Origin of the sequence: Clostridium coskatii (genome assembly GCF_001675205.1) — a bacterium.
Classification (GTDB): domain Bacteria; phylum Bacillota; class Clostridia; order Clostridiales; family Clostridiaceae; genus Clostridium_B; species Clostridium_B ljungdahlii.
In genome coordinates, this window is record NZ_LROR01000027.1 from 1 (window position 1) to 57,671 (window position 57,671).

53 protein-coding genes (1 of these 53 running past the window's edge) are annotated in these 57,671 nt (G+C 30.7%); 5 read left to right on the forward strand and 48 right to left on the reverse strand.

The genetic code is table 11. The annotated features are described in order from the left end of the window. Nucleotides 1-306: 306 nt before the first annotated feature. The 17 genes from CLCOS_RS02370 to CLCOS_RS02450 form a co-directional block, all read right to left on the reverse strand. Nucleotides 307-906, reverse strand: a complete 600-nt coding sequence (locus CLCOS_RS02370) for an MBL fold metallo-hydrolase (protein WP_063600059.1) — start codon at nt 904-906, stop codon at nt 307-309. Nucleotides 907-942: 36 nt separating this feature from the next. Then, complete coding sequence (gene dtd, locus CLCOS_RS02375; RefSeq protein WP_023162175.1) at nt 943-1,392, reverse strand: D-aminoacyl-tRNA deacylase; 450 nt, start codon at nt 1,390-1,392, stop codon at nt 943-945. Between the two features lie 14 nt (nt 1,393-1,406). After that, the gene (locus CLCOS_RS02380) at nt 1,407-3,584 is read right to left on the reverse strand and encodes a RelA/SpoT family protein (protein WP_063600058.1); all 2,178 of its coding nucleotides are present in this window, start codon (nt 3,582-3,584) and stop codon (nt 1,407-1,409) included. Between the two features lie 106 nt (nt 3,585-3,690). After that, nucleotides 3,691-4,209, reverse strand: coding sequence for an adenine phosphoribosyltransferase (locus tag CLCOS_RS02385; RefSeq protein ID WP_013240000.1), 519 nt, complete (start codon nt 4,207-4,209; stop codon nt 3,691-3,693). 101 nt (nt 4,210-4,310) lie between these two features. Beyond that, entirely contained in the window at nt 4,311-5,159 is an 849-nt protein-coding gene (locus tag CLCOS_RS02390; RefSeq protein WP_013240001.1) for a DHH family phosphoesterase, read from the reverse strand. Nucleotides 5,160-5,317: 158 nt separating this feature from the next. Further along, on the reverse strand, nt 5,318-6,193 hold the full coding sequence (gene secF, locus CLCOS_RS02395) for a protein translocase subunit SecF (protein ID WP_013240002.1): 876 nt from the start codon (nt 6,191-6,193) through the stop codon (nt 5,318-5,320). Nucleotide 6,194: 1 nt separating this feature from the next. After that, nucleotides 6,195-7,469: a protein translocase subunit SecD gene (gene secD, locus CLCOS_RS02400; RefSeq protein ID WP_063600057.1), complete on the reverse strand. Its 1,275-nt coding sequence runs from the start codon at nt 7,467-7,469 to the stop codon at nt 6,195-6,197. 142 nt (nt 7,470-7,611) lie between these two features. After that, on the reverse strand, nt 7,612-8,979 hold the full coding sequence (scfB, locus tag CLCOS_RS02405; RefSeq protein WP_023162177.1) for a thioether cross-link-forming SCIFF peptide maturase: 1,368 nt from the start codon (nt 8,977-8,979) through the stop codon (nt 7,612-7,614). A gap of 85 nt (nt 8,980-9,064) precedes the next feature. Then, nucleotides 9,065-9,202, reverse strand: a complete 138-nt coding sequence (scfA, locus tag CLCOS_RS02410; protein ID WP_013240005.1) for a six-cysteine ranthipeptide SCIFF — start codon at nt 9,200-9,202, stop codon at nt 9,065-9,067. Nucleotides 9,203-9,300: 98 nt separating this feature from the next. Next, nucleotides 9,301-9,669: a TIGR04086 family membrane protein gene (locus CLCOS_RS02415; protein WP_013240006.1), complete on the reverse strand. Its 369-nt coding sequence runs from the start codon at nt 9,667-9,669 to the stop codon at nt 9,301-9,303. 60 nt (nt 9,670-9,729) lie between these two features. Continuing rightward, nucleotides 9,730-10,056 (reverse strand): preprotein translocase subunit YajC, encoded by a 327-nt coding sequence (gene yajC / locus CLCOS_RS02420; protein ID WP_013240007.1) that lies wholly within the window; start codon nt 10,054-10,056, stop codon nt 9,730-9,732. A gap of 35 nt (nt 10,057-10,091) precedes the next feature. Further along, nucleotides 10,092-11,216, reverse strand: coding sequence for a tRNA guanosine(34) transglycosylase Tgt (gene tgt / locus CLCOS_RS02425; RefSeq protein WP_013240008.1), 1,125 nt, complete (start codon nt 11,214-11,216; stop codon nt 10,092-10,094). A 15-nt stretch (nt 11,217-11,231) separates the two neighbouring features. Further along, a complete protein-coding gene (queA, locus tag CLCOS_RS02430) occupies nt 11,232-12,257 on the reverse strand; it encodes a tRNA preQ1(34) S-adenosylmethionine ribosyltransferase-isomerase QueA (protein ID WP_023162180.1) in 1,026 nt (341 codons plus the stop codon). 28 nt (nt 12,258-12,285) lie between these two features. Next, nucleotides 12,286-13,332 carry a Holliday junction branch migration DNA helicase RuvB gene (gene ruvB / locus CLCOS_RS02435; protein ID WP_063600056.1) on the reverse strand — a complete coding sequence of 349 codons (1,047 nt, stop codon included), beginning with the start codon at nt 13,330-13,332 and terminating at the stop codon, nt 12,286-12,288. A 13-nt stretch (nt 13,333-13,345) separates the two neighbouring features. After that, entirely contained in the window at nt 13,346-13,942 is a 597-nt protein-coding gene (ruvA, locus tag CLCOS_RS02440; RefSeq protein ID WP_063600055.1) for a Holliday junction branch migration protein RuvA, read from the reverse strand. 188 nt (nt 13,943-14,130) lie between these two features. Then, nucleotides 14,131-14,733, reverse strand: a complete 603-nt coding sequence (locus tag CLCOS_RS02445) for a hypothetical protein (protein ID WP_013240012.1) — start codon at nt 14,731-14,733, stop codon at nt 14,131-14,133. Between the two features lie 60 nt (nt 14,734-14,793). Then, nucleotides 14,794-15,618, reverse strand: a complete 825-nt coding sequence (locus CLCOS_RS02450) for a ComEC/Rec2 family competence protein (RefSeq protein WP_023162183.1) — start codon at nt 15,616-15,618, stop codon at nt 14,794-14,796. Nucleotides 15,619-15,910: 292 nt separating this feature from the next. Here CLCOS_RS02450 and mltG point away from each other — a divergent pair, with 292 nt between their 5' ends. After that, nucleotides 15,911-16,729 carry an endolytic transglycosylase MltG gene (mltG, locus tag CLCOS_RS02455; RefSeq protein WP_013240014.1) on the forward strand — a complete coding sequence of 273 codons (819 nt, stop codon included), beginning with the start codon at nt 15,911-15,913 and terminating at the stop codon, nt 16,727-16,729. Between the two features lie 476 nt (nt 16,730-17,205). Here the strand turns inward: mltG and CLCOS_RS02460 are convergent, their stop codons facing one another. From CLCOS_RS02460 to hflX, 5 genes are all read right to left on the reverse strand, one after another. Continuing rightward, complete coding sequence (locus CLCOS_RS02460; protein WP_013240015.1) at nt 17,206-17,946, reverse strand: YebC/PmpR family DNA-binding transcriptional regulator; 741 nt, start codon at nt 17,944-17,946, stop codon at nt 17,206-17,208. A gap of 253 nt (nt 17,947-18,199) precedes the next feature. Beyond that, complete coding sequence (locus tag CLCOS_RS02465; protein WP_013240016.1) at nt 18,200-18,844, reverse strand: YigZ family protein; 645 nt, start codon at nt 18,842-18,844, stop codon at nt 18,200-18,202. Nucleotides 18,845-19,127: 283 nt separating this feature from the next. After that, nucleotides 19,128-20,549, reverse strand: a complete 1,422-nt coding sequence (locus tag CLCOS_RS02470; RefSeq protein ID WP_063600054.1) for a PLP-dependent aminotransferase family protein — start codon at nt 20,547-20,549, stop codon at nt 19,128-19,130. A 142-nt stretch (nt 20,550-20,691) separates the two neighbouring features. Continuing rightward, a complete protein-coding gene (locus tag CLCOS_RS02475; protein ID WP_063600053.1) occupies nt 20,692-21,588 on the reverse strand; it encodes a nucleotidyltransferase domain-containing protein in 897 nt (298 codons plus the stop codon). Nucleotides 21,589-21,743: 155 nt separating this feature from the next. Next, complete coding sequence (hflX, locus tag CLCOS_RS02480) at nt 21,744-23,531, reverse strand: GTPase HflX (RefSeq protein ID WP_063600052.1); 1,788 nt, start codon at nt 23,529-23,531, stop codon at nt 21,744-21,746. Nucleotides 23,532-23,839: 308 nt separating this feature from the next. On the opposite strand from hflX, the gene hpt reads away from it, so the two are divergent. Beyond that, nucleotides 23,840-24,361 carry a hypoxanthine phosphoribosyltransferase gene (gene hpt, locus CLCOS_RS02485; RefSeq protein WP_013240020.1) on the forward strand — a complete coding sequence of 174 codons (522 nt, stop codon included), beginning with the start codon at nt 23,840-23,842 and terminating at the stop codon, nt 24,359-24,361. A gap of 51 nt (nt 24,362-24,412) precedes the next feature. Here hpt and yunB read toward each other — a convergent pair whose 3' ends face one another. After that, nucleotides 24,413-25,051 (reverse strand): sporulation protein YunB, encoded by a 639-nt coding sequence (gene yunB, locus CLCOS_RS02490; protein ID WP_063600160.1) that lies wholly within the window; start codon nt 25,049-25,051, stop codon nt 24,413-24,415. Between the two features lie 156 nt (nt 25,052-25,207). Between yunB and CLCOS_RS02495 the strand changes: the two genes are divergently transcribed. After that, complete coding sequence (locus tag CLCOS_RS02495) at nt 25,208-27,559, forward strand: transglycosylase domain-containing protein (protein ID WP_063600051.1); 2,352 nt, start codon at nt 25,208-25,210, stop codon at nt 27,557-27,559. 77 nt (nt 27,560-27,636) lie between these two features. Here the strand turns inward: CLCOS_RS02495 and sigF are convergent, their stop codons facing one another. The 4 genes from sigF to CLCOS_RS02515 form a co-directional block, all read right to left on the reverse strand. Then, a complete protein-coding gene (gene sigF / locus CLCOS_RS02500; protein ID WP_013240023.1) occupies nt 27,637-28,392 on the reverse strand; it encodes an RNA polymerase sporulation sigma factor SigF in 756 nt (251 codons plus the stop codon). 9 nt (nt 28,393-28,401) lie between these two features. Beyond that, nucleotides 28,402-28,830: an anti-sigma F factor gene (gene spoIIAB, locus CLCOS_RS02505; protein ID WP_013240024.1), complete on the reverse strand. Its 429-nt coding sequence runs from the start codon at nt 28,828-28,830 to the stop codon at nt 28,402-28,404. Between the two features lie 14 nt (nt 28,831-28,844). Then, entirely contained in the window at nt 28,845-29,180 is a 336-nt protein-coding gene (gene spoIIAA / locus CLCOS_RS02510) for an anti-sigma F factor antagonist (protein WP_063600050.1), read from the reverse strand. 437 nt (nt 29,181-29,617) lie between these two features. Further along, nucleotides 29,618-31,381 carry an Eco57I restriction-modification methylase domain-containing protein gene (locus CLCOS_RS02515; RefSeq protein ID WP_063600049.1) on the reverse strand — a complete coding sequence of 588 codons (1,764 nt, stop codon included), beginning with the start codon at nt 31,379-31,381 and terminating at the stop codon, nt 29,618-29,620. Between the two features lie 154 nt (nt 31,382-31,535). Between CLCOS_RS02515 and pdaA the strand changes: the two genes are divergently transcribed. Beyond that, nucleotides 31,536-32,402 carry a delta-lactam-biosynthetic de-N-acetylase gene (gene pdaA, locus CLCOS_RS02520; RefSeq protein WP_063600048.1) on the forward strand — a complete coding sequence of 289 codons (867 nt, stop codon included), beginning with the start codon at nt 31,536-31,538 and terminating at the stop codon, nt 32,400-32,402. Nucleotides 32,403-32,536: 134 nt separating this feature from the next. After that, nucleotides 32,537-32,950, forward strand: coding sequence for an RrF2 family transcriptional regulator (locus tag CLCOS_RS02525; protein ID WP_013240028.1), 414 nt, complete (start codon nt 32,537-32,539; stop codon nt 32,948-32,950). A 65-nt stretch (nt 32,951-33,015) separates the two neighbouring features. Here CLCOS_RS02525 and CLCOS_RS02530 read toward each other — a convergent pair whose 3' ends face one another. The 21 genes from CLCOS_RS02530 to CLCOS_RS02630 all read right to left on the reverse strand — a co-directional run. Then, a complete protein-coding gene (locus tag CLCOS_RS02530) occupies nt 33,016-33,729 on the reverse strand; it encodes a WecB/TagA/CpsF family glycosyltransferase (RefSeq protein ID WP_013240029.1) in 714 nt (237 codons plus the stop codon). A 1-nt stretch (nt 33,730) separates the two neighbouring features. After that, nucleotides 33,731-34,384 (reverse strand): sugar transferase, encoded by a 654-nt coding sequence (locus tag CLCOS_RS02535; protein WP_063600047.1) that lies wholly within the window; start codon nt 34,382-34,384, stop codon nt 33,731-33,733. A 105-nt stretch (nt 34,385-34,489) separates the two neighbouring features. Next, the gene (locus tag CLCOS_RS02540; protein WP_242866871.1) at nt 34,490-35,497 is read right to left on the reverse strand and encodes an acyltransferase; all 1,008 of its coding nucleotides are present in this window, start codon (nt 35,495-35,497) and stop codon (nt 34,490-34,492) included. A 25-nt stretch (nt 35,498-35,522) separates the two neighbouring features. After that, entirely contained in the window at nt 35,523-37,073 is a 1,551-nt protein-coding gene (gene murJ / locus CLCOS_RS02545; protein WP_013240032.1) for a murein biosynthesis integral membrane protein MurJ, read from the reverse strand. A 14-nt stretch (nt 37,074-37,087) separates the two neighbouring features. Further along, entirely contained in the window at nt 37,088-38,191 is a 1,104-nt protein-coding gene (locus tag CLCOS_RS02550) for a glycosyltransferase (RefSeq protein ID WP_013240033.1), read from the reverse strand. Between the two features lie 395 nt (nt 38,192-38,586). Then, nucleotides 38,587-39,846 carry an O-antigen ligase family protein gene (locus tag CLCOS_RS02555; RefSeq protein WP_063600046.1) on the reverse strand — a complete coding sequence of 420 codons (1,260 nt, stop codon included), beginning with the start codon at nt 39,844-39,846 and terminating at the stop codon, nt 38,587-38,589. Between the two features lie 34 nt (nt 39,847-39,880). Beyond that, nucleotides 39,881-40,933 (reverse strand): non-hydrolyzing UDP-N-acetylglucosamine 2-epimerase, encoded by a 1,053-nt coding sequence (gene wecB / locus CLCOS_RS02560; protein WP_013240035.1) that lies wholly within the window; start codon nt 40,931-40,933, stop codon nt 39,881-39,883. A 20-nt stretch (nt 40,934-40,953) separates the two neighbouring features. Next, complete coding sequence (locus CLCOS_RS02565; protein ID WP_013240036.1) at nt 40,954-41,703, reverse strand: acyltransferase; 750 nt, start codon at nt 41,701-41,703, stop codon at nt 40,954-40,956. Nucleotides 41,704-41,771: 68 nt separating this feature from the next. Further along, a complete protein-coding gene (locus CLCOS_RS02570; RefSeq protein WP_063600045.1) occupies nt 41,772-42,875 on the reverse strand; it encodes a Gfo/Idh/MocA family protein in 1,104 nt (367 codons plus the stop codon). 29 nt (nt 42,876-42,904) lie between these two features. Next, nucleotides 42,905-44,221 (reverse strand): nucleotide sugar dehydrogenase, encoded by a 1,317-nt coding sequence (locus CLCOS_RS02575; protein ID WP_013240038.1) that lies wholly within the window; start codon nt 44,219-44,221, stop codon nt 42,905-42,907. A gap of 81 nt (nt 44,222-44,302) precedes the next feature. Then, on the reverse strand, nt 44,303-45,508 hold the full coding sequence (locus CLCOS_RS02580; RefSeq protein ID WP_013240039.1) for a maltose ABC transporter substrate-binding protein: 1,206 nt from the start codon (nt 45,506-45,508) through the stop codon (nt 44,303-44,305). 40 nt (nt 45,509-45,548) lie between these two features. Then, the gene (murJ, locus tag CLCOS_RS02585; RefSeq protein ID WP_063600044.1) at nt 45,549-47,090 is read right to left on the reverse strand and encodes a murein biosynthesis integral membrane protein MurJ; all 1,542 of its coding nucleotides are present in this window, start codon (nt 47,088-47,090) and stop codon (nt 45,549-45,551) included. Between the two features lie 180 nt (nt 47,091-47,270). Next, entirely contained in the window at nt 47,271-48,251 is a 981-nt protein-coding gene (locus CLCOS_RS02590; RefSeq protein WP_013240041.1) for an acyltransferase family protein, read from the reverse strand. A gap of 51 nt (nt 48,252-48,302) precedes the next feature. Then, on the reverse strand, nt 48,303-49,592 hold the full coding sequence (locus CLCOS_RS02595; protein ID WP_013240042.1) for an O-antigen polymerase: 1,290 nt from the start codon (nt 49,590-49,592) through the stop codon (nt 48,303-48,305). 38 nt (nt 49,593-49,630) lie between these two features. Then, a complete protein-coding gene (locus CLCOS_RS02600; RefSeq protein ID WP_063600043.1) occupies nt 49,631-50,632 on the reverse strand; it encodes a glycosyltransferase family 2 protein in 1,002 nt (333 codons plus the stop codon). Between the two features lie 32 nt (nt 50,633-50,664). Next, nucleotides 50,665-51,777 carry a glycosyltransferase gene (locus tag CLCOS_RS02605; RefSeq protein ID WP_063600042.1) on the reverse strand — a complete coding sequence of 371 codons (1,113 nt, stop codon included), beginning with the start codon at nt 51,775-51,777 and terminating at the stop codon, nt 50,665-50,667. Nucleotides 51,778-51,784: 7 nt separating this feature from the next. After that, the gene (locus CLCOS_RS02610; RefSeq protein WP_013240045.1) at nt 51,785-52,966 is read right to left on the reverse strand and encodes a glycosyltransferase; all 1,182 of its coding nucleotides are present in this window, start codon (nt 52,964-52,966) and stop codon (nt 51,785-51,787) included. 19 nt (nt 52,967-52,985) lie between these two features. Further along, nucleotides 52,986-54,824 carry a nucleoside-diphosphate sugar epimerase/dehydratase gene (locus CLCOS_RS02615; RefSeq protein WP_063600041.1) on the reverse strand — a complete coding sequence of 613 codons (1,839 nt, stop codon included), beginning with the start codon at nt 54,822-54,824 and terminating at the stop codon, nt 52,986-52,988. A 239-nt stretch (nt 54,825-55,063) separates the two neighbouring features. After that, complete coding sequence (gene galU, locus CLCOS_RS02620) at nt 55,064-55,981, reverse strand: UTP--glucose-1-phosphate uridylyltransferase GalU (protein WP_013240047.1); 918 nt, start codon at nt 55,979-55,981, stop codon at nt 55,064-55,066. A 35-nt stretch (nt 55,982-56,016) separates the two neighbouring features. Further along, nucleotides 56,017-57,099, reverse strand: a complete 1,083-nt coding sequence (locus tag CLCOS_RS02625) for a tetratricopeptide repeat protein (protein ID WP_013240048.1) — start codon at nt 57,097-57,099, stop codon at nt 56,017-56,019. A 23-nt stretch (nt 57,100-57,122) separates the two neighbouring features. Next, nucleotides 57,123-57,671 carry the end of a phospho-sugar mutase gene (locus CLCOS_RS02630; RefSeq protein WP_013240049.1) on the reverse strand. 1,179 nt of this gene lie beyond the right edge of the window, so only the last 549 of its 1,728 coding nucleotides appear in the window; its start codon lies off the right edge, out of view; its stop codon occupies nt 57,123-57,125.

Consider the following 57,671-nt stretch of genomic DNA (forward strand, 5'->3'; position numbering starts at 1 on the left):
CGTTGTAAAAATAATCCTGCGAATAAGTTTGAGTTTTAAAAATGCTGTGCAGAATTGTAAGTAAAATTTGACCTTATACTAGAAGATATGATGTCAAAATTGAAAACACCTTTAAAAACTTTTTTATGAGTCTTAGTGAAGTATTTTAGAAAATCTTAGGAGTTTAGCTATGTTTGAGGTACGAGTTTAGCTAAACTCCTTTAGATTTTCAAAATACCGAACTCTAGACTTACTAAAAGTTTTTATGGTGTTGAAATTTGACAGCATAGCCCTAGTATATGTCATTTTTTACTACAATGCTTAAATCTATAAAAATGGATTATACATTTTTTCTTCTTTGATAGAAGTTTTAGAACCATGACCTGGAAATACAACCATTTCATCTGGTAAAGTCATAAGCCTATTTTTTATACTGTCTATGATTGCATTAAAGTCTCCTCCTGTAAAGTCAGTTCTTCCTACAGATCTTTTAAAAAGTGTATCTCCTGTAAACACCATGTTTTCTCCTAAGAAGCTTACTCCACCAGGTGTATGTCCAGGTGTATAAAGTGCTTTTAACTTTATATTTCCAAATTCAAACACCTGGTTATCTTCAATATATATGTCAACTTCATCTATAAGCTTTCCATACATAAGTTCTCTTGATTTCATCATGTTATAGTCTTCTCTGCTTATTGCTATAGGTGCATTATATTTATTTCTTATTTCCTCAGCTGCGCTCGTATGATCTGCATGACCATGAGTTAGCAATATATATTCTACTTTTGTCTTTGAAGCATCTATAGCATCTATTATATCTTTTACATCATCACCAGGATCAATTACTACAGACTTACCCTCTTTTTCATCTGCCAATATATAACAATTAGCTGCATATACCCCTACTATGACTTTTGTCAGTTTCATAAAAATACCTCCTTATCTTTTCCTTTACTTTGATAATTAAAACTTCTTCTTGCTGTCTATCATAATAGTGACAGGTCCATCATTTTCTATACTCACTAACATATTTGCACCAAATTTTCCTGTCTCAACCTTGCCTACTAAATTTCTGCATTGATCTACAAATTTTTCGTATATTTTCTCGGCTTCATCCCCACCCAATGCTTCTATAAAACTGGGTCTTCTGCCTTTTCTACAATCTCCATATAAAGTGAACTGGGAAACTATAATTATTTCTCCGTTTACATCCAGTAAGGACTTATTGAGCTTTCCATTTTCATCTTCAAATATTCTGAGGTTCAATATTTTGTCCCTCATATAAATTATATCCTCATCTGTATCTTCTTTAGATATTCCAAGTAGTACATTTAACCCCTTTTGTATTTGTCCTATAACCTTTCCTTCCACTTCAACTTTAGAGCTATTGACTCTTTGAACTACTGCTCTCATAATAACATATCTCCTTAATTTTTGGTTCTATAAACCTGAATAACGCCCTCTAATTTTCTAAACTTTTTCATTACATCCTTTAAGTCATCTACATTTGATATTTTTAATTTTATATCTATAACAGCCAATCCATTTTTTACTGGCTTAGCATTTACAGCATAAAGTGCAGTCTTACTATTACTTATAACTTCCATAGATTCAGCCAAAAGTTTTCCCCTATCTTCAGCTTCTATTTTAATCTGAGCAATATACTCTGCTCCTTTTGGTCTTCCCCAGGAAACTTCAACCACCATGTTATCTTTATTCTTTAATAGGAATTCTGCATTTTTACAATCTTTTCTATGGATTGATACTCCTCTTCCCTTTGTTATATATCCTATTATGTCATCACCTGGAACAGGATTACAGCACTTGGCAAATCTAACCAATACATTGCTTTCACCCTTTACTATTATCCCTGGAGATTTTTTCTCTGCTTTATGAGACTTACCCATAGGTTGATCCAGATTCTCTTGAATCTTCTTCCAGTCAATTTCATCCATTTTTGAAGTTTTCATATAAATATCTTTTATTCTTGAAACTATAGTAGAAGAGGTTACAGCACCAATTCCTACAGAAGCATACAAGTCATCTGCAGAATTCATATTATACCTTTTAAGAACTGTATCTAGGATTTCCTTCTTAGCAATTTCCCCAAAATTATATCCTTGCTTTTTTGTTTCCTTTTCAAGAAGGTCCTTTCCTTTTACTATATTCTCTTCTCTTTTTGCCTTTTTGAACCAGGATCTTATCTTGCTTTTTGCCTGATTACTTTTCGCCATATTTAGCCAGTCAATACTTGGACCTTTGGGTGTACTTGATACAAGCACTTCTACAATTTCCCCTGTTTTCAAATGATAGTCAAGAGGTACCATCTTACCACTTACTTTTGCACCTATACAACTATTTCCTATCTCAGTATGTATCTTATATGCAAAATCTATAGGGGTTGCTTCATAAGGTAAATTTATTACCTTTCCATTTGGAGTAAATACAAATACCTCATCTGAAAACAAATCTATTTTAAATCTTTCCATAAACTCTTCTGCATCTGAAGTTTCTCTCTGCCACTCAAGTATTTCTCTTAACCAGGTAAGTTTCTTATCTATATCATTTGCTGTATCAACGCCCTCCTTATATTTCCAGTGAGCTGCTATTCCATATTCTGCTGTTTTATGCATTTCAAAAGTTCTTATCTGTATTTCAAAAGGTTTGCCTTGAGGCCCTATAACTGTAGAATGTAGTGATTGATACATGTTTGGTTTAGGCATAGCAATATAGTCCTTAAATCTTCCTGGCATAGGCTTATATATTGTATGTGCTATTCCCAGTGCAGCATAACAATCCTTTACTGTATTTACTAAAATTCTTACAGCAGTTAAATCAAAAATTTGATCTATAGTTTTATTTTTCTTTACCATCTTTCTATATATACTATAAAAATGCTTTGGTCTTCCTTCAATGTCTGAATCTATTCCCGACTTTTTAAGGTTATCTTTTAATTGAGATATTATTTCATCAATATATTTTTCTCTTTCTACTCTTTTTTCAGCAATTTTTCTAACTATAAAATAATATTCATTTTGATTTATATACCTAAAGGCTAAATCCTCAAGTTCCCATTTAATTTTAGACATTCCAAGCCTATGGGCAAGAGGTGCATATATGTCAAAAGTTTCTTTTGCTTTTTCTTTCTGTTTTTTCACAGGCATGTATTTAAGTGTTCTCATATTATGAAGTCTATCTGCTAATTTTATAAGTATTACTCTTATGTCATCTGCCATTGCAAGGAGCATCTTTCTAACGTTATCAGCTTGCTGCTCTTCCTTAGTTTTACATTCTATTTTACCTAATTTAGTAACACCTTCTACTAAGTTTGCAACTTCTACACTGAATTCCCTTTCTATGTCTTCATAGCTAAATTGCGTATCTTCTATTACGTCATGAAGGAGTCCTGCTACTATGGTGCTGGTATCGAGTCCCATTTCTACCAATATATAAGCTACTTCTACAGGATGGCTTATATAAGGTTCTCCCGATTCCCTTTTCTGTTTTTTATGAGCTTCATCGGCAAAATAATAAGCCTTTTCTACTATTTTTTTATCTACATTATTACAGTTTTTATCTATTAACTCCATTAATTTTTCTAACATACCGATACTCCCTAAAATCAATGGCTGGTTTAACAAACCAGCCATTATTTTTTACTAATATTATATTATATACTAAAAAAACTTGCAATTTGAAATTTTATATATCCTAAACATTATATTTAGTAAGAGAAATTACATCATAGCCTTCTAATTTTTCCCTGCCTTTTAAATCCGTCAATTCTATAACAAATCCTATAGTAACAACTTCCCCACCTGCTTGTTCTATAAGTTTCACCACAGAAGCAGTAGTGCCACCTGTTGCAAGCAAGTCATCAATTATTACCACTCTATCTCCCTTTTTTATTGCATCTTTGTGCATTTCAAGTATATCACTGCCATATTCTAAGTCATAACTAACACTAAAAGTATCATAAGGCAACTTTCCCTTTTTTCTTATAGGAACGAAACCTGCACCTATGGCATAGGCTATAGGTGCTCCAAATAAAAATCCTCTTGCTTCAGGCCCTACTACTACGTCAATATGTTTATTTTTTAAATATCTAGCTATTTTATTTACTGTATGCTTAAAAGCTGTTTTATCCTGCAGCAAAGTAGTTATATCTTTAAAACTTATTCCTTCCTTTGGAAACCCATCTATTACTCTTATTTTATCTTTTAAATCCACCTGTAATCCCCCCTAAAAATAACTTAATCATTCCAATAGAAACCTACTTTACAATTATATATTAAATATTGATACATATTCAAGTTTAAGATATTTTACCTTTATATAATCTCATTTTTCAAATATTTAGCTATTTGTTCTGCCCTATCCATATTTTCAGTTATAAAAAGCTCTACTGCAATCCTTGCATTATCTATATATCTCTTGTTCTTAATTGAGCACATCATTTTATTTGACAATTCACGTACATTCTCTATATTCACACTAGAAATATCATTCACTTTAAGTAGTGCCCTTACTCCATAATTATTTGTACATTTTAAATAATACATACCTTCATTTACCATTATCTTATTTTCACCAGTTATATCAATTCCCCGAGAAAAAATACCTAAAGCTACAAGATCTAAATACTTACTTATGTACTTCATATCATAATACATTGATATAGCCTGAGATAACTTAAAGGTAACACCTACCGCTGTTAAATCTTTAAATGGATATGTACACTGCTTCTGATTGGGATTTACAATAATGGCTTTCGGCAAAATTTCCCCAGATTTATGGTAATCTGTTATTATAACATCAATACCCAAAGTTTTGCATAACTCTATCTGTGAAACGCTTTGAATTCCACAGCCAGCTGTTATTATAACCTTTGCACCTAAAAATTTTATGTGGTTTTTTATTATATCTGACTTTATACTATAATCATTAATTTTATCAGAGATAAAATATTCTACATCTGCATTTAAATATTTTAACACTAATAACATAAGTGACACCGAAGTTATACCATCCAAGTCACATGTACCATAAATTACAATTTTTTCTCTCTCATTTACTGCTTTTATTATTCTTTTTAAAGCTTTCTCCATATCCTTTAAAAGAAAAGGGTTATTCATACCTAAAAAATTAAAATCCTGTATATTATCTTTTTGCCTCTCCATAATAAAATCCTCCAAATTTATCGAAAGCACTTATATTATAAATGATATTGTCTTCTATTACAAATACATTATAGTTAGATTATGTGCAATAAAAAAATCCAGAGTACCAATATACTCTAGATTTTTTATTTTATCATATTTAATGTATATTTTATAGCTTATTCACTTACTGTATGCAACTTTTTTTTATTTCGAAGCATATGTTTCTTTATAATTACCCAACACGGACTAGCTATGCATATAGAAGAGTAACATCCTGTAATTATTCCTATAAGTATCGGTTCTGAGAAAACTCTTACAGAAGGTACTAAAACATATACTGCTGTCAATGTTATTACAACAGTCAATACTGTATTTATAGATCTTGCCAATGTCTGAGTTACACTGGCATCTGCAACTACTATAGGTTCCTGTCCTCTCATGTATTTTTGATTTTCTCTTATTCTATCAAAAACAACTATAGTATCATGGACAGAATAACCTATAACCGTAAGGGCTGCTGCTATAAAGTTAGAGTCTATAGGGACTCTAAGTACTGCGTATACAGAAAGCATTACAAGCACATTATGAGTTAATGATATAATAGCTGCTATACCAAAACTTAACTCAAACCTTATACCTATATATATAAACATAGCTATAATTGCCACTATAACAGCTTGCAGAGCTTTGGTCCTTGTTTCTTGGCCTATAACCGCACCTATATTTTCTTGATTCGTCAAACTACTTTTTTTATACTTTGCCTTTACAGCTTTTACAATATTACTAACATCATTATTGCTTAAAGTAGCAGCCTTTATAGATATAGACTTATTATCTACTTTATTGGATTGAAAATCACCGGAGTATTTCTTTACTATATTATCTACGTCCTGTTTATTAAAATCCTGACCCACATTTATTTCAACTACTGTACCACCTTTAAAATCCAGTCCATATTCAAGACCTTTAGTAGCCATAGTAAATATTCCAATAGCAATTATTATAAGGGATATAGTAAACCATATTTTTCTTTTTTCAATAATCTTATACATATTACTTTACTACCCCCTTTCTAAAGTCATGCACACCAAAGGTTCCAATTGTCTCCTTATGGTTAAACCAACCCATATTAGCTAGTAACTTCATAAGAGTTCTAGTTACCGTTATAGCCGTAAACATACTCAAAATTGTACCTATAATAAGGGTAAGTGCAAATCCTTTTACAGAACCTGTACCAATATTATAAAGGACACATCCTGAAATAATAGTAGTTATATTTGAATCCAGTATTGAAGTCATGGCTCTTCTAAATCCCGCATCTACAGAGGCCCTAATGGATTTACCGCTTTTAAGCTCCTCTTTAGTTCTCTCAAATATAAGTATATTGGCATCTACTGCCATACCTACTGTTAACAAAAACGCTGCAATACCAGCTAATGTCAAAGTTACATTTACGTTGGCAAAAGCTGCTAAAACTATATATACATATAGTACAAGTGCTATATCTGCAACAAGTCCAGGTAATCTATAATATAAAAGCATAAATATCATTACTAGACCTATACCTATCTTACCTGCTAATATACTAAGTGGAAGTGCATTAGCACCAAGAGAAGCTCCTACAGTTTTAACCTGCACTGGTTTTACAGTAACTGGAAGTGCACCTGATTTTATCAAATTTGCCTTTGTTTGAGCCTCTTTCATGGTCATATGGCCACTTATAATAGCTCTACCATCCGTTATATGTGCATCTACTTTCGGATCTGACAATTTATCCTTATCTAAATATATTGTAATTACTTGACCCATAAATTTTTGAGTAGCATCTGCAAACTTCTGAGCACCTGATTGATTTAACTCTAGATTTATTTCACCTTGACTGCCATTTTGAGGGTCAATAGAAGCTGTAGCATTTTTCACATCCTTACCTGTAAGTATAGTTTTGTTGTCTGGCCCAACAAACTTAAGATCACCAGTTTTTGCTACACCATCTACTACTTCTTTTGCATCAAATTTTCCAGGTATATCAATTCTTATCCTGTCTTTTCCTTCTCTTACAGTCGTAGTTTCACTTACTCCTAACTTGTTAACCCTTTGTGAGATCATGTCTACAGTTCTATTTACAGTATCTTGATCCACATTTTTAGACTGTATTTCTTCAAGTACAGAAACTCCACCTTGAAGATCAAGTCCTTTATTTATTACTTGGCTAAATGGCTTTAATTTATATCCACCAAAAGTTACTCCATATGCTCCCGTATAAGCTAAAAAGCCTATTAAAATTATGCATAGAAAGAAAACTACGGTACTTTTCGCCTTAGATTTCATTTTTATCCTCCTTCGTCAATAACCAACTACCTCTTATCCTCACCTATTTACATTAGCAATTATATTACTTAAGAAAAACACCGTCAATACACATATTACAAATAAAGTAATATGATGTATTAAGTTTTTGTAAATGTTATTACTATTTTTTCAAAATTCTACTTTTAAGTGCAATGGCACACTCAATTCTCTTTTTCTGCATTTTGCATCCAAGACTGTAAGGTATGTTCATATCCTTATTGAAATTGTAATTATTAGCCTGACATCCGCCGCTGCAGTAAAATCTTGCCCAACATTTCTTACATTCAGGTTTGTTATATATGTGGGCAGCCTTAAATTGTTTAGAAATATCCTGCCTTAGGTTATCAATATCACTTAAATTTCCCATTTTAAAAGCTTCATTACCTACAAATTGATGACAAGGATATATATCTCCATCTGGTGTTATAGCTACATACTCATGTCCTGCCCCACATCCTGATATTCTTTTATATACACAAGGACCGCCTGCAATGTCTATATTAAAATGGTAAAACTTAAACTTTCCTCCTTCCTTGTTTCTTCTAATCATTTCCTCATATAATTTATCATATTGTTCATAAATAATCGGAAGGTCTTCTTCTCTAAGAGACAATGGATCATCCTCTGGAAGTACTACGGGTTCCACAGATATTTCATCAAATCCCTGATCTGCAAGATATTTTATATCTTCGAAGAAATCAATATTATTTCTAGTAAAAGTTCCTCTAGCATAGTATTGCTTAGACTTGTCCCTTATTTTTACCATCTTTTTTATTTTAGGAAGTATAGAGTCAAAACTTCCTGTACCATCAACCCTAACTCTTACTTTGTCATTTACTTCTTTTCTTCCATCAATACTTAGTACTATATTTCCCATGTTTTTATCAAGATAATCCATTATCTCATCATTTAACAGGGTAGCATTAGTAGTCATTGTAAATCTTATATTTTTGTTGTGCAGCTTTTCCTGCTTCTTAGCATACTCTACGATTTCCTTTACTGCATCAAAGGCCATAAGTGGTTCTCCACCAAACAAGTCAACCTCTATATTCTTCCTAGGTCCCGATTTTTCTATAACAAAATCAATAGCCTTTTTTCCTATTTTTGCAGACATGAGTTTTCTGCGTCCTTTATACTCACCTTCATCTGCAAAACAATATTTGCATCTCAAATTACAATCATGGGCAATATTAAGGCATAATGCTTTTATAAATGAAGGTTCACTCTCATGCTTTTTTGCAATTCCTTCATATAAATCTTTAGAATACAACATTTCTTTTTCAATTAGCTGTTGTATCTCACCATAAGCCTCCACAACTTCTTCTCTTTTATATTTATCATTAAGAAGTTCTACCACTTTTTCAAGTTCTGGCAGTCCTTCATCATCTAAAATATCATATACTAGTTCATCAATTTCATGAAGTGCACCAGAGTTTACATCTATAACATATCTATATCCACCCTGGACAAATTTATGAATATTAGCCAAATTGTTCTCCTCCTAATAAAAGTGTATAATTTTTCATTATATAAATTTTAGGCAGTAACTATTTTGTTACTGCCTAAAATTTATATTAGTTTTCACAAGCTAAATTGGCAACTGTGCAAGAAGTTTTACATGCTGATTGACATGAATTAGCACATTCCTTACATCCTGGTTTTTTTAAACTTTCTTTTATATTAGCATTATTTAAAGTTTTTATATGCTTCATTCTCTAAGCTCCTCCAATTAATAAAGTTATCTGTTTGATTATAACATAAAGCTATAATAAAATAAAGTTGTCCATTAAATACGAAGTCTAAGAGATTCTCATAAGTTAATTGCGATCATACCTGATAAAGCTCCTACTATAAGGTCAAGTAGCAATCGTTTTACTCCATAGGAACTTATAGCTGCAGAGTTTCCAGAAATTATAGAAACTACATACAGTATAAGCAAATATAAAAGAGTTACTCCAATACCCACAAGCCATCCTTTTTTACCTATTCTTCGCACTGCATAAATAACTCCATACATTATACTAAGTATGTTTGTAATAACGTAAAATATGTACCTTACTCTTGAACCTATATCTACAAAAGTCATTATAACTGCAAAAATTAAAAGTAAAATAACTGTAATTATAAAACCTCTAAGAACTCCTTCCACTGCAGAAAGGTAATTACTACCTTTTTCCAAATCAAAGCACCTCCCATCTAATAGTATTTATGTAGATAAAAGGTGCTTTATACCTAATTTTTAAACTTCTTTTTTTTCTTCCTTTTTTTCCTCTATTTTCTTAGAAGAACTTTCTTGACTTTTAGGTTCAGATAGAATATTTAGTACTCCTGTTTTATCTAACTTTATTCTTACTCTATCCGGTCCTGTTTGAATAGTTATATTTCTGTCCTGGATATTTACAACTTTTCCTATTATGCCACCCTTAGTCATAACTTCATCATTAACCTTAAGGCTTTCAAGCATTGCATTATATTTCTTTTTTCTCTTGCTTTCTGGTAGAAATATAAGTAAATAAAAGATTACTACTATAAATAAAAGTGGTGCTAATCTAACCAATGAATCCAATTTTTTCACCTCCTTTTTTTAACAGAGTTTTAATTTTATTGATTCCATTGTTCAAGCTTTTCCTTTTTATATTTAGGGAAATAGTCTCCATCAATAGAATCTCTTATTTCTTTCATTAAATTATTATAAAAATACAAATTATGAAGCACACATAACCTCATAGCAAGCATTTCTTTTGCCTTAAACAAATGTCTTATATATGCCCTAGTGTAATTTTTACAAGTAGGACACTGGCATCCTCTGTCTATAGGGGAATCATCCAGCTGATATTTAGCATTTAAAAGATTTATTTCTCCCTCTGATGTAAATACATGAGAATGCCTTCCATTCCTAGCAGGAAGTACACAATCAAAGAAATCTACTCCTCTTTCTACTGCTTCAAGTATGTTTGCTGGGGTTCCAACTCCCATCAAATATATAGGCTTATCCTGTGGAAGGTGAGGAACTACTTTTTCTATAATTCTATACATTTCCTCATGAGTTTCCCCTACAGCTAAACCCCCAATAGCATATCCGTCTAAATTCATCTCACTTATTATTTTAGCGTGCTCTATTCTTATATCATCGTAGACACCGCCCTGGTTTATACCAAACAGCATCTGCTTATTATTTATAGTATCTGGCAAAGAATTCAATCTATCCATTTCAACTTTACATCTTTTGAGCCATCTTGTGGTTCTTTCAACAGAACGCTGAACATAATCTTTGGGAGACGGATTTTCTATGCACTCGTCAAAAGCCATAGCTACAGTAGATGCCAAATTACTTTGAATTTGCATACTCTCTTCAGGTCCCATAAATATTTTACTTCCATCTATGTGTGAATTAAAATATACTCCCTCTTCTTTTATCTTTCTAATCTTTGACAGAGAAAACACCTGAAATCCTCCAGAATCAGTTAAAATAGGTCTATCCCAATTCATAAATTTATGTAATCCACCAAGTTTTCTTATTATCTTATCTCCAGGTCTTAAGCTTAAATGATAAGTATTTGAAAGTTCCACCTGGCATCCAATTTCTTTTAAATCGCAGGTAGAAACTGCTCCTTTTATAGCTGCCAAGGTACCTACATTCATAAAAACTGGAGTTTGAACTACTCCGTGAGGTGTAGTAAATTCACCTCTTCTAGCACTTCCCTGTTTCTTTAGTAATTTATACATTCAAACACCTCAAATCTATTTTAAGAACATAGCATCTCCAAAGCTAAAAAATCTATATTTTTCTTTAACTGCACAGTTATATGCATTTAGTATTTTTTCTCTTCCACAAAGCGCACTTACAAGCATTATGAGTGTAGACTGGGGTAAATGAAAATTTGTTATAAGTTTATCTACTACTTTATATTTATATCCAGGATATATAAATATATCCGTCCAACCAGACTGTTCCCTAACTTTTCCGTTTTCATCTCCAATGGTTTCAAGTGTTCTACAGGAAGTAGTCCCCACTGCAATTATGCTTCCTCCTTTTTCCCTGGTTTCATTTATCATATCTGCAGTTTCTTTCGTCATACAGTAATACTCTGAATGCATATTATGTTCTTCTATATTTTCAACCTTTACAGGTCTAAAAGTTCCAAGTCCAACATGTAAAGTCAAGAACGCAAGTTTTATCCCTTTATCCTCTATTTTTTTCAGCAATTCCTTAGTAAAATGAAGACCTGCTGTAGGGGCTGCTGCAGAACCCTCTTCTTTAGAATACACTGTCTGATACATTTCCTTGTCCTCTAATTTTTCTTTTATATATGGAGGCAGAGGCATTTGACCAAGCCTATCTAGTACTTCTTCAAATATTCCTTCATATTCAAACTTAACAATTCGATTTCCATCTTCTTTCACTGAAACTATTTCTGCCTTAAGTTCTCCATCTCCAAAGTCAAACCTACTTCCTACCTTAGCTCTTTTTCCAGGCTTAACTAAAGTTTCCCAGGTGTCATCTGCATTTCTCTTTAGAAGTAAAATTTCCATTTTACCACCACTGCCTTCTTTTGAACCTATAAGCCTTGCTGGCAAAACTCTAGTATCGTTTAATACAAGGCAGTCACCTGGATTCAAATAATCCAATATATCTTTAAATACCTTATGCTCTATATCACCAGTTTTTTTATCAAGCACCATAAGCCTAGCTTCATCCCTTTGCATTAAAGGATGCTGTGCAATTAATTCCTCTGGTAAATAAAAATCAAAATCTGTAACTTTCAATATTTTCACTCCATTCATCTTGTGTAAATCACATTTTGTCGTCGAACAATGAAGACTGGTTAAAATTTTTTTTAGAATTTGTACTTCTCTTTCTGTTAAAATGTCTATAAGCACTGTCCGATGCCACTCTACCTCTTGGGGTTCTTATTATAAAACCTTTTTGGAGTAGATAAGGCTCATACACATCTTGTATAGTATCTAACTCTTCTCCTATAAAATAGGCTAAGGTTTCTATCCCCACAGGTCCTCCATTAAAATTATCAATTATAGCTTTTAATATTTTATTGTCTATGCTATCAAAACCTTCGTTATCAACTTCCATCAATTCAAGAGCTGCTTGACTCGTTTTAACGTCTATTATACCATTTCCCTTAACCTCGGAATAATCTCTAACTCTTTTTAATAATCTGTTTGCAATTCTAGGTGTTCCCCTGGACCTTTTTCCTATTTCAAAAGCTGCATCCGTTTCTATTTTTACTTTAAGTATATCAGCTGATCTTACTATGATTTCACTGAGTTCATCTTCTCTATAAAACTCCATAGGACATAGTACTCCAAACCTATCCCTTAGTGGCGCTGTTAAAAGTCCCACCCTTGTAGTAGCACCTATCAAAGTGAATTTAGGTAGGTCCAATCTTATAGACTTTGCTGCAGCTCCCTTTCCTATAACTATATCTAGTGCATAATCCTCCATAGCAGGATATAATATTTCCTCTACACTTCTATTTAACCTGTGTATTTCATCTATAAAAAGTACATCCATATCATTTAAACTGGTAAGTATTGCAGCCAGGTCTCCTGCCCTTTCTATAGCTGGTCCAGAAGTAATTTTTAGGTTTCCTCCCATTTCCACAGCAATTATATTAGCAAGAGTAGTTTTTCCAAGACCTGGTGGTCCATAAAGAAGTACATGATCTAGTGCTTCCTTCCTATTTCTAGCGGCCTCTATAAATATCTTTAGTTTATCTTTTACCTTTTTCTGCCCTATATATTCATTGAGTCTCTTAGGTCTCAAACTATACTCATTTTCTGTATCCTCTTTAATGTTAAGGGGGGTAACTATTCTATCTTCCATACTATCACCTAACCTAATTCATTAAAAATTTAAGAGCTTTCTTTATCATATCCTCAGTAGAACTTTCTTTTGTTTTATCTATGGAAGCTAAGGCTTTATTTCCTTCCTTTTCCGAATATCCAAGTGCTATAAGAGCCTCCAAGACCTCAGAAGTATTTTGAGTTGCATTTATATTGTCAATATCATCCTCACTATTCGTAAGTTCACCTACATCTATCTTGTCTTTAAGTTCAAGTATGATTCTTTGGGCAGTTTTCTTACCTATTCCAGGTGCCCTTACCAAATTTTTTTCATCTTCAGATATTATAGCATATTTCAAATTATTTACGTCACTTATGGATAAAATCGAAAGTGCTGCTCTTGCCCCTATACCATTTATAGTAAGTAAAAGTTTAAACATACTCAATTCTTCTTTAGTTAAAAAGCCATACAATCCTATAAAATCTTCTCTCACTATCTGCTGCAAATACAACACTATATTTTCTCCTACCTTTGGAGTTTTTGCAATCGTACTGCCAGATGTATTTATTTTATAGCCAATTCCATTATTCTCAACTACTATATAATCTTTATTTACACCTTTATATATTCCCTTTATGTATTCATACATCTAAAATTCCTCCAAAATATCGAGACTTATTAAAATTAAGCAAAGCGTTATATTGTAACATATAATACTTTATCATTTTAAGTACTTTAGTTCAAGTACTGCAATTCACAATATGGAATTTGTTAAATAACAAATAATGATACTTTTTTCACTAACGTCAAAAAATATAGAAAAAGCCTCAAAGGCTATTATTCATAGTCTTCAAGGCGTGATTCTGCTTCATCTCTTGTATTACACTCAAAGTATTTATCTCCCTTAGTTAAAAGCCTTATATCTTCTTCTTTTAATTTGCTTGTCTTTATATCAGTTACATCTCTCTTTTCATTTTCTATAAACATATTCCCCTGATTGTCTGTCTTATATATAGCAATTAGACCATTCTTTATTCCAAGTACATATTTATTAGGCTCATATTTATCCACTTCTTTTACAAGTACTACTTCTTTTGCACCGAACTTATTAACCTTATATCCAGCAGTCTTGTATATATTTTCAACTTCATTTTTGCTTTTACCTGCTAATTTTCCAGCCAATTCTTCTTTTTCCGTCTTAAGTTCTCCACTTTTATTATATTTTATTTTAAATATAATTTTAGCTTTTTCAGGAACAGTTGTACTTATATTAGAATTTGTGTTTACAGTGTCATAAGTTTTATTTCCTTGTCTAACCTGTTTTATTTCTCTATTCATATTTACATTTTGAAATCCAACTACACATATGTAACAACTTAAACCTAAAATTAAAATAGTAAATATAACCAATACTACTGTACGAACTTTTCTATTATCCATAATATCCCTCCTTTTTGAATATTATGGACACTTATCCTAATTATATACACTATATTAGGATTATTTTAATTTTATAGTAGTATTATTTCTATCGGAAAATAGAATTTTATTTTTAATCACAATATTTCCCTGTCTGTCACTTCTCCATACTACAATCCCTTTACTTGCTAACCTTTTTTCAACTCGTTTATCTGGTGTATTTATTCCATCACTAGTTACAATTGCTACTTTAGGTTGTATCTTATTTAAAAATTCTACCATTGTGCTGGTATTAAGACCATGGTGCGGTACCTTTAGTACATCACATTTTTTTAGCTGTTTTGTCCTTATCATGTCATTTTCTTCTCTTTTTTCACAATCTCCCGCAAATAGATAATTCAAACCTCCTATTTTACCTTGAAGTACAATTGAATTGTTGTTCTCTACACTACCATCTTTATAGATAGGCCCAACAGCTTTAAGATTCACACCATAATGTTTCACACTCCAGCCTTTTCCTATGTATTCCACAGATACTCCCATTTTAAGCAATTTATCTGCTATAGAATATTTAATATTATTTTCATAGTCAGGTAAATATACTTTATGAGCCTTTGTCGACTTAGCTATATTATATATGCCATCATAATGATCATCATGATAATGAGTTAATATTATACCTTCTATTTTATTTACATTATTTGAATTTAAATATTTTATAACCCTATTAGTATAATATGCAGCTCCTGAATCTATTAAATAATTTTTATTACCTAATTTTATTAAAGTACAATCCCCTTGGCCTACATCTATAAAATGTACTTCACAAATACCATATTTAGCAAAAGTACTATTGCCCATGAACATTATAACAATAACTACTATAACAATTAATTTTTTCTTCAAATTAATACAAGCCTCCATCCATTAGGCATTTGAAAAAATAGGGCAGTATACTGACTAGTTATTTCTTTGAAAATGCCTTAATTACTATATTTATTTTTTGTATAAAAATCAGTTATATTCTAAAATTTCACAAAAAATAATCTAAGGTATATAAAAGAAAATAATCAGTAAAATATACTAGCATACTGACTAGTTATTTTTTTAATATGCCTGAGTAAAATATGGTATACTAATAATAAAAATATTTAAACAATAAAAAGGAGTGAAGTTGTTCTTATTAACCTAATAATTCATGGTTGATATAGACATTATAATTATGAAACTTAGAAAAATCATATCTATATTCGTTGTTATTGTTTTAGCATTATACGGTTCATTTTATGTAAGGAATAAATTAATTAATAGGCATAATAGAGTTAACAGAGCTGTAGTAAAAGTTGTTATACCTGAAGGATATACAAATGAACAAATAGGAAAGACATTAGAGAAATCAGGATTAGTTACAGAAAAAGATTTTATGAATACAGCAGAAAACTGGTCAGATAACAATTACTGGTTTTTAAAAGGTCTTCCTCAGGACAAGCATAAGCTAGACGGTTTTTTATATCCTGCTACATATACTTTTGAAAAAAACACATCAAGTAAAGAAATCATAAATGAAATGCTTAGAACTTTTGAAACAAATATAGAACCAAGTAAAAGTTATATAACTAAAAATAATTTAAGCATAAGAAATGTTATAATAACAGCTTCTCTAATAGAAAAAGAAGCGCGAAAAGATGTGGACAGGCCAAAGATAGCCAGTGTTATTTACAATAGATTAAATAAAAATATGCCCTTACAAATAGATGCAACTATTCTCTACATAATAGGACATAAAGATAAAGTATATAATAGGGATTTAACTGTAAAATCTCCTTATAATACCTACTTAAATAAAGGATTGCCGCCATCTCCAATATGTAATCCAGGAACAAAATCCATAAATGCTGCAATGCATCCTGAAAGAACTAATTACCTTTATTATGTACTGGACACTAAAACCAATACACATGTATTTGCAGAAACCTATGCCCAGCATATTAAGAATGTGTCTTTATATGGAAAGTAAAAAAGTTTTTTCTTGAATAACATTTATATTCGAGAACGTGCCTAGATTTGTGTAAATCAAATCTAGGAACGTTCTCTAAGGGTTATCAACAAACATGCCTGAATATTCCTGCATTTCAGTTAACACAGTATCTAATTTTCCTTTATAAAATCTGCATATTCGTCCATGGGTGAACCTCCTTAAAAATCATTGTACCTAAAAGACTTCGCCACACTTTTCCTACTATTTGTCAAGTCTTTTTCAAGATTTTGATAAAAATTATTATATAAAAAAGAACAGGTATGTATTTTTTAACACACTCTGTTCCATAACTATAATATTTATTTCTTAACTTAATAACATTGCTCCTCATGTAAACTTTTTATATTCACATGAAAAATGGTTGTCATAATCAATAAGTATTAAAACTTAAATGTTTATCTGCGGTAATGACAAACATTCAAGTTTTTGCTATATGTAAAACTACTTGAAATCTTTTATCCTTCAAATTCTTCAGGGAATTCAGCATTGTGATAAACGTCCTGAACATCGTCATCGTCCTCAAGTTTATCTATAAGTCTTTGAACCTTTCCTGCAGTTTCCATATCAACAGCTACAGTATTGTCTGGTATCATTGTAATATCTGCAGACAGAAATTCAAAACCCTGTTCCTCTAGTTTTTCCCTTACTGTACCAAAGTCTTCTACAGTAGTAATTACCTCAAAGACTTCTTCTTCAGCAATAAAATCTTCAGCACCTGCATCTAATACCTGCATCATTATTTCGTCTTCATCCATGTCTTCTTTTCTCTCTATTACTATCTGGCCTTTGGCCTGGAACATCCATCCTACACAGCCGTTAGCACCTAAATTACCACCATGTCTTGAAAATGCTGCCCTTACATTGCTAGCACTTCTATTTTTATTATCAGTTAAAGCTTTTACTATCATAGCAACTCCGCTTGGTCCATAACCTTCATAGGATATTTCTTCGTAGTTTACTCCTGTAAGTTCTCCTGAACCCTTTTTAATTGCCCTCTGTACTGTATCCTGAGGCATATTATTTGCCTTAGCTTTTGCTATAACATCTCTTAATTTTGAATTGGAATCTGGATTTGATCCGCCTTCTTTAGCAGCGATTGCCAGTTCCTTACCTATTTTAGTAAATATCTTGCCTCTTTTTGCATCTGCTTTACCTTTTTTTGCTTGTATATTATGCCATTTTGAATGTCCTGACATACAAATTTCCCCCTAACTTACGGTTATAATTATTTATATTAATTATGCAAATTGTATTATATCATATAAAAGCTGTTAAACACAAATGTACCCTACCTATAATTAATCATTTAAGAATTGAATATTGCAAAGTTTTTAAAAGTTTAAAGCTGAAATATCAAAGTTCAGACAATGATGACTTCTTTCATACCTCAGGAAATCTATAATTTTAATATTTTCTGACGTTAGGAGGAAAATTATCATTATCTGCTGTTTATTCTTTGATAAGCCTTGTATCAATCTTAAAATAAAATTCCTCATCTCCAACTATCACTTCACATTTCCCATTTGTCAGTTCTATAATCTCATTTATTAATTTATCTACATCTTCCGAAATATAGTTTATCGACACACAAATTTTTTCCGTATAGTCTATATTCTCTATATGAATCGACTTTTGTTCAAACATATATTGTAATTTTCCCAAAGTATCATACTCTATAAATATATCTAACTGACATCCTTTTACTTTTTCCACTATTCCAGATTCATCAATTGAGAGAGCAGCAGACTTTGTGTAAGCCTTTACTAATCCTCCTTTACCTAGAAGTGTTCCTCCAAAATATCTAGTAACTACTATTACCACATCTGTTATTCCCTTTTTCTTTATGACATCTAGTACTGGTATTCCTGCAGTTCCTTGAGGTTCTCCATCATCGCTGTATCTTTGTATATTCATTTTTTCTCCAATTACATAAGCATATACGTTATGTGTTGCTTTAATATTCTTTTCCTTTACTTTACTTATAAATTTTTTAGCCTCGTTTTCAGTATAAACTCTTTTTATACTTCCTATAAATATAGACTTTTTTTCCTCAAATTGACAACTAGCTTCATCCTTTACTGTAAAGTAACTCACAGATAACCCACCTTTCAAAATATCCCTCTAAACTATTTTAATATATACTATAAACAGAGTTCTTGGCATCAGATGGAGTTTTAACTCCATCTGATGCTTATTAACAGCCTTCTTAGTGCTTCAGCACTTAGAAGGCGTTATCCTTTAGGGAAAATCGTTATCCAGGGACGTAGCCGCTCTTTACTCACACTTGAAGAAAAGCAGATATCCCAAATCTTTGATTTGGTGATAGTCGCTTTCACAGAGTGCGTGGGAGTATTAGTGCGGGTAGTCATCGGACAAATTACATAATTATAAGTTCACTTAATATTTGAATTCCACTTTCTATATTTTTTTCATCCACATGTGAAAAACCAATTTTAAAGTACTTTTTACCTTCTGAAGGTACTTTATAAAACAACGTACCTGGTGTAATTAAAACTCTTCTATTTTTTGATTTTCTAAAAAGCTCTATAGAATCTATAACTATGTTCTGGTTTATTTTTAAATAAAAATGAAGTCCTCCACCTGGTTCTACAAACTCTACTTGATTTTTTAAATATTTATCTATACATTTTTTCATATATACATATCTTCTTTTATAGACTACATTTAAATCATTTATATAACTTCGCCACAAGCCTTTTCTTATATATAAATCCAGAGCCCTTTGCATAAGACTGGATGTAGATATATCTGTATTTATTTTTGAATTTTGAATGCTTTCTTTAAATTTCTTAGGAGGTATCAAATATCCAATTCGTATTCCTGGCAAAAATATTTTTGAAAAGCTTTTTATATAAACAACCCTGTCACTACTATCTAAGCTTTTAAAACTACTATATTTTATACTATCATCATAAATTAACTCTGAAAGATAATCATCTTCTATTATATAAAAATCATATATATCGGCTAATCTGAGTATTTGCCTTTTCTTTTCATTGCTATAGCTTATCCCAGTAGGATTTTGAAAATAACTCATTGTATAAAAACATTTCACTTTGTTTTTTTTAAGTATTTTTTCAAGGTTGTCTATATTAATTCCATCTTTTTTAATAGGAGTTTCGATTATTTCAGTTCTTCTCCATTTAAATACAGATAGTGCCCCACTGTATGTTGGTTTTTCAACTATTACAGTATCATTTGTATTTAAAATAGCCTTTGAAACCACATCTATACCTTGCTGCGCTCCTGAAACTATAAGTATATCATCCTTATCTATGTTTCCATTCCAGAACACATCACTTATACTATTTCTGAGTCCATCATATCCGAGGGATTCTTGACATATCAAAGCCGATGAGCCATCCCTATCCAGAACCTCATTTAAAACACTTTTAAAGAAACTTATCTGAAAAAATTCACCACTTGGAGTTTCTCCGGTAAAATCTATATAATTTTTTACTTCATCGCTAGATATCTTCTTCAGAACCTTTGAGTATTCTCTACTAAAGTTCTTATTTATATCCCTCTTTTTAGCATAAGTTCCACTGCCAATTTTTTGAGCAGCATAGCCTTCAGCTTGAAGCCTTTTATATGCATTTACCACAGTGATTTTATTTACATTTAAAAATTCTGCCATTTCTCTTATAGAAGGTAGTTTCTCCCCGTCTTCAATTTTATTTGTATCTATCAATTTTTTTATATGTTTTTCTATTAATAGATATTTAACAGTTTCTTCTCTATTTAGATTCACAAAATATTTATTAGAAATAAAATTCACTTCCCTGCTATAATTTACAATAGATAATTGACAGTTGTCAATTGTTAATTGTCAACTGTCAATTATCACAAAACATTCCTAGTGCTAAATTCTATTTTATAACAATAACTGCATTATGTTAATACAAATTTAATTTATCCAATTAAATAAAATATACATTTTCCTTAAATAATACAGTTCCATCCTTTAACTTATAGTTTCTCGTTTCTTTTTTAAGTATATTTCTTTCCCATAACTTATTTAATATTTCTTCCATATTTATATTGTAATGATAAAATAACTCATCATTTTTTATATCTTCTGAACTTAAAAAACAATCCTTTTCTCTCATATAATTTAATAATAACTTAGTCGTATTTCTTATATCTCTATTTACATTTTCTGTTAAATAATCTATAGTACTATTTATAGAATCAACTATATTTTCATTTTTAAAAAATAATTTGTCTACACATTTTTTAAAGTTGTCATTTAAATTCATAGAAATAGTCATAGAATCTTTACTTATCATATGTCCTGAAGAATTTACATATAATCTGGAAAACTCTTCAACAGAACGTACTGCAGCAATATATGCAGTATATACATTGTCATTTTGAAGATATTTTTTACATATACCCATACTTTTAAATAACTCTCCAATATAGTACATATTCCATCTTTCTCTATCTAAATCTGAATAATATCTTCCAGTATCATATTTTGAAGTTATTTCCTTATCCTTTGAAAATACCAGTCTGGATGAAGATATTATTCTAGATATAAATCCACCCTTTAAATTTTTTTCAGGCATCTGCAGGAAGTTACTCTTGCTTACAAGTTTAACATGAATTTGAATTCCCTTTTCTTCAGTGTATATGTTTTTAATACTGCCCCTTTTATTATCAAACACTACAAGTAAGTCGATATCAGATTCATCCCACAAATCGCCAGTGACCATACTCCCAAAAACCATAACTGCAAGGACAAAATCATTTGCTTTAAGTCTATCAATGGTACTGTTAAAAGCCTTTTGATATTGTAATATAGTTTTTTCCAATTTAGTCTCCCCCTTTTGGACTTTATGAACTTGAATTTCTATATATTATATAATATATTTTTATAAAAATTCAATGGTAAAATTATTTTTTTGCTATTTTACCAAAAAAGAGCATCTAATATTTTCATACTAATACTCTCTTTTTTAATATCCAATTATTTTGGGTTAATTATGAACTTCTTAAATTTATTGTATGTTTTTTCATCTACAAGTGCATTTACATAGGTGCCATCTTCCCTATAATCTTCATTCTTTACCTTACAATATTTATGAATAAATGACACTGCAGACTGTTCTGTATAAGGAATTAAATATTCTGCTTTTTTTATATTATGAGGAAGCATTTCCAATACTCTTTTCAAGAGCTTATCTAAATTTGTACCATATTTAGCTGATATAAATATTGCATTTGAATTTTTGTATCTATCTTTTATACCGCTCAATTTAGTATCTTCTAATTTATCAATTTTGTTTAATACGATAAGTACAGGTTTATCATTTACGTCAAGTTCGCTCAGCACTTCATTTACTGCATCTATCTGTTCTTCTGCATAATCGGATAATGCATCTACTACATGTAATAATAAATCAGCATATTGTACTTCTTCTAAGGTAGATTTAAATGCTTCTACCAGATCATGGGGAAGTTTTTTTATAAAACCTACAGTGTCTGTCACTGCAATTGTTCTACCATCTTCCAATTCCACAGCCCTAGTAGTAGTGTCCAAAGTAGCAAATAACATATCTGCTTCAAATACCTTTTCTTTATTTACATTTTCTCTAGTGACAGCTACTTCACACAACTTATTTCTTAAAGTAGATTTACCCGAATTAGTATACCCCACCAGTGATACCTTATTTATCTCATCTCTCTTCTTTCTTTGAGTTTTTCTAACCTGCTTTATTTTCTTCAGTTCTTTACTAATTTCATATATCTTTTCTCTTATATGTCTTCTATCGGTTTCCAACTTCTTTTCACCAGGTCCTCTAGTACCTATTCCTCCTCCAGTCCTTGAAAGAACTATACCGAGTCCTGAAAGCCTAGCTAACCTGTATTTTAGCTGTGCAAGTTCCACCTGTAACTTAGATTCCTTACTCCTTGCCCTTGAAGCAAATATATGAAGTATGAGAGTAGTTCTATCTATTACTTTTATTCCTAGGTTTTCTTCTAAGTTTCTAACTTGAGAACCAGATAATTCATCATCAAAAATTACTATATTTGCACCACTGAGCTGTGCAATTAATGCTATCTCACTTACTTTTCCCTTTCCTACATAAAAAGCAGTATCTATAGTGTCTCTTTTTTGAAGTATTTTTTCTAACACATTAACATTACAGGCTTTTGCCAGTTCTTTTAATTCATCCAAGCTGTCTTCAGTATCTGTGCCCACAAGTAATGCTCTCTCTCCTGCTTCCTGCAGCACATATTCATCATTCATCGACTTTTCTATTTCATTTACTTTTTGTACTATATTAAAGTTAACTGCGTCCTCTAAAGTAAGCTTTTCTGAAACTTCACTTATAACTTCTCCATCTTTTACCTTACAAAATCCTATGGTAATACCCGTAATTCCATCCTTGTCAACCCCTATAGCCGCTATACAGTCTAATCTTAATTTTACTAAAGCTGAAATATCAATTTGGGAAAGTCTTGAATCTCCATTAGGATGGGTATGTACTATCCTAATACCACAGAGTTTATTTTGGTTTCCCTCAATTTCAGTAATACTCACAGTACTACTATCTCCAACAGATATGCTTACGATTATTCCTCTTTTATCAATTGCCAGGCTTAATTCTCTATTTAAATAAGTAGTAATTCTAGAAAGCACTTCTACAATTTCCCTGCTGCATATGCTTTCTTTTGAAACTCTTATATCATAAATCTTTTCCAATTCATCTAATGTCGAATTTTTTATTCCTTCTGTATTTCCATATATCAAAATATCATCTCCATATCTATCAATTCACAGTTTACAATTTCAGTAGGTTTTCTATTACAACAGAAAATAGTCCTTAATTGTGAATTGTTCATTATAAATTGATCACTTCATATTATTTTTATATTAAATTAAAATTTTGTATGCACAAAAATTGAGTTTATAGCTATCGTATAATTCTATACTAAATAAAAAACATTGTAAACACATTACTTCATGTCATTGAAAATTTTCAGAAATCTTGTTAATATTGATAATATAATTTTATATTATGGCAATCATTAATTTAATATACACCATGGAGGAATATTATGGAAAACAAATCGAAAAACATATTGATATCCCAAGAACGAATTGGAAAGAGGATAGAAGAAGTAGGTAAAATAATAACCACTAAATATAAAGATAAAAATTTATATGTATTATCCCTTTTAAGAGGAAGTTTTATATTTACAGCAGATTTAGTAAGACAAATAAAGCTTCCTGTAAAAATAGGATTTATGACAACTTCAAGTTATGGAAATTCTGAAACATCATCTGGTGAAATAAAAATTGTAAATGATATATTAGACGACCTGAAAGGGTATGATGTTTTAATTGTAGATGACATAACAGATACAGGTATTACTATGGACTTTGCTATAGACCATGTAAAATCTCTAGGTGCTTCCAGTGTAAAATGCTGCGTTCTTCTAGACAAACCTGACAGAAGAAAAATTTCATTGACCCCAGATTTTTGTTGTTTCGAGATTCCCGATGTATTTGTTGCAGGTTATGGATTAAATTATGGAGATTATTATCGGAATGTACCTTACATATTTAACTGGGAATAATTTTGTTTAAATAATGGCAAAGCTCTTTTTAACATTGAGCTTTGCCATTATTTAATTACCGGATTTTAACTTAACTCCAGTTTTATCAAGACCTAAATCTATGGCTGTTTCTGGTACTTTTCCCACTATAATTGTTTCTGATATGGGCACTTCATTTTTTACTTGTATATCCTTACTTCCAAAAGGAATCATCACCCTCATGTTTGTCTTTACCTGTACACTTATTTTATGTCTAGCTTGATTTATACCTGCACTTTCAAAGCTTGACAAATATTTAGTCTCTATGTAACCTATAGGCTGCATCCTAATTGTAATGCTAGGTCCAAAAAACGCTAGCAAATTGTTTTTCATTATATATCCCATAGGAATCTTCAAACCAACTTTTCCTACATTTCTTAGCTTGTTTTGGGATTCCAATGCCACATCGCAAGCTATTTTATTCATTTTTAGTGTATCTGCTCTAACCATAACTATATTATCTTCCTTATCTTTTTCCACCTGTATAATGTCTTTATAAGTAAATTGTTTTGAATACTCCTGCATTATAACTGAGTTTATAGTTTGTGTAACTACAGCTCTTATTTCTACATCTGAAGCTGTAATTATAGCAGGAGTTATCCTTGAATTTACAAAATAAAGACACATTACTGTGGATATAGTTATAACAGATATTATTAATATAATTTTCATTTTCTTAATGGGAACTTTAAATTTTTTTATCTCTTCCACATCCTTATGATTTGATACATAATATATATATGACAATAACTTCGCGTATTTACCTAAAGATTTAATTTATGTTATAATAATTTAAAAAATGTACACTTCAAAATAAGGAGGAAATTTATGGTCAAAAAGCGTAAAAAGGCTCGAAAAAAGGTTTTTAAACATGGAGCTGCAATTTTATGTGGATTATTAGCATTGGTATTTGCTGCAGCATTGGGTTTAACTGCAGCTGTTATAAAAAATTCTCCTCCACTAGACATAAGCCAAATATCGAATTTAAACGAACCTTCCGTTCTATATGATGATAAAAATAATTCAATGGACGTACTAGTTACCCCACAGCAAAGGACGGTAATACCTTTTAGCAGTATGCCCCAAAATTTAAAAAATGCTTTCGTAAGTATAGAAGATGAACGATTTTATAAACATAAAGGCATAGACTTAAAAAGACTCATAGGTGTAGTATTTATAGATATTAAAAGCAAATTTAGTGGAAATACTGGAATTCAAGGTGCATCTACCATAACCCAACAATTAGTTAGAAATATATATTTATCTTCTCAAATATCTTATAAGAGAAAAATGCAAGAAATATATCTTTCCTTAAAACTTGAAAAGAAATTGAGTAAAACTCAAATACTTGAGGCTTACATGAATACAATTTATTTAGGAGGAAGAGCATTAGGTGTTGAAGCTGCTGCTAAACAGTACTTTGGCAAATCAGCAAAAGATTTAAACTTAATTGAATGTGCTTTTATTGCAGGTATGCCTCAAAGTCCTTCTGTATATTATCCTTATTCTCCTACAGCTAAAAAAAATCCATCTATATATTTAAATAGAACTACTACTGTAGTAAAAAAAATGTATGAGAATGGATATATATCAAAGGATCAGTACACAACTGCTGTAAATGACATTGCAAATGGTAAACTGGATATAATGTCTCAACCTACTGTAAATAATGGATATAACAATGAATGGTTTACTGTACCTGTTATAAATGCAGTAAAAAAAGATCTAAAATCTAAATACAAATATACAGATGAACAGATTGAGAATTTACTTATGTATGGTGGTTTAAAAATACATACTACTATGAATAAAGACCTACAGGAAAAAACTGAAAACACCTTAAATAACGACAGTATTTTTAATTCTTCATCTCCAGATAAAAATGGAATAGTTCAACCTCAGGCTTCTGCTGTAGTCATGAATTATCATACAGGTGAGGTAAAGGCGCTAGTTGGTGGAAGGGGAAGCCAGCCAGCCAGATCTTTCAACAGAGCTGCATCTGAAAAATATTTAAGGCCTTCTGGTTCCAGTATAAAACCTTTAACTGTATACAGTCCTGCTGTAGATTCACAACAATTTACTGCAGCTTCTACAGTAGATTCTTCTCCATTATCACCTGAACTTGCCAATAAATATGCTTCTAATGGAGAACCTTATAACCCTAAAAATGATGAAGATACTGATTTCGGAACTGTAACTTTAAGAACTGCCTTAACTAAATCCTTAAATACGGTAGCCGTTAAAGTAGAAGATAGAATGGGTTTAAAAACTGGAGCTGATTATGCAGAAAAATTTGGTATAACTTTAGACGAGCATGATAGATCCAGTATAGCAGCACTTTCCCTTGGAGAGCTCCATCACGGTACAAATACACTTTTGATGTCTGCTGCCTATGGGACTTTTGGAAATTCTGGGAAATACACTACTCCAAAACTTTACACTACAGTAGTAAATAGAAATGGTACAGTTTTACTTGATAATAAAACCCAAACTAAAAAAGCACTTTCTCCACAAAGTGCCTATGTGCTATATCAAATGTTAAAAGGCCCTGTAAGTGCAGAAGGAACTGGTAGCAATGCTAACTTAGGAGATATGCCTGTAAGTGGTAAAACAGGTACTTCTGAGGATAGAAAAGACCTGTGGTTTGTAGGACTAACCCCTTATTATTCCGCTGCAGTGTGGATTGGTAATGATGATGATTCTGTATTAGATGGCTCTTTAAGCAGTAATTCTGCAGCCCAACTTTGGGCTAATATAATGTCTCCTTTCCATCAAGGTTTAGAGGCAAAAGATATTGAAATGCCAGATGGAGTTGTAACTTCTCCTATATGTTCTAAATCAGGAAAACTTCCTGTTTCAGATTGTCATACAGATCCTACAGGTAATAAAGTTTATACTGAATATTTTATAGATGGAACAGTTCCCTCAGATTATTGTAATGTATCTCATTCATGGAATGCACTTGATAACTTACCTGAGAATAAAAGCAAAAAAAATAATGCTGCTAATAAAAATAACTGGAATTCTGATAGTAATATAAATGATAATCCTAATAATACTAATACAAATACTAATACAACTACTGATACAAACACTAAAGATAAAAAAGACACTACCAACGATGAAAACTCAAAGGATGTTAATAATTTACCTACTACAATTCCTAGTACAGGAAATTAACTTTATACTGATTTAATTTAAAGGGGATGTTCAAAGCAATTTAAAAAATTGCTTTGAACATCCCCTTTTATCTGATGTTAACCTGTTAAAATTTCTCTCATAGTTTTTAACACTTTTTTTTCAATTCTAGAAACCTGTACTTGATTTATACCTAGCATCTTTGCTACCTGTACCTGAGTTTTATCTTTAAAATATCTCAGCATTATAATTTGTCTCGATTTCACATCTAAATTGTTCAAAGCTTCTTTAAGTGCAATTTTATCCACCATCTCTACATCTTCCTTTGGATTTTCACTTATCTTATCTATCAAAAGCACTGGTGAACCATCATCTTGATGTATAGTATCATACAGATACTGCAAACTGCTAGCAGATTCTGTGGCAAAAATCAGTTCTTCTACTTCTACTCCAGAATACTCTGCTAATTCCTGTATTGTAGGTTCTCTATTTAATTTTTTAGTAAGTGCTTCTCTGTCATAGTGGATTTTTTTTGCAGTATTTTTTACACTTCTGCTTACTTTTATCATTCCGTCATCCCTTAAGAAGCGCTTTATTTCCCCTAATATCATGGGTACAGCATATGTAGAAAATTTTACATTGTATTCTTCATTGAAATTATTTACTGCTTTCATAAGTCCCATACAACCTATTTGAAATATATCTTCATACTCGTATCCCCTATTTAGAAATTTTTTACTTATAGATGCCACTAATGGTAAATTCAATTCTACCAATTTATTTAGGGCATCTTTATCTCCTTTTTTTGCATATTTAATCAATTCCAAATTATCATTATAACTATATTTTAATTTTTTTGCTGTTTCCTCACTCATACTATTCACCTAACTTAATGAATTAAAAACTTTTTTCATAGTTAATCTTGTCCCTTTGTTTTTTTCAGATTCTACTTTAAGGGAGTCCATAAAAGTTTCCATTACAGTAAATCCCATACCTGATCTCTCAAGATCAGGTCTTGAAGTATAAAGGGGTTGTCTAGCGAGTTCTATATTTTCTATACCTACACCTTGGTCTTCTACTATCAACGTAAGTTCTTTTTCTTTAATAAAGGCTTGAATTTTAACTACACCTTCTTTATTTTCATAGCCATGAATAATAGAGTTTGTAACTGCCTCTGAAACTGCAGTTTTTACATCTGCCAATTCCTCCACTGTAGGATCAAGTTGTGACACAAAAGCTGCTACTGAGACCCTGGCAAAGCTTTCATTTTGTGATTTACTAATAAACTCTATTTTCATACTGTTATCGTACATAATTTATCCCCCCATTAAATATTCTGAAGTGCTTCCGCAACGCTGTCATAAAGTCCTATAATTTTAAACATACCTGAAAGTTCAAATACTCTTTTTACTGAATTGATTGCGCCTACAATACATACGCTGCCATCTGCAGAATTTAATTTTTTATACCTTCCTATTACCACCCCTATTCCAGAGCTATCCATAAAGCTTACTCCTGAGAAATCCATTATCAACTTGTTTAAACCCTCTCTATCCAATCTGTCATCTATTTTATTTCTGACTTCTTCTGCACTATGATGATCTAGTTCTCCTCTCATAGAAACTATAAGTTTATTGTCCTTTACATTAAATTCCAAATTCATATATTATCTAAAGCTCTACTAAAGCTATACTAAATAAGGTACCTGCCATATATAGCCTCAGCGTTAAAATCTCAATTTTAACTTTAATTTACCATATAACAATAAAGGCGTATTGTTATATGACTGAAATTCATACTAAGAATTTTAGTCATATGCATAAATAATGCATAGTCCGAGCCAGACACTTTTACCCCCCTTCTTTCATTTTTAATCTAGAGTTACAATAAACCAAAAATGTGTACATATAGTTGTAATTTTTAATTAGTAACCCTCCGTAAAGTCAAAACCTGTACTTTAATACTATTCTCCATTTGGAATAATTTTCCTTCTTTTTTTATTAGTAATTTTACTATTTATTTTTACCACCTATTATGTTTTTAAACACATATTGATAATTTTTTTAGTAAAATTTAAAAAGATAATTACCAAATATGAACTCAGCAATTATCTTTTATCTTTTCTACAATCTCAATTTCCTTATCTGTCAGTCCAAAAAAATCATACAGCTTTTTTTCTATATTATTTTCTCCTCCAAAATCAATAGAAGGAATACACAATTTCATTAGATTATTAGGGTAATACTCATATAGATTTTCTCCTAATTTTTTTGCGAAAGTTTTAAAGTAAAATTCATACAAAGGACTGTTTAATATATTTAAAAGTATTTCATAGGTAAAAGGTACATTTTTTTTTAATACTAAGGAATATATATCTGCACTAAAATAGCTTCCCTTGTCAAGAGCAAATCTATTGTCACAGGACTTGTATGGGAACACAATTTTCTTTTCTTCAAAAATTTCAGGTTTTCTCCCCCATTGAAGTTCATACCACTTTCTTGTTCCTTTTTTACATTCTCTTCTTTCCATAAGCCTTTTTTTGTACTGCTCTATATACTTTATAGCATTAGGACATTCTGTTTCATTTTCTATTAAATTTGAGTATATAATAAATTTTTCACCTTTAATTACTTCGTTTTTTCGTATATGGCTACTTTTTATCCAGGGTTTTATTAACCTTAATTCAATTTTTCTACTATTTATTATGTCTCTATCAACTATAAAAGCCCTATCACATCCCGTTATTATACCCTGACAACTATGGCATATATCCTTTAAAATAAATTTACTTTTTTCTTTTATTTTATCTATTATATTTTTCTCAACTTCGTCAACAAATACCCATCCATCATTATTTATAGACTTTTGAGAAATAGAAAACTTTTTGTATTTTTCAGATTTATCTAAAAACAAGGAATCAAGAAATTTATTTTTTTCATTTTTTTCAATTTTATTGGGTCTTATGATTTCTATATTATTGTTCCAATTTTTTGTTCTTACTAAAAATATTATCATTGGGTCTATACCTACTCTTTTAAAAGGTCTTATACCATAAAAATCTATAATTTTATAAATAGAGGTATTTTCAATTAAAAACTTTCTAAGTTCTTTTCCGCTGCAAGATTCACAAAAATACCTAGAAGTAACAAAAACCAGTTTTCCTCCCTCCTTTAAACACTTTAATGATTTTTGAAAAAAACAGTAGGATATGTCTCCTTTGTCTCTATATATACTTCCATATATTTTTCTTAAAACATATGAATAACTAGAATCTACAGATTTATGTCCTATATACGGAGGATTTCCTATAAACACATCATATTTTCTATCTATATTTTCCACTAGAAAATCCTTTACTTGAAAATTTTTTTCACTAAACTGATTGCTAATCAAAAATAAGTCTATTTTTAAAACTTTTATTGCAGTTTCATCTATATCAAATCCAAATAGATTGTTACGTACTATATGGTAACTTATATCTTCTAGTTTCAAATTTAAATTGTTTTTACTATTTATAACTTCAATATTCTTAATAAATATTCGATTTAAATATAGAAAGCACTTACAAATTAAATTCCCAGATCCACAGGAAGGATCTATTATTTTTATAAATGGATTTCCAATTACATCATTGACATTTATCAAGTTTTTAACCATAAATGCTGCCATTTCCGGAGGAGTATACACTACTCCATTTTTTCCATTCATAATTTTCTGTTTATAGTATTCTTCTGAAAAGCTAATTTCTTTCTTCATATTAGATTTTTGCTTATAAGTTTCTATAAAATGCATCTTCTCTTCTACATCTATATTTTTTTTAATAAAATTGTAAATTTGTTCAACATCTTCAATAAAACTGTTCATATTTTTGTCTCCATACTCAATATATGCATTACAGGGAAACATCGCTATACAACGTTTCCCTGCTATAATTTTCTTACAATCTCTATTAATCTCAAGTATAAATTATTAAATTAAGTATACCATAAAATATATCTTATAAGGTAGGTGATTATATTTGAATAAAAAGTTTGTGTCCATATTTCTCCTATGTACAATTTTTCTATGTCCTTATAGTGTTAAAGGCTACCAGGTAGGAAAAATTACTTTAACAAATACAAAAAGCATAACTACTCTAGATGATAATAATGCTTCTTCTAGGTTAAAAAATCTAAACACTCAAAACTTAGATAGAAGAGAAAAAAATTGGTTTTTCAAGCCTAATAATTCTGGTATGCCTTCAGAGGAACCTGCAGATATACTAAAACTCTTAAACAAATACTCTGGATATTATTTAGGAGATACTTCAAAAAAAATACTTTATCTTACTTTTGACGAAGGTTATGAAAACGGATATACTGCTAAGATGTTAGATATATTAAAATCCAACAATGTTAAGGCCGCTTTCTTTGTTACTACCCCTTATATAAAAGATAATGCGGAACTTGTAAAAAGAATGGTAAATGAAGGGCACCTAGTATGCAATCATTCAGAAAAACATCCTTCAATGGCAGATGCTGCAAAAGATCCTATAAGATTTGAAAGAGAATTTACAGTAACAGAAAATACTTATAAAGAAATTACAGGTAAAGAAATGCCTAAATTCTTTAGACCTCCTATGGGAAAATACAGTGAATTATCCTTATTCTATACCAAGCAATTAGGATACAAAACCATATTTTGGAGTTTTGCCTACAATGATTGGAATAGACAAAAACAGCCTTCACCTGTGGAAGCAAAAAAAATGATAAGTCGCAGGACTCATAATGGAGCCATTATTTTACTTCACGCAGTATCAAAAACAAACTCTGAAATACTGGATTCACTTATAAAAGACTGGAAAAATAAAGGGTATGTTTTAGAGGGTTTGGATAAATTGCCTTAAAAATATCTTTTCTAATATATTATACTTTATAATGTTCTGTAAATTAGGTATAATTAACTTGTATATAACTGTATGTTATACCTAATTTACATTATTTTGAACTAGGTAAATATATTTATGTTTGGGGAGATATTATGAAAATTACACAGGAATCAGATTATGGATTTAGAGTTGTACTTTATTTGTCAAATTTGGGGTACGGTAAAAAAATTGAAGCCAAAACCATAGCTAAAGATCAAAATGTGCCTCTAAGATTTCTTCTTAAACTTTTAAGAAAACTGACTCAAGCGGGTATAGTAAAATCCTTCAGAGGAGTTAATGGAGGCTATGCTTTAAATCGTATGCCTGAAGATATTACTTTAAGAAATATTATTGAGGCTATAGATGGGCCTATTTACTTAAACAGATGCCTATACGATACGGAGCATTGCAATGCCCATAAAAAAGGACATTGTGGTGTGCACAATGCTCTTTCAAAGGTACAGGGTACTCTAATTAACGAACTAGAGAGTATTAATTTTAAAGATATAATGGAAGATAAAATTTGAAATTTTAAGGCCATTGATAACTAAGTATCACACAGCCTTAAATATAAGTTTTCATAATTTAACATTTACTTTTTATTATATTCTGCAACCTTTAATAAAAACTTGGGTATAGAAGAAAGTCTCTTTATTCTATAAGGTTCCTTGCAAACTCTGTACAACCATTCAAGTCCTAGTTCTATCATCCATTTTGGAGCCCTTTTAATTTTTCCCGCCAAAACATCAAAGCTTCCTCCTACACCCATATACACCCTACATGGAAGTATGTCCATATTCCTTGCTATAAATATATCCTGTTTGGGAGCACCCATAGCTACAAAAAGTGCATAAGCATTGCTTTTCTTTATATCGCACACTATATCTTCGCAATGTTCTAGATCAAAATATCCATTATGACTTCCGGCTATGTTAATCTTAGGATACTTCCGTTTTAGATTTTCTTTGCATCCTTCAAGTATTTCCTGCTTAGCCCCTAAAAGATATATAGGTTTATTTTCCCTACTACATTTTTTTATTACTTCTTCCATTATTTCTATACCTGCTATTTTTTCTTTTATAGGCACTTTCACTATTTTAGAAGCCAAAAGTGTTCCAATTCCATCTGGAATTATTACACTTCGACTTGCCGTAAAACTAGTCAATAGTAAATTATCTTTTAGTCCATTATAGAGTACTTCTGGATTACCAGAAACTATGTTTACTTTAGAAAACTTCTCTATATACTCCATAAGCTCCATCTTACTTCCATTAAACACATTATATTTTAACAATCTTGTAAACATATTAAAATGCACCTTCACTTTTAAATACAGATGAGACTGTCCTTAGTAAGATTTTTATATCCATCCACAGCGAAAACTTTTTTATATACATTAAATCATAATATACGGTCTTTCCAAGCTCTATTTCTCCTCTTCCGCTTACTTGTGCCAATCCCGTTATTCCTGGTGTTACAAGTAATCTTTGTTTATACGAATCAGGATAAAATTTAACTACATCTGGTATTTCAGGTCTTGGTCCAACCAAGCTCATATTTCCAATAAATACATTAAAAAGTTGTGGAATTTCATCCAAACTTGTTTTTCTTAAAAAAGCCCCTGATCTAGTCACTCTATTATCATTCTTACTTTGAAATACAAAATTTTCCAAATCGCCGGGATCAATGTCTAATTCTCTCTTTTTTTCCGCATTTACTACCATAGTTCTAAATTTATATATGGTAAAATTCTTTCCATTCTTACCCACTCTAACCTGTTTGAAAATAGCAGGGCCCTTCGAATCCAATTTAATCCATATAGCCAATATTACAAATACTACGCTAAGTATAATTATTCCTACAAGAGATAATATAAAATCAGCTATTCTCTTGAGAAATAATTGAAAGGATTTACTTTTTATATCTTTATCCACATCTATTTTTATATCTTCTGTCTGCATAATTTTATGATCTGTAAATTTAAACCTACAAATCAGTTACTTCACCTGCCTTATTATATTTTTACTTATTATATCATATTGCATATACTTTATCCGGCTATCTCTTTATAAAAGTTTTTTTATCTCGTTGAGTGCTATGGATCCTATCAATGTAACTGCAAAAGCCTTTACACCAAAGCTTAAATTATCCACATGCACATATCTTCCTATATAATATTGAGTATACAAATATAGTATACCTGCCTGGGATAAATAAATATCATAAGAAGTATTTGATATATATCTTATAATTTTCATAAACAATCCTTTCTTCCATTCAAAACTGAATATGAAAATCACAAAAAATGTAGAATAAAAAATTACTGAGGGACGCTGAAAAGTCGTAATGTAGTCTATACTTTTACCGTACTGATTTCCCGTTATAAAACTATACAGCAGTGTAAAAATTGAAAGTAAAAACATAACACACACTATAGGTCTAATTTTCTTTAATTTCTCGGATATATTATCTAGATTTTTTCCCATATATCCTCCTAATGAGAAATAAAAGATCCAGTAAAATAAATTTTTTTTATTCCAAAACCACTGATCTGGAGTCACTACTTTAAAGTAATAGGTATATATAATAAAAAATGATGTCATTAAAAAACTAAGTAATAGCCACCATTTTTTTTCCATAAATTTGTATATGAAAGGAAACATTATGTAAAGCTCAATAATTAAAGGTACAAAATAAAAGTGATAAAATACATTTCCATATACTATATTGTTTAAATCAGTATGTATGTTAAAGTCCTTAGTTATAATGACTATATATAGTAAGCACCACACTATATACTGCGGTACTACTTTTAAAAATCTTCTAATTATGAATTTAAAATAACCGCATCCTTCTTTATAACTTATAGTGAGTCCCATTCCAGAAATAATTATAAATGCAGGAACAGAAAACCTTGAAAACTGATTCAATATAAAATTAGCATTGTAAGTCGTAGAATAAGGTGTGCTCCTATACAGTATAGTTGCAGAAACATGTAATACTATTACTGCAACTATAGCAAGTGCTCTTATTACATCCATCTCCAAAACACGTCTTTTTGTAATGTCTGCCACCTTCCTTGTACAAAATATTTAATATCTACCTTGCAATTTTATTCTTAAGTCCATTTATTAGGTTCCTATACTCTTCTAATCCAGTAAAATACAAACATATAAAGTAAACTACACTGCCAAATACAAAAGATATGAAAATTGAAATCATACTTTGCTGCATAATAGATGAAATCTTATTCATACAGAAATTATTTATAACATATATAACTATTCCCATAATAGCAGAAGAACAAACTATTTTAGCAAAACTTAAAACAAGTTTTCTAATATTCATTCCTTCTAACTTTTTATTCAAGTTCCACATCATAAGTAAGGTAGTAATAACTGCAGAGATAGTTGTAGCTAAAGCAAGCCCTGAAACCTTCATATATTTTATTATAATTATATTTATAATTATATTTATAATTATGCCCACAAAACTGTTTGACATAGGGGTTTTTGCATCTTTAACAGAATAAAATGCTTTATTTAAAATATCCCTTACTCCATAGGCAATCATCGCAGGGCAGTAAAATAATAAGGCACTGGAAGTTAAATTTGCAGCTTGTGCTGTAAATGCCCCTCTCCTAAAAATTAAATTTATAAGTGGGTCTCTTAAAATTCCTATAGCCACTGATGCAGGTATCATTATTATCATTATGGTATTTATAGCACTTATAAGGGATTTCTTATACTTCACAACATCCTTTTTAACTGCTAGTTCAGATAAAGTAGGATATACAATCATAGCTATACCTATGGCAAAAACTTCATAAGCCAAGGTACTTACTTTATTTGAATAGTCCAAGACTGTAACTGCTCCAAAATATATATTATTTGCAAAACACCTATTTACAAACAAATTTAATTGAACTACTGAGGTACTTATAACTATAGGTATCATTAGCTTAAACATCTGATGTACATCACTATTTTTAAAGTCCAATATAAATTTATATCTATACTTAAGTTTCCTATACCTTGGCAAATTTATTACAAATTGAGCGAAAAATCCTATTACTGTAGCTACTGCAAATCCCTTTATACCATACCTGGAAGTTAAGAACACTAAATACACTATATAAACTAAGTTAGACACAAATGCCATAGCAGCAGGTTCATAAAACCTTTTATGGGACTGAAGTACTCCTGTAACCACACTCCCTAAAGTTACAAATATAAGTGATAAAAACATTATCCTTATTATTTCAACAGACTGAGCAAATATTACACTGTTGGAAGTAAAACCATGTCCAAAAACATATATTATCTGCTTTGAAAATATTATGAGTACAGCTGTGAGAACTATTGTAAAAAGGGACGCTATGTTTATTACATTGTTTACAAATTTATTTCTCTCACTTATAGTGCTATTTTCGATATGTTCCGAATTAAGCGGTATAAAAGTAGTAGTAAGTCCGTAACTTATAGTAGTTAAAAGGTATACCATACCCAATGCAAAATTATATATATCTGTAACATAGGTAGCTCCAAATTTTGCAGCTATAAGGGAATCCCTTACAAGTGCCAAAACTTTTCCGCCAATTATAAAAAGCATTACTATAATGGAACTTTTTATTAATTTCTTTTCTGCCATATTCTTCACTCCAACTATTTTTCTGAAAGTATTTTAGTATAAGCATTATAATATTTTGTGCAAAAGCTATCTATGGAAAATTTGTCAACTACAGCATCATATAATTTTTCTCCTTTTAGGTATATCTCATTTCTTTCCTCATAAATTTCTCTCATTTTTTTATATATGTCTTCTACAGAATTAGGATTTATTAATGAAATTAAATTATCACCTAAAACTTTCCCTATGTCTCCTACATCTGGCGCTATGAAATATTTTTTCACTGCTGCACTTTCAAGCAAAGTCATAGGAGGTGCTCCACCTTCACTAAAGGAAGTTAAAATTCCTACTTCACCTGCATTTGCAAAATCCAGTGCATTGGGTTTATATCCTGTAAATATTACTCTATTCTCTAAATGAAGCTGTGCTACTTTTTGTCTCAGCGTCTCTTCCATAGGCCCATCTCCAACTATCATAAGCTTTGCATCTTTAATTTGCTTTTTCAACATATTAAATGCTTCTATGAGAGATAACTGATTTTTTATAGGATGGCATCTTGCTACATTTACATATACAAAATCATTTTCTAATATATTGTATCTTGCTCGTATACTTTCTCTACTTTCCTTTATAACTCTACTATTAAAATCCATTCCGCTATTTACTACAAATTTCTCTCCTATAAATTTCTGATTACCCAAAAGGCTTTTTATATAATCCGATACACATATATATTGTTTAAAGCTGCCTAACCCTAGTGCACTAAGTGGAGTGAAAAACAGGTATTTAATCCTATTATTTAAAAAATCTCTTCTATAATCACTATGTACTGTGGCTACTGTAGGAACATCTATTTTATTTTTCAAAAAATAGTGCATAAAAAATGCTTTTGCCCCATGAAAGTTTACAAGATCAATATGATTTTCTCTTACATAATCTATTAAGTATCTATCATAGGTGACAGCTCTTTTAAACTTTACTGTATCTATATTCATACTTTTACTTTTATCATAAAGGCCTCCGCCACCTATTGTACCTATAATTGACTGAAATTTATCCTTTGAATAAAAACTCAAATTCAACACATAATTTCCACCGCCGCCTACATCATTTCCTGATATAACCTGTAACACCTTCATATCTTTCACCTCCACTTCAAATAACTCCTAAGTGAAAAATTCACTTATACTCCGGATATTTTTACAATCTTCAGCTCATTAAATATTTTGATAAGTCTAAGTATTTAAAAGAGCTTCATTATTGTAAAAACATCCTTTAGTATACAGTAATTTTCAACTTAGTAATTTTACATAATACATGTAAAATAAATTTGAATCATGCTTAGGAATATCTGACAAAATTGAAATCACATTTAAAAACTTTTTTGGTAAGTCTTAGCTCGCATTTTAGAAAATCTTAGAAGCTTATATATGTTTGAGGTACGAGTTCATATAAGCTTCTTTAGATTTTCAAAATACGAGCTTTAGACTTACTAAAAGTTTTTATAGTGATGAAATTTGTCAGTATATTCCCTTTAACTCAAAAACATGCCTTCGTTTTTCTTTTCCCTGTACATCATTCCTTGAGATACTGCTAAGAGTATCCAGAAGTAAGTTGTAGTCTTTGGTACAAAGAATAAGTTGTCAACTAAATTCATAACGTAAAAAGCTACCATGGAAGCTAAAAATCCTATGTAAAAATGCTTATAAAATTTACTTTTCGTTGTATCTACAAAAGATTTAACTTTAATTAAAGAAGATAAAAGCAATGCCACAAAGGATACTCCACCTATAATTCCAAGTTCTGTCTCCATTTTCAAATAGGAATTATGGCAGGGCCACTTACTGTAACCATAAAATTTATACTGAGGATATATATTCGTATATTTGTCATACAAGCTAACGTAGTTCCCATTTCCAACCCCAAACAAAGGATGATCTTTTATCATCTTTTGTGCAATTTTCCAAAGGTATATTCTAGATTGATTTTGAACTGGATCATTTATAGCCATTATTCGTTCCCTTATTTCTGGTATAAATAAAGATGCTCCTGCAATTACACAAATAGGTAGTACAAACTTAAGACTACACATAATCACTAATATAACCATTCCTATTGCCACTCCAACAATAGCATTTCTAGAACCTGTAAATGTTAAATTCAAAAACATCAAAGCTGCCAGCAAGGAATAAAATAACTTTCTTTCCTTTTTCTTTTCATATATAGCTAACATGATCATTGGAAATATGGCTAATATCAAGAAAGCTGCCAAATTATTAGGATTATCCATAGTAGCAGTTATCTTAAACTTTGTATATCCATAATTTTTGAATTTATCACTAAGTCCGAACCCTGTAAAATTTTGATATATGCCATAGATACATATTATGACATTGGTGCATATATAAGAACCTAAAATTCCATTTAGAAGTTCTTTTCTATTCCATTCATATTTGATCATAAAAAACAATATAATATAGGATATAAACCTAAAGCTTTCACTAAGTGCAAGTCCCCTGTCTACTGCATAGCTCACCGAAATTAACATCATGAGTGCCAGTATACTCATAAAAATAGTGAGATAATTAGTAAAGAAATCCTTTATCCCTGAGAAAAACCTAGTTCTGCACTCTTTTGATGTAAGAAATTTTACAAAGTATCCAATCAAAATAAATGCTAGTATACAATCTGCAGGAGGAATATTTATCTTTCCTAGTGCCATCTTATTCGGCAAAAGAGGAAGCAGTACTATATAAGCACAGATCAATACGTACAAAAATCTATCTAAAAACAAAACCTCACCTCCATATCAAATATTTCCAGATAAATTATTTATCTAATATTTCTAGTATTTTTCCAGAAGCGTTTCCATCTCCAAATATATCTTTTTGATCCTTATTAGGTACAAAATTCACTATGCTATCCAATATCTTTTCCTTGTCAGTTCCAACTACTACGTTCCAGCCATTTTTTACGGTTTCTACCCATTCAGTTTCATCTCTCATAGTTATACAAGGTTTTTTCATGAAAAAGGCTTCTTTTTGTACTCCACCGCTGTCTGTTACTATCTTCTCAGAATTCATTTCAAGATTTATCATCTCTAGATATCCCACAGGTTCTATAACCTTTATATTTTCATTAAATTTAAGTCCATAATCTGTCATATATTTTTTAGTTCTAGGATGAAGGGGAAGTATCACTGCTTTATTACATTCATTTAAAGCTTCAACTATATTTTTTAATCTATCTATGTGATTTGTATTCTCAGCTCTATGTATAGTAGTTAGTATATACTCCTTACCCTGAAGCCCAATTTCTTTTATAATCTGATTCTTGTTTTCTGCTAACTTTTTAAAATTAAGTACTGCATCAAACATTACATCTCCTACATTATAAACGCCTTTTGTAATTCCCTCCTTTTTTAAATTTTCCACTGCCGATTCTGTGGGAACAAACAAAAGATTAGATAAATGATCTGTAAGAACTCTATTTTGCTCTTCGGGCATATCCCTGTTAAAACTTCTAAGTCCTGCCTCAACGTGAGCTACAGGAATTAAAAGCTTACTTGCACACAATGCTCCAGCAAGAGTTGAATTTGTATCTCCATATACAAGTACAAAATCTGGCTTTTCCTTTTCATATATCTCTTCTAATTTTATAAGCATCATTCCAGTCTGTCTTCCGTGACTTCCAGAACCCACTTCCAAATTGTAATCTGGTTTTGGTATATTGAGTTCATCAAAAAATACCTTTGACATATTTTCATCATAATGCTGACCCGTATGAACCAATATTTCTGTATGGTGTTTTCTTATTACATTTGATACTGCAGCAGCCTTTATGAATTGAGGCCTTGCCCCTACAACTGTTAATACCTTCATGTTTTTCCTCCCTGCAAAGTTTACTGTTGATTTTTAAGAAGTTGATCTTCTGGAACTTTTCTAAATTGTTTAGCAGGATTACCTGCTACTATAATTTCCTTTTCCACATCCTTTGTAACAACACTGCCTGCTGCTACAAATCCATCTTCATTTATTATCTTACCTGGAAGTATAGTAGCTTGAGCTCCAATTCTTCCACCCTTCTTTACTGTAACACCTTTGAAATGTTTGTATCTTTCCTTAGATCTTGCCGCAAAGTTATCATTTGAAGTTACAACTCCAGGTGCAATAAACACATTGTCTTCTACTTCTGAGTAAGCTGTAATATATACATTTGTTTCAATTTTACAGTTAGAACCTATTTTAGAGAAGTTCTCTATAGCAGCTCCTCTACCTATTATTGTTTTACTTCCTATAGTTACGTTTTCTCTGACTGTAGCCAAATCTGCAATAAGTGTATTTTCACCTATAACACAACCGCAGTATACTATAACTCCTGCTCCAATAAGACATCCATCCTTTATTAGAGCTGGATCAAATTTTTTCTCATCTTTAAATATACTATTTACTGATCTCATAGGCTCTTTACCTACTACGCTATTGTCATCTATCCTTACATTAGCTCCAATTTTACTTCCCTTATGTATAACTACATTATGACCTATCATGCAGTTATCTCCTATTGTAACATCGTCTTCAATAACTACAAATTTTCCTATACTTACATTATTGCCAACTTTTGAAGTATCCGATATATAATTTTCAGACATATATATTCTCCTTTTCCTGCATATTTAATAATTGAGAATGAAAGGCCTCCATTCTCAATTATTAACTGCTACCTATTTATTTTTTTCACTCCAACCATATCCATAGTTGAGAAATCTCCCATAGGGAATTTTACAGGCATACCTGTAAGTCTTGACTTATAAGCCGCCAAAATTATAGACATTCCCTTTTTGCCTTCTTCTCCATCTATAAGTGGCTTTCTATTATTATTTATTGCATCTATCATATCTTTGAAAAGAGGTATATGTCCAAAACCATATACAGTATCAGGATCTCCCTCTTGTGATTTTAATATTTCATCATCTAAATCCTTGTGATCTTCAAAATTCCAGGTTTCTATCTTATTTACTGCAAGTCCACCTATGCATACTGTTCCCTTTTCTCCAAAGACACTTAAAGTTTCTTCTAAGTTTTTAGGATAAACACAAGCAGTACCTTCAACTATACCTATAGCTCCATTTTTAAATCTTATAACAATAGCTCCAAAATCTTCAGCTTCTATATCTCTTAAGAAAGTATCACACTGAGCATAAACAGTGTCTATCTCTCCTCCCATCATCCACTGAAGTAAGTCTATATTATGTATACATTGATTCATCAATGTTCCACCGTCCAGCTTCCAAGTTCCTCTCCAAGGTGCCTGATGATAATATCCCATATTTCTATTCCATAGTATTCTAGCTGTACCATTTACAAGTCTGCCAAATCTATTTTCCTCCACAGCAGATCTAAGCTGCTGCACTGGTTTATTAAATCTATTTTGATGGCTTACGCACAATTTTACATTGTTCTTTTTAGAACATTCTATCATATCATCTGCATCTTTTATTGAAAGTGCCATAGGTTTTTCACATATTACATGCTTTTTGTCGTTCATGCAGTACATTGCTATTTCAGGATGATATCCACTTTCAGTAGCTATAGTAACTACATCTATATCCTGCTCTTCAAGCATTTTCTTATAATCAGTATAAACTGCTACTTTAGCATCTCCAACTTTTTCTATGTACTCATTTTTCCTTTGCTCTGCTTTTTCTTCTACCAAATCACAAACTGCTACTAAAACAGCTTCATCTTTATTAGCTGCTAGAGCTTCTACATGTTTGTAAGAAATTCTTCCACATCCTAAGATGGCAAATTTCAATTTACTCATAAAAACACCTCTTAAAAAGTAATATTTGTTTATAGTTTATGAATTTTTTCTCTGTTATTTTTTACATCTTTAGTAGCATTTCTTGTATCGTAAACAATTTTAGCTCTTTCTGCTATAGCCTCATAATCATAAGGGCTGTGATCTGTAGTTATAATTACTATATCGGATTCATCTATTACATCTTCCCATTTTACTGTGTGATATACTTTTCCATTACGTTTAAATTCAGGAATAAATGGATCACTTACAATTACCTCTGCTCCATTTTTCTCCAAGTGATCTATTACTTTAAGGGCTGGTGACTCTCTTAAATCATCTATATCCCTCTTATAAGCTACTCCAAGAAGAAGTACTTTTGCACCATTCATAGCTTTTTTATGTCCATTTAAAAGCTTCATAGCATTATCAACTACGAATTCTGGCATAAAATCATTTATTTCTCCAGAAGTCTCTATTAATTTTGTATGATAATCATATTCTTTTGCTTTCCATGAAAGATAAAATGGATCAAGAGGTATACAATGTCCTCCAAGTCCTGGTCCTGGATAAAAAGCCATAAAGCCATAAGGTTTTGTTTTGGCTGCATCTATTACTTCCCATACGTCTATTCCCATTCTTTCACAAAGTACAGCCATTTCATTGGCAAGACCTATGTTTATATTTCTGAAAGTATTTTCAAGTATCTTCTCCATTTCTGCTACTGCAGGACAGGATACAGTATATATTTCACTTTCCAATATGTTTCTATATAATGTAGCTGCCACTTCTGTACATTCAGGAGTACATCCTCCTACTACCTTTGGGGTATTTTTTGTCTTATACTGTTTATTACCTGGATCTACCCTTTCTGGTGAAAATGCAAGGAAAAAGTCTTTTCCACATTTAAGCCCGCCTTCTTCTAGTATAGGCTTTAACACTTCTTCTGTAGTTCCTGGATAAGTAGTACTCTCAAGTACTATGAGCATTCCTCTATGCAAATATTTTGCAACACTTTTAGTGGAACTAACTACATATGATATATCTGGCTGTTTATATAAATCTAATGGAGTAGGCACACATATAGAAACTGCATCTACATCTTTTACAAAACTAAAATCTGTAGTAGCTTTAAGTCTTCCTTCCTTAACCAATTTCTCTAAATCTGAATCCACTATATCACCAATATAGTTATGTCCTTCATTTACGGATTCAACTTTTTTATCCTGAACATCAAATCCAATAACTTCATATCCTGCTTTAGCTTTTTCTACTGCAAGTGGAAGTCCTACATATCCTAATCCTACTACTCCTAACTTAGCTTTCCTATCCTCTAATTTTTGAATTAATTCATCTCTCAACTGCGACATCTTTTTACCTCCTAGTTTAGCATCATTTCTACTTTTTTCATTATAATACAACCCAATTTCTTTGTCATCTTCATATACATACTATTGCTTTTCTTTTACAATAAAATCAAGTATATCCTTTTCTATTTTTTGTCCACACTCCTTTGGAGTTATCTTTCTGGAAGTAAGCTCTGTCATTACCTTGTTTGCATTTTGAAGAGCCTGAACCTCAGATACATTTGGCAATATTTGCCCATACTCAGACTGCTGTACAAAAGTTCTTTCCTTAGGGTCATTTTTCACTTCTTTTATGTTGTAATCCACTTTATACGGAGGAATTCTTCCTGTTATTTTAAAAAGTGGAGTACTAGAATGATTAATGAGATATTTCATAAGACTCCAATCCTCTTTTTGATGCTGGGACTTAGAACTTACATAACCTACTTGTGCCGTTACAAAGGATGTCATCTGTTTACCATTGTATTTTGGGAAAGGTACTACAGAATAATTAAGTCCTGATGCATCTAGCTCTTGAAGATCCCAAGATCCACTTACATAGAAACTTGTTTTTCCATTTTTAAAATTGTTTCTTGCAGTTATACTATCTATATTTTCGGGCATCAACTTATACTTCTGCACCATATCCTGAATCATGGTATATCCTTTAATTGCAGCTTCATTATTAAGTCCTATATCTTTTACGTTGTAATCACCATTTTCCTTTTTAAATATATAAGCACCGTTTGCTTGAAGAATTGGGAAACTTAAATAAAAGTTATTTATATCATACTGAAATCCCTGTTTTTCTCCCATTGAAATCAGCTCTTCCAGTGTATTAGGTACCTTTTTAACTTTATCCTTATTATAATAAAGTCCATAGGTTTCCACAGATATAGGTATTCCATACATCTTATTCTTAAAAGATACAGTTTCAAGTGCCGATGGTATATATTTATTTTTATCTATAATGTTATCTGGAACCTGTGCTAGTAATTTTTCATTATGAAGTTTTTCCATCCTGTCATGTGATACTCCAAATTCTATATCTGGTTCCATATTACGTAAGGATGCTTCAATATAAGCCCTGTTGTCTCCTTTATCTGAATGAATTATCACCTTGTATCCCGAGGTTTTGGACCACTGATCTGCTAAAGTCCTAAGTTCTGCTATTTCAGGATCTGTAAGATGTGACCAAATTACTATTTCCTTGTCATTTTTACCTGTACCTGCAGTATCTGCTGTGGTGCATCCAGTTAAAAAAAGTGCAAATACCAAAACCACAGATATAAGTTTATAAAATCTCTTCATTAGAACTTTCTTCTCCTTTTCACCGCATTAATTAGCAAATTTATGCAATTTTTAATTTCTTTTTTACCAAATTTATTATATTAGCAAGCTCCTGTACTTTTAATATAAGCAGCATAATCACATACACTGCTATACCAACTATGATGCAAATAAAGAGTGTCAAAAGCTGTCCCTTAAATCCACCTAGTAAATTTCCCAGGAAATTATTTATTAAAAATATACACACTCCCATAGTACCTGCAGCTGTCATTATCTTTATTCCAACTTTAAACATATTAAATCCATTTATATTTCCAACTCTTTTTCTTAAATCCTTAGCTAAAAGCACGCAGCTTACAAACGCAGAAATTGTTGTAGCTAAAGTAAGTCCTCCTATACCCATCTTTTTCACAAGTACTATGCTCATAACTATATTTACAGCTACACCTAATGCACCATTTATCATAGGTGTAGTAGTATCTTGAATAGCGTAAAAAGCTCTGTTAAATACATCTCTTATTCCCCAAAATACCAGTCCAGATACCAAGAAAAGTAGTGCATCAGCAGTCATATTAACTGCCTGCTTATTAAAGGCACCGTGCATGAAGAGTGCACTTATTACAGGAACTCTAAGTATCAACATTCCTACTATAGCTGGTATTACTATGATATTGATATTATTTACTGCTATGCTTATATGTGACTTAAAATCTTCATAATTTTTAAGACTTCCGTCCCTAGATAAAGAAGGATATATAACCGTAACTATTGCAGATGCAAAAGTGAAATAAACAAGCATATTTAACTTATTTGCATAATCAAGTGCCAATATACTTCCTACTACAAGAGTAGAAGCCATTCTCTTTTGAACTACTTCATTTACCTGATTAACGCCAGTTCCAATCACAACTGGAGCAATCAATGAAAGCATTTTTTTAATCTTAGGATCTTTTAAATTTATTTTAGGACTATATTTATACTTATTTTTTATAAGCCATGGAATTTGTACCACTATCTGAAGTCCGTTTCCAAGCATAGTAGCTGCTGTGAGGCCTACAATTCCATAATGACTTCCCATTAGCACATAAGCTATTATAGGTATGTTCATTGCTATTCCAACTAATGCTGGAGCTGTGAAATCGTCTAAAGTTTGAAGCACTGCCGTGTAGCCGCTGTTTAAACTCAAAAAAAGTATATTTATCATACTCATCTTAGTTAATAATATGGTTAAATTATATCTTTGACCTTTAAAATTAGAAATTACATTAACTATATCTGTAGTAAATATCCATCCTAAAACACATAAAAACAACGAAATAATCATTAGGATGTTCATTATGCAATTGGCAAATTTAAACATTTCTTCTTTGCCATGTTTACTATATGTTTCACTGAGTATTGGAATAAAAGTGGTAGTAATTGCAATTCCAAACAAATTAAACATCAAATTTGGTATGGTAAGTGACATAGTGTAGGCATCTGAACTAGCAGATGCTCCAAATGCACTGGCAATAAGTGCATCCCTTACAAATCCTATTACCCTGCTTGCCATTGAAATTACCATTACTACACCAGCAGCTTTAACAAGTCCATCTTTCTTCATATTTTCCTCCAAAATTATCCTACCTGCATCTAAGCACTGCCTAAAGCATTTTCAAAGAAATAGCCAGTTAGTATGCTATCTTATTTTCTTTTAAATGCCTAATGTGTAAATTATATCTTCAAGTATTTTATCACTAATCAATTCTATATACAACGAATTGAAAATAGCTTGTTAACATCTTTACTTATGTCCTAAAAATACTTTACTTAGTATAGGTATTTTATTAAGTATCCATTTACATATTAAAATAGGTATAAATCCTACTAAAATCATTATTACAATTACAAAGCTATAATTTAATTTCAACATTTGATAACATAAAACCCTGGCTCCTGTTTGTGAAAACCAGGACAAGAGGTAAATATCATAGCTGTATTTTCCCACTTTTCTAAACAATTCTCCACCTGAAGTATTCATTATGAGTTGGGATACCATTAAAAATATACTACTTCCGAGAAGAGATGTAACTAGGTTGTAGTAAGGATACACTTCCTTTCCCACATCAAATACATTCATAGCCATAAGAACTATAGAAAATACTAAAACTATAGCGTACTTATTTTTAATATTATTCCATTTATCGTAAGTATTTTTCAAATATACTCCGAAGAAAAAGTAAAACAAATAATGAATTACACCATACACATAAAATAAACCTATTTGCTTTGTAAACAACAGATTAAAAAGCAAAGTTATTACTAAAGTCAAATTTATAGGTAATTTTTTAAAAATTGGTGCGACTGCAAATATGAAAAATAATGTATATATAAACCAAAAATATTGTATTGGAATATCTAAAGGATAAATCAATATATTTGTTATGAGGCTGTTTAGCTTTACCGGTCTCGCAGCATAGTTATTCATATATAATTTTATAGGCACCGCCACTAGTGACACTGCAAAATATGGAACCATAAGTCTTTTAAATTTTCCATAAACAAAACTGCCATAATCTCTTACAGTCTTTATACTATATATCTTATAGGCGAAAAAACCTGATATAACAAAAAAGAAAGGCATATGGAATGAATATATGAGTTTATATATATAGGCATAAAATGCACTGCCATTAAACGCTGAATCAGGAAACGAATGTCCCAGCACTACTAAAAATATACCTATTCCTCTAGCTATATCCATATCCTTATAATACTTCTTCATCACTCTTTACTCCTCCACAAGCAATCAATACTAAAAACTTAGTAAAATTAATTATATTTCCTTAGGCAGCAAATATGCCAAAAGTACTCCAAGACCCAATCCACTAGTGAGCAGTGTAGTAAGTATAGGCCCATTAAATAGTGCCATTATGCCTCCAAAGAGAAGCGTTGATACTAAAAGTATATTTTTGCTTTCTACAGATCTTATGATTATCATTATAAAATAAAGCAGTATTGCAAATATGACTATACCTATAATTCCAAAATTCATATAGGCATCCCCATACCAAGTTACATTTAGCCTCATATCCGGTCTTCCATAATAAACTGTAGCCATATAGAAATTAGGATCCATATTGTATATATTTTTAAAGAAATGTCCTAGTATGCCCTGAGCTAACTTCATCTTAGGGTACATAGAAAAGAAATCAAAATACTCTAGTGCTATAAGTGAAGGCCATAAGAACACTCTTATTATTATGAGTAAATATATTGATAATTTTTTTAGGTACAATGCTGCAATTCCAAGTGCTACGGCAAGTGCCATTATTTTTTCTATAAAGCTTCTCTTTATTCCATATCTCAATATCATTCCAAAAAACGGTGCTAAGAGTAGAACTGCAAATTGAGTCTTATATGCAGCATATCCATATAACACAAGCTGCAGTACAAAAGGTATGAATACAAGTTTATATTTTCTCTTGTACATTAAAAATGCAAGTATAAATGGATTTATTATATTTCCAAGCCACTGTACAAAATAATCTACAAATTTCCCTGCATGATCCCTGTAATCCAACCTTACTGAATATACATCTTTAAAAGCCTGAATTATTTTAGTAGGCATTCCAAGCTTATAGATTATATAACCATAGCCAACTACCATAAATGCTATTAAGCCTATCCAAAAAGTTTTAGGACTAATATTTATTTGAGGTATTTTAAAATCAAACTTACTAGTAAGCAAAACTCCTATTAATCCTACTGCAGCTATTGTATATATAAATACTGGTGAATTTTTACTATCTCCAAGTCCGCTCATAATATATACTATTAGAAGTGGTGTAGTACTTAAAATTAAAAACAAAAGCCAATACAAACTTGTCAGTTCTTCAATTCTATGAGGCAGTAAAAAAACAGCCGTATATATTATAACTACAAACAAAGGCAGCATAATAAGTGACCTTTTCAAAATACCCTGATTTATTATAAAATTAAAAGATTTATAGTACTCTATTGAATGTATATATCCAAATGTTAGTGCAGCTATTATGAATAAATATAAGATAATAGATAATATCTTGCTATCCTTATTTATCATATTGTAAATTTTATGTATCATTCAGAAACCTCCTATTTTAACTGATCACTTATGACTTATCATTTAGATCTACCAAACACAAGTGATTTAAAAAATCCAACTGCAGTTCCTGCGCCATAGGCAATATGCAGTAGGAAAAATAATATAAACATAAGTGGCATATACTTTATACCATTCTTTGAACCTATCTTTATACATTCCAGTATATCTATAAGGAAATAGCTCCCCAGTGCTAAAACTTCTATAACTTTGCTGAGTAAAAATAATCTATATGTTGCACCAAACAGCAGTATGGTAAGAAGAAAAGTTAAAGGTACAAGATGCCTTATTCTAACTATTTCCCTGTTTGTAATTAAAGAACCTCCTATTTCCTTCCCATTTGCAAAATTTTGAGATATTATCTTTTTTATACTGCTTCTTGGTTTATAATAGGATATTATATCTTTATTCTGGTATATTTTATATCCAGCTTTTAATATTCTATTATTCATATCATTGTCTTCACTTCTAGCTAAACTTTCATTGTAAAGTCCTACTTTATCAAATACCCATCTCCAAAAAGCTCCATTCCAAACCGTATCTACAAATCCCTGGTAATCTTTCTGTCTAAATTTAGCTACACCTATTCCAAATTTACTTTCATGTAAAAATACAATACAATTTTCTATATAAGATTTTGATGTTAAAAGATAAGTAGGTCCTCCTACATTTACTACATTTTGTGATTTTAATTTATTTAAAGTGCTTACACATCCACTTACATAATTTTTATCATAAAGTGCATGACCATCTACTCTTACAACTATATCTCCTTCTGCCATTTCTATTCCCTTATTTAAACCTGCAGATTGTATTTTTTTAGGATTATCTATTATTCTAATCTTCTCATTTTCAAATTTCTCTATTATATCTCTAGTTGAATCAGTAGACATACCATCTAAAACTAATATTTCAATAATATTATCATAAGTTTGATTTATTATAGAATTAAGGCACTTTTCTATATGTATTTCTTCATTGTACACAGGAATTATTATTGAAACTGTATCCTTATTATACATACAAATCTCCTTTTCAATTCTATGAAAATAATTTACTTTTCATATATTTTGCTTAATATAGGTTCATTGGCTTCCCAGAAATAATTATTCTTCAATCTTTTCATATTGTCTACTATGCTCTTCTTTTCTTCCCGATCTTCTATGAGTTTTCCTATGATATGCTCTAGTGTATCCTTAAGATTACCACCGTCTATTCCATATCCAAAATTGTTTTTGCAGACCTCATATCCAAATTCCGTAATTTTGTTTGCAATAACGGGAGTTTCAGTTATTATGCTTTCATAAAACTTATTTGGCATAGATATAGTAGCCGTATCTCCAGGATAAAAGGCATACGTTATGTCTATGTTCCTGTAAAGTTCTTCTAATTGATCTATATGATAAGCTCCTCTTATATCTACATTTGAAAACTTTTTTGAATATTCAGCAAGCTTTTCAGAATATATTCCCCTTCCACAAACAACTATTTGCACAAACTTGCTGTATTTTTGAGAAGCATCAATTAATGCTTTCATTTCATCATAATATCTGACAGATCCTATAAAACCAATTCTAAGTTTATCACTTGGAGTTTTTTCTATATTATTAAATAGATTTTTATAAGGAGCATTGTTTACTATGTAAATATTTTTACTTATTTTACTGTAAACTTCCTTCATTTTTGGGGTAACTACTATGTGAATATCTACTTTCTTTAACATATGTCTTTCCATTAAAATTATTAAATTATAAATACATTTGTTTAAAAATCCTTTTCTGTTATAAAAGTACAGATAGAAAAGATCATGTTCGTCATATATTAATTTCAACTTAAGTTTTTTATTTATACTAAAGCCTATAAAAAGTCCATCAAAGTCGTGGCAGTGGAGTGCCTCAAAATCTTTATTTTTTAAATAGTTGTATACATCTCTTTTAAAATTAAAAAATTTGAAAGCCTGCTTATATCCACTTCCATACTGGGCATTTCCAAAAAATCTTACTATTTTTATACCATCCAAATTTTCTTCAGGCTTATCAATATAAGTTCCTTCCCTATCCCAACATAATATAGTAATTTTATGGCCAAGTTTTGTCAAAGACTTCGCCTCTTTATATACCCTGGGGTCAGGATCAAATCCATTTGTAAGTATCATTGCAATATTCAATATTCTTTCACCTCATAATCTCATTGTATATATGAATGGTTTTCTGAGCATTTCTAAGCCAGGTAAATTCACTTAATACTGTTTTCTTCCCATTTTCACCTACAATTTTAGCCTTATCCTTATGACTCAATATGTAATCTATAGTACAAACTAGATCATCTAAATCATGAGGTTCAACCAAAAATCCATTTTTTTTATCCACAATAACATCCTCTATTCCCTGACCTTTAACACCTATAACTGGTATACCACTATTCATTGCTTCTATATACACTATTCCAAAACCTTCCTGCCAGCTTGGAAGTGCAAATACATCACATTTTGGGGACATATATTTTATTACTTGAGAATGAGGTAACTTTCCTAGAAAAATCACATTTTTATTTAAACTCAAATTGTCTACAAGCCTTTTTAAGTTCCTGTACTCCTCTCCATCGCCAATTACGTAATATTTTATAGTAGGATATATATTTACAAGCTTTGAAACAGCTCTTATATTCAAATCTATTCCCTTTGTCTTTATTAAAGCAGACACACTGAGCATTACATAATCTCCTTCTAGCTCAACCTGCTTATCTGCTACACATTCCTCTGGGTTAATTCCATTATTTATTACTACTGTTTTATCTAGAAGCTCCTTCTTTTCTATAATGTTTCTCAGTTTATTACTGACAGTTATTATTTTGTCTGCATTTTCCAAAACCTTAGTCACATTTTTTCTACACATATTATTCTTTTTTATAGTATATTGAAAATCCTGACCATGAATTGTCACTACAAAAGGCACTTTATACTTTTTACTAAGACTTATACTTGCAAATCCTACAGGTATAGCTGTATGTGCATGTATTACATCGAATTTAAACTTTTTATACAATTTGCTTATAATTTTCCTTATACCTAAGTACATAAAAAATCCTGAGTATTGAAGGAATAGCCCTCCCGGGAATTCTATATATCTAGGATAAAAAACTTCCACACCATCAAGTACCATTTTAGATGGAATATCAATGTAAGCTTTATACTTCTTTATGTTCCCTAAAAAAGCTGGTACATAGGGAACAGGGCACACAACCTTTACCCTACAGCCTTCATTTATGAGTTTTTGCACTTGTTTGTGGACAAAAATACCTAAAACGCTGTTAGAAGATGAGGGATACATATGTGAAATAACTAGTACATTCTTCATGGCTTTATTCATCCTTTTGCTATTTTTTTCTCTTATAGGTTGGTACTTTTTCCTCTATAAGTTTGATTATTTCCTCTTTATCTTCATTTACCACTTCTCTAAACTGTTTTATAGACTCCTCTACAAAAGTCATATCTATTTTACCTGGTTTTTCAACAAATATCTTATCATGTTCCGTGGAAGTTAAAGCTACTTCATTCATAAGAAGTTCCTCATATAATTTCTCTCCCGGTCTTAAACCTGTATATTCTATTTTTATATCCACATCAGGTTCATATCCAGATAAAGTTATAAGATCCTTGGCCAGATCTACTATTTTTACGGGTTTTCCCATATCAAGTACAAAAATTTCTCCACCATGGGCTATGGCACCTGCCTGAATTACAAGCTGTGCTGCTTCAGGTATCGTCATAAAAAATCTATTTATTTCAGGATGGGTTACCGTAACAGGTCCCCCATGGGCTATTTGCTTTTTAAAAAGTGGAATTACCGAACCATTACTCCCTAAAACATTTCCGAATCTTACAGCTACATACTCCGTCTCACTAACTTCGTCAAAAGCCTGCACCATAATTTCACAAAATCTCTTTGAAGCTCCCATAACATTAGTTGGATTAACTGCCTTATCCGTACTTATTTGAACAAACTTATTCACTTTAAATTCATCACAACATTTTAGTACATTATAGGTACCAATTATATTATTCTTCACGGCTTCTGCCGGATTACCTTCCATAAGTGGAACGTGCTTATGAGCAGCTGCATGAAAAACCACTTCTGGTCTGTATTTATCAAATATACTTCTTAATCTATCTTCATCTCTTATAGAAGCTATAATTATGGCTTTATTTAATTTTGAATAATTATAGTTTAATTCCATCTGCACGTCATAAACGTTATTTTCATATATGTCTAGTATCAAAAGTTGCTTTGGACCAAATCTAGCTATCTGTCTGCATAATTCAGATCCTATAGATCCTCCACCACCTGTTACCATTATAATCTTATCCTTTATGTACTTATTTATATTTTCATTGTTAAGCTTAACTTCGTCTCTTCCAAGAAGATCTTCTATATTTACATCTCTTAATTTGCTCATATTTAAATTTCCATCTATCATTTCATATATGCCAGGCAAAGTTTTAAGCTTGCATTTTGTACTCTTGCATATATTTATGATTTCCCTTTTAGTCTTGATATCTGCAGAAGGCATTGCAATTATTATTTCTTCTATGCTTCTTTCTTTGCATATTCTTGGTATGTCATCTCTTCCTCCTAAAACTTTTATACCATTTATCAACTTTTTTCTTTTTGTTTCATCATCATCTACAAGTCCAACTACATCATAATTAAAATTTCTATTTTTCTTTATCTCTTTTATGAGCACTGCCGATGCATCTCCTGCACCAATTATAAGAAGTCTTTTATTTCTTATCTTTTTATATTGTCCTACGCTTTTATCTTGAAGTAACCTGTATATAAATCTTATACCGCCTAAGGTTAGCACAGATAATATCCAAAAAATTATATGTACAGTATATGGAAATCTATAATACCTATTTTCAAGAAATTTATAATTTATAAAATAGCTGTAAATTACAAATATAATATTGGATACAGAAACAGAATATACAATAGAAATTAACTCTTCTACTGATGCATATTTCCATATACTATCGTATAAATTAAAAACTTTGTTAAATACTAAAGTTATAATTACCATAGGAATAACTGAAATTTTTAAAAATATTATATATTCCTGCTGTATATTAAAATCAAATTTAAGTAATAAGGCAAAATATAAGGAACCTATAAGAAATAATATATCGTATACTATGAGTTTTTTGTCTTTTTGCATTTCAACACTTCCTAAATTATTGTAAAAATTTTATATAAAAACTCCCTTTATCTATTTTACATCATAAACAAAATTATTCAACACATTTTTTAACAGGTAATGTCACACATCACACAATTTAATACTGCTGTTCTATTTCACCAGCAGTATTGATAAATTAATTAATTTTTTGTTACTAAATAAATTGCATCTATAATTTTACATAAATTCTAAAATTATAGATGCAGCTTTATTAAACTCTATTTGTTATGAGAATTAGAAGTTATATCATCATAAACTTCTTTAAATATCTTTTGTTCTTTTAAATCCAAAAGATATTTCATAAAAGGCTTTTTCAGTTCATCTCTCTTCAAGGCATATTCCACAGTGGCTTGTAAAAATCCAAGTTTATCTCCCACATCATACCTTCTTCCCTCAAAATTATATGCATACATAGCTTCATTTTGAGCTAAAGTTCTCAGGGCATCTGTGAGTTGAATTTCTCCTCCCTTTCCTGGAGTAGTGTTCTCTAATATTTCAAATATGGATGGTGTTATTATATATCTTCCAAGTATGGCTATATTAGACGGAGCCTCTTCAACTTTAGGTTTTTCTATTAAATCTTTAACTTTGTATACCTTATCTTCTATATACATTCCTTTTACTATACCATATCTATCTACGTATTCTTTAGGAACCTCCTGTACACCTATAATTGAAGTTTTATATTCATCATAGCATTTTATAAGCTGTTTTAGGCAAGGTTCTTTACTATCTACCACATCATCACCGAGCATTACCGCAAAAGGTTGATTTCCAACAAAAGTTTTTGCACAACTTATTGCATGTCCAAGACCCTTAGGTTCCTTCTGTCTTATGTAATATATATCTGCCATATTTGATATATCCTGTACCATTTTCAAAAGATCTTTCTTGTCTTTATTCTCCAGTTCCTGTTCCAATTCTACGGATTTATCAAAGTGATCTTCTATTGCCCTCTTATTTTTTCCTGTTATTATCAAAATTTCTTCTATTCCAGATGCTACTGCTTCTTCTATAATATATTGGATGGTAGGCTTATCTACTATAGGCAGCATTTCCTTAGGTTGGGCCTTTGTAGCAGGCAAAAATCTTGTTCCAAGTCCAGCAGCTGGTATTATAGCTTTTTTTACATTCACCTTAAAATCTCCTTTCACATTCATGTTACATAGGATTACTTTTTTTCAATCTTCTTAATAAAGTTATCTATTTCAATAACTACTTCATCTTTAGGATCTATTTTCTTTGCGATTTCCAAATGTTTTTTTGCATCTTGTAAATTTCCAGAGTCCAAATAGCACATTATAAGATTAGTGCATATTTCTACGGATCTAGTGGCTTCAAATGCTTTTCTCAAATAAGCTATAGCCTTTTCATAGTCTCCAATAGATGCATAATTTATGCCCATTTCATTTACAATTTCTACTATACTGCTGTCTATATTAAGTGCATCGTTTAGGTAATAAATTGCCTTTTCATAATTTTCTAGTTTTCTATATCCAACTGCTATGTAGTAATACAAGGAAGCATTATCTCCAAAAGTATCCATAAGAGGTATTAACAATTTTAATGCTTCTTCAGGATTATCTTCTAAAAGCTCTTTTCCCCTGTCATAGTGTACAATAGATTTAAGTTCTTCTTTCATATCTGTTATTTCTAAGGTTTCTTTTCCGCCTTTTCCTACATAGTTATTTATATAAAACAATGCTTTTTCATAATCTCCCTCTTCTCTTTTAATAAGGGATTCATAAAGATATGGCAGTGCATAATTTTCTTTGGATTCGGCTCTTTTTAATATTTGCAATTCCTCTTCCTTATATATTTTGTTGGTTTTTCTAATCTCATCTACCATAGCTATAAGTTTGTCATATATTTCTATAGAATCTTCCATAGTAGATAACCCTTTTAATAATATATAGGCATCTTCATATTCTTTATTTTTAACATTCTTTGCTATTATGCCTTTTATAAATCTAATGTATTCATTATTTCCGGTTATTATGCTCTTATACTGCTTGCTAAACTTAAAATTTTCATCTGCACCTAATACGTAAAACATGCCTTCAATAAAATACCCTATTGGTATTCTATCCATATTGTTTTTAATTTTAACATCGTCAACTATATTTTTAGAACTTAAAGGCAAATATATATCTTCTGGGAAAGTAACTTTAAATATTTTTTCTAAACTTTTTTCATTTACTTCTACAAATAATAATTTAGATAATTTTTCTGCAAAATGTGATTTTATATCCATTAATTTACCACCTACACAATTTATTAGCAATTTACATCGTCTATTATTTTCATAACTCTTTTCTCAAATACATTCATTTTTTCTTCAGCATCTTTCAAGCTGTTTCCTATTATTGAAAGATAAATTTTTATTTTAGGTTCCGTTCCCGAAGGCCTAACTACAAACCAAGACTTATCCTCCATAATAAATTTCAGCACATTTGACTTAGGTAAATGTATTATATTTTCATTTATATTTATTAAATCTTTTTCTACACTTAACTTATAATCTAATTTTTTAACTATTTTTGCATCACCAAGTGTTCTTTTCATGGAATGCCTCATGTACTGGAGAATTTTTTCTATTTTTTCGTGACCTTCTCTTCCTTTAAGTTCTACTGAAATCAACTTTTCTTTATAAAATCCATATTTTTTATACAGATTTAATAGAGCCTCGTAAAGACTCATGCCCTTCGTTTTATAGTACAGCGTCATTTCACATATAAGCGTAGCTGCAATTACAGCATCCTTGTCTCTTACAAAATCTCCTGCCAGATAGCCGTAGCTTTCTTCAAATCCAAATATATACTCTTT

Bases quoted from the DNA above. Each gene is read 5' to 3' on its own strand.
- dtd (WP_023162175.1), bottom strand. From the start codon at position 1,392: ATGAGAGCAGTAGTTCAAAGAGTCAATAGCTCTAAAGTTGAAGTGGAA.
- mltG (WP_013240014.1), top strand. From the start codon at position 15,911: ATGGTTGATATAGACATTATAATTATGAAACTTAGAAAAATCATATCT.
- secF (WP_013240002.1), bottom strand. From the start codon at position 6,193: ATGTATAAGATTATTGAAAAAAGAAAAATATGGTTTACTATATCCCTT.
- wecB (WP_013240035.1), bottom strand. From the start codon at position 40,933: ATGAAGGTATTAACAGTTGTAGGGGCAAGGCCTCAATTCATAAAGGCT.
- CLCOS_RS02565 (WP_013240036.1), bottom strand. From the start codon at position 41,703: ATGTCTGAAAATTATATATCGGATACTTCAAAAGTTGGCAATAATGTA.
- ruvB (WP_063600056.1), bottom strand. From the start codon at position 13,332: ATGGAAGATAGAATAGTTACCCCCCTTAACATTAAAGAGGATACAGAA.
- secD (WP_063600057.1), bottom strand. From the start codon at position 7,469: ATGAAATCTAAGGCGAAAAGTACCGTAGTTTTCTTTCTATGCATAATT.
- CLCOS_RS02525 (WP_013240028.1), top strand. From the start codon at position 32,537: ATGAAAATTACACAGGAATCAGATTATGGATTTAGAGTTGTACTTTAT.
- sigF (WP_013240023.1), bottom strand. From the start codon at position 28,392: ATGAGTGAGGAAACAGCAAAAAAATTAAAATATAGTTATAATGATAAT.
- CLCOS_RS02575 (WP_013240038.1), bottom strand. From the start codon at position 44,221: ATGTCGCAGTTGAGAGATGAATTAATTCAAAAATTAGAGGATAGGAAA.
- CLCOS_RS02590 (WP_013240041.1), bottom strand. From the start codon at position 48,251: ATGAAGAAGTATTATAAGGATATGGATATAGCTAGAGGAATAGGTATA.
- CLCOS_RS02515 (WP_063600049.1), bottom strand. From the start codon at position 31,381: ATGAACAGTTTTATTGAAGATGTTGAACAAATTTACAATTTTATTAAA.
- spoIIAB (WP_013240024.1), bottom strand. From the start codon at position 28,830: ATGTACGATAACAGTATGAAAATAGAGTTTATTAGTAAATCACAAAAT.
- hpt (WP_013240020.1), top strand. From the start codon at position 23,840: ATGGAAAACAAATCGAAAAACATATTGATATCCCAAGAACGAATTGGA.
- spoIIAA (WP_063600050.1), bottom strand. From the start codon at position 29,180: ATGAATTTGGAATTTAATGTAAAGGACAATAAACTTATAGTTTCTATG.
- CLCOS_RS02570 (WP_063600045.1), bottom strand. From the start codon at position 42,875: ATGAGTAAATTGAAATTTGCCATCTTAGGATGTGGAAGAATTTCTTAC.
- CLCOS_RS02460 (WP_013240015.1), bottom strand. From the start codon at position 17,946: ATGTCAGGACATTCAAAATGGCATAATATACAAGCAAAAAAAGGTAAA.
- murJ (WP_063600044.1), bottom strand. From the start codon at position 47,090: ATGAAGAAAGATGGACTTGTTAAAGCTGCTGGTGTAGTAATGGTAATT.
- murJ (WP_013240032.1), bottom strand. From the start codon at position 37,073: ATGGCAGAAAAGAAATTAATAAAAAGTTCCATTATAGTAATGCTTTTT.
- yunB (WP_063600160.1), bottom strand. From the start codon at position 25,051: ATGAAAATTATATTAATAATATCTGTTATAACTATATCCACAGTAATG.
- CLCOS_RS02600 (WP_063600043.1), bottom strand. From the start codon at position 50,632: ATGTATAATAAGGATACAGTTTCAATAATAATTCCTGTGTACAATGAA.
- CLCOS_RS02625 (WP_013240048.1), bottom strand. From the start codon at position 57,099: ATGGATATAAAATCACATTTTGCAGAAAAATTATCTAAATTATTATTT.
- CLCOS_RS02445 (WP_013240012.1), bottom strand. From the start codon at position 14,733: ATGGATAATAGAAAAGTTCGTACAGTAGTATTGGTTATATTTACTATT.
- CLCOS_RS02580 (WP_013240039.1), bottom strand. From the start codon at position 45,508: ATGAAGAGATTTTATAAACTTATATCTGTGGTTTTGGTATTTGCACTT.
- CLCOS_RS02390 (WP_013240001.1), bottom strand. From the start codon at position 5,159: ATGGAGAGGCAAAAAGATAATATACAGGATTTTAATTTTTTAGGTATG.
- CLCOS_RS02535 (WP_063600047.1), bottom strand. From the start codon at position 34,384: ATGCAGACAGAAGATATAAAAATAGATGTGGATAAAGATATAAAAAGT.
- CLCOS_RS02380 (WP_063600058.1), bottom strand. From the start codon at position 3,584: ATGTTAGAAAAATTAATGGAGTTAATAGATAAAAACTGTAATAATGTA.
- CLCOS_RS02370 (WP_063600059.1), bottom strand. From the start codon at position 906: ATGAAACTGACAAAAGTCATAGTAGGGGTATATGCAGCTAATTGTTAT.
- tgt (WP_013240008.1), bottom strand. From the start codon at position 11,216: ATGTATAAATTACTAAAGAAACAGGGAAGTGCTAGAAGAGGTGAATTT.
- CLCOS_RS02550 (WP_013240033.1), bottom strand. From the start codon at position 38,191: ATGAAGGTGTTACAGGTTATATCAGGAAATGATGTAGGCGGCGGTGGA.
- CLCOS_RS02615 (WP_063600041.1), bottom strand. From the start codon at position 54,824: ATGCAAAAAGACAAAAAACTCATAGTATACGATATATTATTTCTTATA.
- CLCOS_RS02595 (WP_013240042.1), bottom strand. From the start codon at position 49,592: ATGATACATAAAATTTACAATATGATAAATAAGGATAGCAAGATATTA.
- ruvA (WP_063600055.1), bottom strand. From the start codon at position 13,942: ATGTATGAATACATAAAGGGAATATATAAAGGTGTAAATAAAGATTAT.
- CLCOS_RS02495 (WP_063600051.1), top strand. From the start codon at position 25,208: ATGGTCAAAAAGCGTAAAAAGGCTCGAAAAAAGGTTTTTAAACATGGA.
- CLCOS_RS02610 (WP_013240045.1), bottom strand. From the start codon at position 52,966: ATGAAGAATGTACTAGTTATTTCACATATGTATCCCTCATCTTCTAAC.
- scfA (WP_013240005.1), bottom strand. From the start codon at position 9,202: ATGAAGCATATAAAAACTTTAAATAATGCTAATATAAAAGAAAGTTTA.
- CLCOS_RS02530 (WP_013240029.1), bottom strand. From the start codon at position 33,729: ATGTTTACAAGATTGTTAAAATATAATGTGTTTAATGGAAGTAAGATG.